The sequence below is a fragment of the Cohnella yongneupensis genome, from assembly GCF_042655785.1.
GTDB classification, from domain to species: domain Bacteria; phylum Bacillota; class Bacilli; order Paenibacillales; family Paenibacillaceae; genus Cohnella; species Cohnella yongneupensis.
This window is the reverse complement of record NZ_JBHSNC010000019.1, coordinates 57,094-104,463: the sequence shown is the minus strand read 5'-3', so window position 1 is coordinate 104,463 and position 47,370 is coordinate 57,094. Positions and strand designations below refer to the sequence as shown.

Here is a 47,370-nt window from a genome sequence, read left to right as displayed (position 1 = left end):
CTTTTAATGAAAAGCCTTTCGGCTCAATCTGTATTGCTGGTTTGTCTTCCTCGAACCGAAGTTCGTTTCAGACGTTTTATTACCGTAAATTACGCTCGATGTTCAGTTTTCAAAGTGCAAGTTTGTTTTGTTTCTTTTTGTCATCCGCGCTAACGGCGACTTTTATAATATATCACAGCGCTCACACTCGATGCAACCACTAATTTGTGGTATTTCGTTCGATCCGTTGAAGCGAGTTACATGTGCCCAACAGGCGCGAGAACTACTGTACCACATGCGGATATGTCGCGTCAACGTCTGTTCCGACATTTTTCACGGGTAACCTGCATTCGTCGCGCGCATTCGTCCATCTACCGCTCGCGCAAGCGATCGCCTCACACCAATAGCATCGACTGCAAACCTAGAACCAAGCCAATTCCAGGCAGGCCAAGCACGGCTACCGTCCCGATCGTAACAGGATTAAGCGGCACGTACCACCCGGTAACCCAACCGGAGAAATTGAGCGCGTACAACGCCATTGCCGATACGACCAAATGAATGCCGAACCGCGTTAACGATCCTTTGGGCGCTTGCTTGCGCAGCAATAACAATCCGAGAGACGTCGCGGACGCGATCAACAGCACTAACCAGAACGTCTTCATTCGCGCCCCACGCTGCCTTCAGGCAACTTGGAATGATCCCAGTACCATTTGGCTTGGCGCAACAGCATATCCAATTTACGTTCAGCGGCTTCGAGACAATAGATCGCGTAATCGACGTGATCCGAACCTAACGCGTCTTGAAATCTCCATTCCGCCAGACGCCATTCCCGCTCCGCTTCACGAACGTCGTCGATCAGTCTTTGTCGCTCGCTCTTCTCTAAGGCAACCTCTTCACGGACTTCGCGTAGCACGTTTAAACGCATGGCAATCCCTCCCGCGATTTACATAGGGGTCGTCCTCATGGACAACCCACTATATTTCTATTCGCGGCTCGTCTTATATAGAACAATAAATATAAAAAAAGAGACGCCCGAAGGCGCCTCCTACCTATAAACCCGTATCTATCGATACTTAATAGAGTTCCCTGCGCCCTTCGAGCGCCCGGGAGAGCGTGACCTCGTCCGCATACTCCAAGTCTCCGCCGACCGGCAAGCCGTGCGCAATGCGCGTGACTTTAATGCCGAACGGCTTCACTAGTCGCGATAGGTACATCGCCGTCGCTTCGCCTTCGATATTCGGATTCGTCGCCAATATCATTTCCTGCACCCGCTCGTCTCCGAGCCTGCGCAGCAATTCGGCGATGCGAATTTCATCCGGCCCAACGCCGTCCATTGGAGAAATCGCGCCGTTTAGTACGTGGTACTGTCCGTTGAACTCGCGCATTCTCTCCATCGCGACAAGATCCTTCGGCTCCTGGACGACGCAAATGATGGAGACGTCCCTGGACTTGTCGGAGCAAATCCGGCAAGGATCCGTATCCGTGATGTTGCAGCATACGGAGCAATACGTCAGGTTACGCTTCACGTTCACGAGCGCCTTGGCGAAGTCGATGACTTCTTCTTCTTTCATTCGCAAGACGTAGAATGCAAGTCGCGCCGCTGTCTTAGGTCCGATACCCGGCAAGCGGGAAAAGGAGTCGATCAGCTTGGCTATCGGTTCTGGATAGAACAAAACGGTCGTTCCCCTTTAGAACAGGCCCGGAATTTTCATGCCGCCCGTATATTTGCCCATATCCTTATTCGCAAGCTCTTCCGCTTTCGTCAGCGCGTCGTTAACTGCCGTAAGAACGAGATCTTGCAGCATCTCGATATCTTCCGGATCGACCGCTTCCGGTTTGATCGTAATGCTTTGCACTTGTTTATGACCATTGACCGACACAGTGACAACCCCGCCACCAGCGGAACCTTCAATCGTCTTCGTCCCTAGCTCTTCTTGTGCCTTCAGCATTTGTTCTTGCATCTTCTTCACTTGCTTCATCATTTGGTTCATGTTGTTCATTGTTGTATCCTCCCTAATCTAATCGTCTTTAATCGTTACAAGCTGTTCCCCGAACAGACGAATGGCCTCGTCCACCAACGGCTCCTTAGCCGATCCCGCTTCCTCTTCCGGTTCGAGCTTCAGCTCTTCCCGGTCTTCGCCCGCTTGCTTGCCGGAGTGTTCTGCCAACGCTTCCTGCCATTCCTTCTGCATGACGGTGAAAAGCTGCGTCGGTTGCCCGATCAAGCTGCTTATTACGCCTTCGATCATCCCTTTGTTAGCGGGCTTCTCGGTCGTCTCGCGGTGAATCGTGTTACGGAACGCGACAAGCAGCGTATTGTCGGAGTAGCTTACCGGTTCGCCATCGACGAGCCAAGCATGCACGGTAACCCGCTCTTCCTTAACGCGCTGAAGAATCTGCGGCCACTTCGAAGCAACGGAACCGATGGCTCCTTGCGCCTCGATGAATCCCGTCAGCTTCACGCGCGTCCTCGGCGCGGCGACGGATCTTTGCGCGACAGCCGAACCCCCTGCGCCAGCGCGGCCACCGCCGCCCGAACTTGCTGCGGACGCTCCGGCCGCGCCGCCTATGGAACCGCCGCCCGCGAGCGCAGCGCTCAGTCGGCTTTCGAGACCGGCGATCTGCTGCTTCAGTTGCTGAAGCTCCCCGCGCGCCGCACCGCCATCGGACGTCGAAGCTCGCTTATCCCCCGCAGCCGATTCGGGCTCCGCGCATAACTTCAAGAGCGCGATCTCGAACATCGTCTGCGGATGAGCCGCATATTTCATTTCACTCTGATAACGATTCAACAAGTCAATGATAGCAAATAACCGCTCGCGAGAAAATCCGTCAGCCATCTTGCGAAGCTCCGCGGGATCGGCTATCCGTCCGGACGAGCCCGTCGCTTCGGGCGCCAATTGCGCTAGGAGCATGTCGCGGAAGTAATGCATGAGCTGCTCCAGGCACTTATCCGCGCTCTTGCCCGCGCGCATCATCTCGTCGATCTCGCGCAGCACCGCCGACGCGTCGGCTTCGCGAATCGCGACCGCAAGGCGGGAGAACTGGTCGGACGGCAATCCGCCCGTAGCCTCCACCGCTTGCGCCAGCGTCACTTGCCCGCCGGTGAAGGACGAAATCTGGTCTAGCAAGCTTAGCGCGTCGCGCATACCGCCGTCAGATAGACGTCCGATATATTTAAGCGCTTCCTCTTCCGCCGAGATATTCTCCTCGCCGCATATTTCCTTCATCAATTCCGTCTGCTCGCCGAGCGGCACGCGACGGAAATCAAAACGCTGGCATCTCGAGATGATCGTCGGCGGCAGCCTATGCGGCTCCGTCGTCGCCAAAACGAACATGACGTGCCCGGGAGGTTCCTCGAGCGTCTTCAGCAGCGCGTTGAACGCTTCCGTCGTGAGCATGTGCACTTCATCGATAATATAAACTTTACGCCGCACTTCCGTCGGCGAATATTTCACCTTGTCGCGAATATCGCGAATCTCTTCGACCCCGCGGTTAGACGCGGCATCGATCTCGACGACGTCCATGACCGATCCGGACGTGATGCGGTGGCAGGCAGAACACTCGTTGCATGGCTCCGGCGCCGGACCGCGCTCGCAGTTGACGGCTTTCGCCAATATTTTGGCGGCGCTTGTTTTCCCGGTTCCTCGCGGACCGCTGAACAAGTAAGCGTGAGAGAGGCGATTCTCGCGAATCGCGTTCTGCAGTGTCTGTACGATATGTTGTTGCCCGACCATGTCCTGAAACGTCTGGGGACGCCAGGCTCGGTACAAAGCAAGATGTGCCATCGCTTGTCGCTCCCGTCTTATTGCCGTTTCAATCATTATACATCATTGAGGGAACGCGCTCCACCGAATTAAGAATAGGGCAACCACACCGTGAACGTCGTCCCACCTTCGTCGGTAGCGAATACAATGCGGCCGCCGAGATCGTGGACGATGCGTTGGCACACCGACAAACCAAGCCCCGTACCTTGTTGCTTCGTCGTATAAAAAGGCTCGAACACCTTTTCAACTACATCCGCCGGTATGCCCGCGCCCGTATCTTGAATTTCCACCGCGAGCTTGTCCGGCTGATCGGGGTAACAGCACTCCCGTATCGTCAATGTCCCTCCTCCGTGCATCGCTTCAATTGCGTTCTTGCCGAGGTTCAAAAACACTTGCTTTAACAACTCTTTATCCGCGACGATCGGCAGTAAGTCCGACCTCGGGTAATGTTTTACGATCACGTTGTGCAATAGCGCCTCGTTGCGAATCATCGGCAAAATTTCTTGGATGACCGTACTGGCTTTAACGAGCATTCGTTTGGCTTCCCTAGGCTTGCTTAACAATAAAAATTCGCCTACGAGCTCGTTTACGCGCTCTATCTCCGACAATACAATGCTTATGTATTCTTGTTCGCGCCCCATGCCTCGTTCCGACAGCGTCTTGTTCAACAGCTGCATGAAGCCTTTCATCGCGGTAAGCGGGTTGCGAATTTCGTGCGCGGTCCCCGCCGCGATCTGTCCGATCGTCTTCAAGCGGTCGGATTGGCGGATTTGTTCTTCGAGCGCGATTAGGTTTGATACGTCCCGAAAAATAACGAACGCGCCGATCTGCCTGCCCTCATCCTCCAGCACTTCTCCGTCGAGCATCATCGCATATCGCTTGTCTTTGCTTTTCCATGTCCAGCTCCGATCTCTGAACGCGTTGCCGAGCAATTGCGTTTTAGTGAACGGAGGCGGTTCGATGCGAAGCCGATCCAACCACTCTTCAAGCCCGAGCGAGATGACCTCTTCCCGCAAGCAATCGAACATCGCGCATAGCATGTCGCTAATCTCGACGATCCTGAATTCGGAATCGAGCACAAGAATGCCGGAACCTTCCAACGCCAGAAAACGATTCGCGAACCGCGACATATACCACGCTCGCTTCGATTGCTCCGGATTATCTAGATCTAACTTTGCAAGCCGTGCCGGATCGCCCATCCTATTGCCTCCGATTTCCGCGACAACAAAAAAAGCACCTATAGCGTTCTAACGTACGCTAAGGTGCTTCATTCATCGTTGTGTCATATTCAGGACCGTGCACCTGTCCTCGATAATTATGATCCAGCCTAATAAGGATATGTCGCTCAAGCAGAGCTACCCTCCAACGCAAGAACTAAACCACTTACGGCTGCTTCCTTCCGGACCTGACCGGATTCATGGCCGTTCCTCGCGGAGGACTCTGCCGTCAACACGGCATGTCCTTACCGGAACCTGCATCACAAAACCTAAAACAGGAATTCGACCTCGCTGGAGCGGATTGCGAGTTACAGGGCACCGCTACCTCCCCGTCTAGCACGGCAAAACTAAGTATACTCAATTGCCGGCAGAAGTGCAACCGAAGGAAACAGTTCCCTCGGCGATTGAATATCAGCCGTTTACTTCATCGAGCTCATGTGAATCGTGTATCGCGGAAAATTGAACCGGAGCACGGACGCCGCCTGGCTTTCTACGGTCGGGATTTCGTTGGGCTTAAGACCTGGCGCGAGTTTGATCGTCACGTAGGCGTCGGCACCGTTGAAAACGACCTTCGTGCCAGCTACTCCGGGCACGTTTTTAATCGCTTCCCCGATCATCCGGCTGTCGTTGCTGTACGTGCTCGTCATGTGATGACCGGGAATTTTCGGGTACGAATTCGTACGTCCCAAATACCCGTCGTCGGCATAGTTTTGCGCTTTGATTCCGTTAGTCGTGCCATTGTTGTTTGCATTCTTGCCGCAGCCCGACGCCAAGAGCAACGCGCATGCCGCCAGCGCGATTAAAACCAACTTTCGCTTCTGCGTGTGCATAATAAAAAACCTCCCTTTATCCGGTAGGATTTCAAGGGAGGCTCATTGCTATGCATGGCTAACCGGCGAATCTTAAAGTCCGTATTTCTTCTTGAACTTGTCGACACGTCCGCCTGCATCGATAAACTTCTGCTTGCCAGTGAAGAACGGGTGGCAGTTGGAGCAGATCTCGACTTTCAAGTTCGAACGAATCGAACCCGTCTCGAACGTATTTCCGCACGCGCACGACGCAGTCGTCACATGATATTTCGGATGGATAGCTTCTTTCAAAGGGTTCACCTTCTTTCTGCCCTGGATCTTCGGTCGGATCCAGAGTAATAGACACATGAGGAGATTATAGCACGCACCGTCAGACAAGGCAACAACTTTGCACCCGTCCTAATAACGGTAAATGTCGGCGCGCTTGGCAACGGTTGCGTTACGGGCGTCTTACCTGCTCAATACCGGCGGAACGTGCGTATACGACCCGATTACGACGTCGGGCAGCTCCTGACGATAAATATCGAGCAGCGTCTTCATCCCGTAAATTTCGCCTTTGGCCGGCGGAATCAAGGATAAATACGCGTCCGGATCTATGTTCAGGTTGCGCATTTGAATGAGCTTTAATCCTGTTCGGCGCACGAATTCGATCATCGCTTCGATCTCTTCTTCGCGATCCGTCACGCCGGGGAAAATCAAGTAGTTGATCGACGTGTACACGCCGTTGTCGGCCGCGTACCTGAGCGACTTCTCCACGTTTTTAAGCGTGTAGCCGCGCGGCATGTAGTACGCGTTGTAATGCTCGTCGAGCGCGCTGATCGTACTGACGCGCATAAGATCCAAGCCCGCGTCCGTAATGGCGCGCAAGTGGTCCGACAATCCAGCGTTCGTATTGATGTTAATGTAGCCGAGCGAAGTTTGCGCGCGCACCTGCTTGATCGCTTCGATGATCGTCTTCGCCTGCGTCGAAGGCTCGCCTTCGCAGCCTTGGCCGAAGCTGATGATAGACTGCGGCGTCTTCAGATGCTCGAGCATGATGTTAACGACGTCGTCCACGGTCGGCTTGAACTTCAACCGGGTTTGCGGAGCCACGAAGCCGCTATCGTCCGGTTGCTCGGAGATGCATCCGTAACACCCTGCATTACAGGAGAAGGATACGGGCACCGCCCCCTCCAACCTTTGCAAGAACGTATTGGAAGCCGTCAAGCACTCGTATTCGAGCGCGCAATGCGACAAGTGTTTGTAAAGTTGATTGTCCGGGTACGTCTTAAGCAGCCGGTCTACTTGGATCTCGAGCTCGCCGCGATCGCAATGCTCGGGATTCCATGGCTCCGGATCGTCGGTGGCGTCGGCGGCGACGTAAAATTCGCCGTCTTTCCAGACGACGGCCGTATAACCGAATAGCGGGAACTTCTGCGTCTTATCCGTCTTGTAGTAGCCCGGTACGTAATACCGGGTGAACCCTTGCGGCAACAATGCGCCGACGGCTTGATAGTTGCCCGGAAGCAGCTTCATCTCGCCGCTCTTCGGATCCAAGCCGATCGGCTTCGTATAAGGAAGCCCGACAAGCGTCGCGCCCGCCGGGAGCGGAATAAGCTCTTCTTCAAGCAGCTCGACGAGGTCGTTGCCGCTACGGGCGACACCGTATAACTCGCCATGGTCGAACACATTGCCATGTTCGTCTGCGTATACCAGATGCATGGGCTTAGCCCCTCCTCTTCTTCACGCTCAAGAGGAGCTGTTACGCGGCGAGCGGCGAACGCCGCTTGAACCGCCGGGTCCGGGCGTTGCCGGGACCCCGCTGGTGTCCAGCGAATCCAGAAACTCTTGATTGGTTTTCGTGTTCGATAGCCGTTTCAGGAATTGCTCCACGAACTCCATCGAATCGTTCATGCTTTTGCGAATCGCCCATAGCTTCTCGAGCGCTTCCTTCTCCAGCAACAGCTCTTCGCGACGGGTACCCGAACGCCGAATGTCGAGCGCCGGAAAAATACGCCTCTCCGCCAGCTTCCGATCGAGATGTAGCTCCATGTTACCGGTACCCTTGAATTCCTCGTAGATCATATCGTCCATCCGCGAACCCGTCTCGACGAGCGCGGTGGCGAGAATCGTCAAGCTGCCGCCCTCCTCGACGTTGCGAGCCGCGCCGAAAAACCGCTTCGGCCGGTGTAACGCCGCAGGATCGACACCCCCGGACAACGTGCGTCCGGACGATGGAACGACCAAGTTATACGCCCGTGCCAGCCTCGTAATGCTGTCCAGCAAAATGACTACGTCTTGCTTATGCTCCACTAACCGAAGCGCCCGCTCGAGCACGAGCTCCGCAACCTTGATATGATTGTCCGGCACTTCGTCGAACGTCGAAGCGACGACCTCTCCCTTGACCGAACGCTGCATATCCGTTACTTCCTCCGGACGCTCGTCGATGAGCAGCACGAACAGTTTAATGTCCGGACGGTTCGCGGAGATGCTATTGGCAATCTCCTTCAACAGCAGCGTTTTGCCGGCTTTCGGCTGCGCGACGATCAAGCCGCGCTGCCCGAGTCCTACGGGAGCGATCAGATCCATAATACGAGTGGACAAATGGGTGGGAGACATCTCTAGCTTAAGCTTAGTTTGCGGATAAAGCGGGGTTAGCGCGGCGAAATGCAGGCGTTCGGCGGCAGTCTCCGGGGACACGCCGTTAACGGCGTTTACTTGCAAGAGCCCGAAGTGGCGTTCATTCTCCTTCGGAGGCCGGCACTTGCCGGATACGACGTCCCCGGAACGCAAGTCGAACTTGCGGATCTGCGACTGCGAGATATAGATATCCCCCCCGCTCGACTTATAGTCGACCTGGCGAAGGAAGCCGAATCCCTCTTGCATGATGTCAAGGACACCCTCCATGAACATAAGGCCGCTGCGCTCCGCCTGCCCGCGAAGGATCGCGAGCATGAGCTCTTTTTTCTTCATCTGCGCGTAGTCTTGAATCTGATATTGCTTCGCGAGCTTGTATAGCTCGGTCAGCTTCATCTCTTCAAGATCGCCCATCATTAAATCGGTCAATAGAATCCCCACTTTTATTCAGAAATCATCGGTTACCCTTGTCGCCATACTTCCGCTCCGAGATTGCTTAACTGAGCCACCAAACGCTCGTAGCCCCGGTCGATATATTCGACTCCGCTAATCTCGGTCGTGCCTTCTTCGACCGTAAGCGCGGCTACGACCAGCGCAGCACCCGCCCGTAGATCGGCAGCTCTAACTTTCGCGGCGTTAAGCAGTCCGCCTTCGATGATGGCGGAACGTCCTTCGACGCGAATTTGCGCGCCCATGCGCGCGAGTTCGGGAACGTGCTTGAACCGATTGCTGTAGACGTAATCAGAGAGCACGCTTACGCCTCTTGCTTGCGTGAGCAGGCTAGTCATCGGCGATTGCAGATCGGTGGCGAACCCCGGGTAGACGAGCGCCTTGACGTCAACCGCTTCGTAAATCGGTTGACCGACGACGCGGATCGACTCGTCCATCTCGTAGACGTGTACACCCATCTCTTGCAATTTCGCGGTCATCGCTTCCAAGTGTTTAGGGATAATGTTATCGATAAGAACATCGCCGCGGGTTGCCGCCGCTGCGATCATATACGTACCGGCTTGAATGCGATCGGGAATAATGGAATGCCTGCAGCCGTGCATTTCTTTGACGCCCTCGATACGGATCGTCTCGGTGCCGGCTCCTTTGATCTTCGCGCCCATCGCGTTAAGCAATGTAGCGACGTCGATAATTTCCGGTTCTTTCGCCGCGTTCTCGATTACCGTGAGCCCTTTGGCTCTTGAAGCGGCCAACATGATGTTGATCGTTGCTCCGACGCTGGCGACGTCCAAATAAATTTTCGCGCCTCGCAGCTCCTTCGCCCGAATCCGGATAGCCCCGTGCTCGTTCGAAACTTCCGCGCCAAGCGCTTCGAAGCCTTTAATATGCTGATCGATCGGACGAGGCTCGAAGTTGCAGCCGCCCGGCAAGCCGATCGTCGCTTCGCCGAATCTTCCTAGAAGCGCGCCCATTAAATAATAAGAAGCCCGAAGTAATTTAACGCGTCCGTTCGGCATTGGAACCGACGTCATGCGGGACGGATCGATCGACATCGTGTCGTTCGTCCATGATACCTTGCCCCCAAGCTGTTCTAACAATTCCGCGTATACCGCAACGTCGCTGAGTTGCGGGAGATTATCCAACCTGACTTCGGTTTCCGCCAATATTGCCGCGGGAATTAACGCGACCGCGCTATTTTTGGCGCCGCTTATTACGACGGTGCCTCGTAGCGGGCGTCCTCCCCGTACCATCAATTTCTCCATGAATGAGGTCTTCCTCCTCGTGTTGTTGCCGATGATCGAAAATCACCGACACATGAAGGAACGGGAAAACGCCAGTATTGACGTTTTCCCGTGCGCATGTTTGAGCGAATGTGCGAACCTCCGAGAGAGATTCTATAGGATCGATATAGATTGAATTAAGCTTGGTTGCTGCTTCCGAACAAACGAATTTTCTCTTGAACGACTGCTTTCATTGCGTTGCGAGCAGGCGTGAGGTATTTGCGCGGATCGTATACGTTAGCGTCTTTAGCAAGCACTGCGCGGATAGCATCCGTGCAAGCCACTTGGTTCTCGGTGTTAACGTTGATTTTGCCAGCGCCCGCAAGGATAGCTTCGCGGATCATGTCGTCCGGAACGCCGGAGCCGCCATGAAGAACGACAGGTACTGGAATCTTAGCTACGACTTCTTTAATGATATCGAAGTGGATTTTAACTTCGCCTTTGTACATACCGTGAGCCGTACCTACAGCGATTGCGAGGCAGTCAACGCCCGTCTCTTCGTAGAAACGGATCGCTTCTTCCGGCTTAGCCAGAGCAGCATGCGCTTCGTCAACGCTGATGTCGTCCTCGACGCCGCCGATCGTTCCAAGCTCGCCTTCGACGGAAACGCCCATCGCGTGCGCTGCTTTAACGACTTCTTTGGTCAAGCGGATGTTCTCTTCGAACGAATAGTGGGAACCATCGAACATAACGGACGAGAAGCCGGCGCGGATACAAGCCATAGCGACTTCGAAGCTGCTGCCGTGGTCCAGGTGAAGCGCGATCGGCAAGCCGGATTTCTTAGCTGCCGCTTCCGCGATCGCAACCGTGTACTCCATTCCCATATACTTCAGAGCGCCTTCGCTAACGCCGAAGATGAACGGGGATTTCTCCTCGATTGCAGCATCGGTGATCGCTTGAGCGAACTCCAGATTGTTCATGTTGAATTGACCTACCGCGAATTTATTCGCTTTGGCTTTCGGCAAAAACTCATTCATTGATACGAGTGGCATAGTGTACAATTCCTCCTGCGGTTTCATCTTAGTTCTCACGTACAAGCATACTGCACCATTATAGCAATAATGGCTGCAGGAAGTAAACCGAACGCGCGTTTCTTAGGTTAATCGCAAAAAAAAAGAAGGCTTACGACCCGGAAGCGAATCGGGACGCTGCGCCTTCTCCCATCTGCATATTAACAGCCGTTCGCATTTCGTCGATATCGAAAGGTTTCGTGAAATGCATTAACGCGCCTAAATCCATCGCTTCTTTAATCATATCTAGCTCGCCGTAGGCGGTCATCATGATGACTTTAATCGTACGATCATGTTCCTTGATCTGCTTAAGAATCTCCAAACCGTCCATTCCGGGAATCTTCATGTCGAGCAACACGAGATCCGGACGATGCAACCTGGCGATTTCCAGCGCCGCGCGTCCGTTAGCCGCTTGGAATGTGTCATAGCCTTCCGTGGCGAATACTTCAAGCAGCAAGATCCGGATGCCGACCTGATCGTCGACAATCAGCAACTTCTTCTTATCCAAGCTCGCATTCCCCCCGTCACTCTATCGTAAGCATTATTCGCGGCGGTAGGGTCTAATTCCTTCTCTTGCCATGTAAAAAAATGAAAAACGCTCCAATAAATTATCGAAGCGTTCCTTTATTAATTAGTTGCTGTTAATCTTTCACGCTTCCGCTTGAAGCAAGCAAGCTTTGACGAATTCGCGGAATAGCGGTTGCGGACGGTTCGGACGGGACGTAAATTCCGGATGGAATTGCACCGCCAGGAACCACGGATGGCCCGGCAACTCGATCATCTCGACGAGACGGCCATCCGGGGATGTACCCGAAATGCGCAAGCCTGCCGATTCGATCCGTTCGCGATATTCGTTGTTGAATTCGTACCGGTGGCGATGGCGCTCGTATACGAGCTCTTCGCCGTAGCATTGCGCGGCCAAACTTCCCGGAACGAGCTTGCACGGGTATAACCCAAGACGCATCGTGCCGCCCAGATCCTCGATATCCTTCTGCTCCGGAAGCAAGTCGATGACAGGGTACGGCGTCGCCGGATGAATTTCCGAGCTGTTCGCGCCGTCTAGACCGGCCATGCCGCGAGCGTATTCCACGACCGCGACTTGCATGCCGAGGCAAATGCCGAAGAACGGCGTGCCGCTCTCGCGCGCGTAACGGATTGCCGTCACTTTGCCCTCGATGCCGCGATCGCCGAAGCCTCCCGGCACTAGAATGCCGTGTACGCCGCCAAGCATCTCCTTCACGTTCGACGGAGTCACTTCTTCTGCGTTCACCCAACGAACGTTCACTTCAGCGTCCGCGTCGAAGCCCGCATGGGCCAACGATTCGACGATACTGAGGTACGCGTCGTGCAAGGCAACGTACTTACCGACGATCGCGATTTCAGTCGTCTTCTTAAGCGACTTGACGCGGTCAACGAGCGCTTCCCACTCGGTCATGTTCGGAGGACCGACTTCGAGCTTCAGGTGCTTCACGACGTAGTCGTCAAGCCCTTCGTCGCGCAGGTTCAGCGGCACTTCGTACAACGTGGACGCATCGCGGCATTCGATGACCGCGCCCGCTTCTACGTCGCAGAATTGGGCAATCTTGCGCTTCATGTCTTCCGCGAGCGGATACTCCGTCCGGCAGACGATGACGTTCGGCTGGATGCCGATGCTGCGCAGTTCCTTAACGCTATGCTGCGTCGGCTTCGTCTTTACTTCACCAGCCGCTTTAATGTAAGGAATGAGCGTGACGTGAATGTACATGACGTTCTCGCGTCCGATATCGCTCTTGATTTGACGAATCGCTTCGAGGAACGGCAAGCTCTCGATGTCGCCGACGGTTCCGCCGATTTCGGTGATAACCACGTCGGATCCGGCTTCTTTGCCTGCGCGGAACACCCGATCCTTGATCTCGTTCGTAATGTGCGGAATAACTTGCACCGTTCCGCCGAGATACTCTCCGCGACGCTCTTTGCTGATGACCGTCGAGTAAATTTTACCCGTCGTCACGTTGTTGTTCTTCGACAAATTAATATCGATAAACCGTTCGTAGTGTCCCAGATCGAGATCCGTCTCCGCCCCGTCGTCCGTGACGAATACTTCGCCGTGCTGATAAGGGCTCATCGTCCCTGGATCCACGTTAATATAAGGGTCGAATTTTTGAATCGTCACCTTAAGTCCGCGGTTCTTCAGCAGCCGTCCGAGCGAAGCGGCGGTAATCCCTTTGCCGAGCGACGAGACAACGCCGCCGGTTACAAAAATGTATTTAGTCACCCTGTACGAAACCTCCCACCACATGCCTGCGGCATCCTCATTATCGTTACCTAGATCGAGCCTTTCCTTCCTGCAAAAACGGGTAAAAAAAACAAAAAAGTGACACCCAATAAATGGGGGCACTTTGGATTCCTAATGCTATGAAATACCGAACTTCTGAAGCCCAAGCATAAGTTTACCGTCTGACACAGACGGTGTCAAGCCCGCTCTGCGATCGATATTCTTATGCTCGGGCGACCGATTACTTCTCTTCTTCTTCCTCGTCGTAAGCTGCATCCTCATCGTCTTCTTCATCGTCGTCAAACAACTCTTCGCCGGCGGTTGCGCCTTTGTCGTCGAGTTCTTCGTCCAACGCTGTATCGTCGTCTTCTTCGAGAATGCTCTCTTCGTCCACTTCGGCGGCTTCTTCGCCTTCGTCGAAAATTTCTTCGCGCTCTTCGTCGAACAGATCGTACGTCTCGTCTTCCGGAGAAGCGAAGGTTTCTTCCTCGTCCTCGCCGTAGAGATCCTCGTCGTCCAGATCGTCGTCGTCGTTAATGATGCGAGGACGCTTGGCGCCACCGTTGACCGGATCGTCCGTACGCTCGACCGGATACCAACGCTTCAGTCCCCATACGTTGCTGCCAACGCATGCGAAGCGGCCGTCGATATTGATCTCCGTATACAACTGAGCGATAACATCGATGATCTGGCTTTCGGACAGACCGCGAATCTTGCCAATTTCCATCATGAGATCTCGGTAGTAGAACGGGGTGTTGGCTGCCTTCAGCACCTCGAAAGCAAGGTCAACCATTGGCATTTCCCGAATCTTCTCGGAGTCGAGTTTTAGCGTGTACTCGGCGCTCAAGTGTGTTCCACCTCTCTGTATGTGAACCGTTTATTAAAGTTTCACGTGATTTGTCAACCTTTAGTAAACCTTATTTCGAATAAAAATGCAAGCTGTGCCAAAACGCGGCCATACGAAAAAGCGAAGGCGCGTCCGGAGTGGACTACACCTTCGCTTTTCGACTGTATCCCTTCCCGGCTGCTCCGCGGGCGGAGGAACCGGCATGCTAGAGAGTCTCGCCGGAAAACTCTCCCTTCATCGTATGCCCGGGTTTGGAAATTGACACGGAACGCCGCCTATTTCGCGCGGAAAAAGGCACGATTCCCATACCGTTCGGAGTGCTATCACATACAGTAGAGGACACGGCTAGCAGAGCGAACGATCCTCCGTTCGCCGCCCGCAAAATCGACCGGGAGGGAATCGCCATTGGATGGTCGCGAGGTTGTGGAGTGGCTTCTTAGCGCTATTGAATCCGGCAAAGCATCGGAATGCAGGACGATTCTCCGATTCGCCGAGCAGGACCTTTATGACCGATTCCAGCATACTCTGCAGGCTGCGCTCCCGCTATATCCGCAGCTTGGATGCATTCGTCGGCTCGACGTCATTCCCGCCATGATCTGCCCATTGCCGCGGGCGACGGAAGTTCCGCCTGCTTTTCGCAACTGGCTTAGCTTAGAGAACGACCAAGCCGTGCAGCTTCAAGCGCTGCCGAGCGGTACGATCGTCAACGAACGGGGCATCCCATGGGGCGTCAGACATATCGGCGCACCATCGGCATGGAGTCGAACGACCGGCAATCGGGTAAAAGTCGGCGTTATCGACACGGGCGTCGACTTCGGCCATCCCGATCTCCGGCATTCGCTGGAACGGGGAATCAATCTGCTTCACCGAATGGAGTTGCCTCAGGACGACAACGGTCACGGAACCCACATAGCGGGGACGATCGCCGCGGCTAACCAGCACCAGGGGATGATAGGCGTAGCTCCCCGCGCGCAGATTCATCCGATCAAAGCGTTCGATTATAACGGAACGGCGTACGTATCCGATATCATACTCGGCATCGAATGGTGCGTGCGCAACGGAATCGATGTCGTCAATATGAGCTTCGGCATGAAGACGAGAAGCCGCTCGCTCTATGCGGCGGTAAACAGCGCTTTTCGCTCCGGCGTCCTTATCGTCGCTTCTTCGGGCAATGACGGCCGTAACGGAAGCATCGATTATCCCGCCAGATATAGTCATACGATCGCGGTCGGCGCCACGACGCGCCAAGGCCGTATAGCGGGATTCACCAACAGAAGCGGCTTGATCGACGTCTACGCGCCGGGAGAACGCATCGTGTCCGCGTGGCTCAGAGGCAAGCATCGCGAGATGAGCGGCACCTCGATGGCGACTTCCCACGTAACGGGGGCTGTCGCTTTGTTGCTTGCGCTTAAGCCCAGACTGCTACCCGGACAAATCAAGAACATCATCCAGCGGTCTGTCATCCCTCTGAAAAACAGCAAAACTCCCCGGTCGGCCGGGGAGCTTAGCGTTACTCGCATGATGAGGTTAGTCGACTTGCTCTAAGCTACATCTTCTCAGGAGCAGATACGCCTACTAGCGCCAAGCAATTCGCGATCGCTATGCGAAGCGCGGCAAGCAATTGTAGCTTAGCTTGGCTTTGTGCCGCGTCTTCGGTAATGACGCGCTCGGCGCGATAGTAGCTGTGGAACTGCGCTGCCAGCTCGTAGACGTAGCGGATGATGATATGCGGAGCGTACAGACGGGCGGACTCCCCGATCGTCTCGGGCAATTCTCCGAGCTTGCGGATTAGGTCGAACGCCGGCTCGGTGTCCAGCAGCGACAAGTCGGCCTCTTGCCATGGCAATACGGCAATGCCTTGCTCTTCCGCCTGGCGGAAAATGCTGCAAATTCTCGCATGCGCGTACTGCACGTAGAATACGGGATTTTCGTTGGACGTGGACACCGCGAGATCCATATCGAAGTCCAGGTGCGAATCCATGCCTCTCATCGAGAAGAAGTAGCGAATCGCGTCGACGCCGACTTCGTCCATCAGATCTTCCATCGTGACGGCTTTGCCGGTCCGCTTGGACATTTTGACCTTTTCGCCGTTTTGGAACAGGCTGACCATCTGCGCGATAAGGACCGTAAGCTTGTCGGGATCGTTGCCGAGCGCGGCCATCGCCGCTTTCATCCGCGGGATGTAGCCATGGTGGTCGGCGCCCCAGATGTTAATCAATTGATCGTAACCGCGCGAGAACTTATCCATATGGTAAGCGGTATCCGGCGTCAGGTACGTGTAGCTGCCGTCGTTTTTGACGAGCACCCGGTTTTTGTCGTCGCCGAAATCGGTCGAGCGGAGCCACACCGCGCCTTCTTCGTCGTAGACTTGGCCTTTGGCTTTCAGCGCATCCAGCGCCTCGATGACCTTGCCAGTTTCGTATAGCGAAGTCTCGCTGTACCAGATATCGAAGCTGACTCCGAACCGGCCGAGATCGCGCTTGATCTTATTCAGTTCCTTGTCCAGACCGTACTTACGGAAAAAGTCGAACCTAGCTTCGTCGTCCAACGCCAGAAGCTTATCCCCTTGTTCGGCGGTGAGTTCCTTGGCGAAACCTACGATATCTTCGCCATGGTAACCGTCTTCCGGCATCTCGACGTCTTGACCGAGCGCTTGGCGATAACGCGCTTCGATGGACTTCGCCAAGTTGTTCACTTGGTTTCCGGCATCGTTAATGTAATATTCCCGCGTCACTTCGTAGCCCGCAGCAGCCAATACGTTGCAGAGCGCATCGCCTACGGCCGCGCCACGCGCGTGCCCCAAGTGAAGGCTGCCCGTCGGGTTGGCGCTGACGAACTCGACGTTAACGGACTTGCCTTGACCTACGGAGATCGTACCGTACTTATCCCCTTGGCTCAGCACCTCACCGATGATCGGGTACAGATAGCTCTTGTTCAGGCGGAAATTGATGAACCCCGGACCGGCGATCTCGGCCGATACGATGCTCGCCTTGTCTTTATCGATGTTCGCGATTAACGCTTCCGCGATTTGGCGCGGATTGCGCTTGGCGACCTTCGTTAGCTGCATCGCCAAGTTCGTGGAAAGGTCGCCATGGCTTTTGTCCTTTGGCACCTCCAGCGTAATCGCCGGAATTTCGCCGGCATCGGCTACTAATCCCGCGGCGGTCACGGCCTCGGCCAGCGTCATTTTCAGATCGGCATAATAACGGTCTAGTACGTTCGTCGTCATGATTGCGTTCCTCCTTGATTCGTTTCGGCTTCGCTAGCGGCTTCGTCCTCGCATCGCTCCGCGTAAAGACGGACAATGAATGTGCCTGCAGGCTCTTCTGCCGACCACAATGTATAATGCCATTCCAGCAACAACGGCAGCGCCGGTTGCGGGTCCGAGGCTTCGTCCATCCCCGGCAACGTGTCGGCCACGACCCTCAGAAGCGTCGTCTCCGTATCGAGGTTCAGCCGGACTTGCCCGTTCGAGTAATAACCCGGCAGTCGGCTGCCGAGCGCGAAAGTCTGCTCCGACTCCGCATCCCCTCGCCGCGTAACCTTCAATGCGCCGTCTTTCCAGGACACAAGCGTCCTTACGCTGTTCCCCTCGTCAACTTCCGTGTACTTCACGTAGATGCCGTTATTGCGGTAGTACCATTCCCCGTTCATTGTTCGCGAAAGCTTCTCTCCATCCGCCGTGCTGTCGAGCATGATGCGGACGGATGCTTTGGAGGAGTTTCCTTGCTGCTCCTGCATCGTCACCCTCCCCCTTCCTTCCGGATACAAACATAAAAGCCCCCGTCTCCATGTAAGAGACGGAGGCTGACTCCGCGGTACCACTCTTCTTGTCGCCCCGGGCGGCTATTACGGCCTAGTGAGGAACGACATCTTGAACACGATAACGGAGTGACCGGACCCTCCTACCCGGCGCTTGCCGCGCTTTCGGAAGATCGGCTCACGGGTGCGCTTCCGTTTGCGTCGGACCGCCGGCTCCCACCTTCCCGGCTCGCTGTTCGTCCTTATCGCTAACGTACTGTCCCGATCACAGCCTGTTGCTTTGTTGCTCCTATTTTATCGGATGATGCCATGCGTGGCAAGTAAAAATGAGCGGGACGAACGCGGATTTTGCCGCCTTCGCATTTAGCCCCCGGGCACTCGCCCGCCCATCTTCTCTATCTCGCGGCACAGCTCGTGCTGCCAGTCCGAATCCTCCGTAATCGACGCGACGAGCGATAGATTGTATAACTGCGCCAGCCTATAACAATAATCGGCGTTCAAGTCCAAGCAATGTTCGAGCTCCCGCTGCTCCGCGTCGGTGAGCTTTTTGCGCCTCTGGATGATTCTCAGCTCCGCCATTCTTTCGTATACCGGCAGCATCCCCATGAGCAACACTCTCCTACTCCAAGCATGCCCAGAAGGGTGCGGGGTTTAAACGAGAAAAGCGTGTATTTCCGCGTGGGATGGGGGCATTGTGCCTCTATTGGGGCGATGAGTTGGGGTTGGTGCGGAATAGGGGCATATTTGCCTCTATTGAGGCGACGAGTTGGGGTTGGTGCGGAATAGGGGCATATTTGCCTCTATTTGGGCGGCGAGTTGGGTTTCGTGCGGAATAGGGGCATATCTGCCTCTATTGGGGCGATGAGTTGGGGTTGGTGCGGAATAGGGGCATATTTGCCTCTATTGAGGCGACGAGTTGGGGTTGGTGCGGATTCGCTTCAATTTGAGGTGGAGTACGGATGGGAACACGTAAAAAAGCCCCCGAACAATCGCGACAAGCGCGATGAACGGAGGCTCATTACACACTAATTACTTCACGAAACCGAGCAGCATCTCGCGGATCATCTTCGAAGCGACGATCGGCGTCATCTCCGTCGGATCGTAGATCGGTGCGACTTCGACGAGGTCAAAGCCGACGACGTTAACGCCGGAGCGCGCGATCGCGTGAATCGCTTCGAGCAGCTCCTTCGTCGTAATGCCGCCCGCTTCGGTCGTACCCGTGCCCGGCGCCGCCGACGGATCAAGAACGTCGATGTCGATCGTGACGTAGACGGGACGGCCGGCTAGCGAAGGAAGCTCCTTCTTCAGCGGCTCGGCTACTTCGAACGGATGGAAGTGGATGCCCGACTCCAGCGCGTAAGTCCAATCTTCCTTGGAACCGGAACGAATACCGAATTGGTAAATGTTCGACGGACCCATCAGCTCTGCCGCTTTGCGAAGCGGCGTCGAGTGGGACAGCGGCTCACCCTCGTAGTCTTCGCGCAAATCGGTATGCGCGTCGAAGTGGATGATCGCGAGGTCCGGATATTTCTTATACACCTCTTGGATGACCGGCCAGCTAACGAGATGCTCGCCGCCGAGACCGACCGGGATTTTGCCGTCCGCGAGCACGCCGCGCACGAAATCGCCGATAATGTCCAGGCTTTTTGCCGCGTTGCCGAACGGGAGAAGCAAGTCCCCGGCGTCGAAGTACGCGAGATCCACGATGCTGCGATCCAAGTAAGGGCTGTACTCTTCCAATCCTACGGACGCTTCGCGAATACGGCCGGGGCCGAAGCGCGAGCCGGGACGGAAAGATACGGTGTAGTCCATCGGCATTCCGTAGATAACCGCTTTGGAAGCGGCGTAGTCGTCGGAGCTGCAAATGAACACGTTGCCGGAATAAGCTTGATTAAGACGCATGTCGAATCTCCTTTAATGTAGAAGCGATCTTAACGATTCAGAAAGCATCCAGGTTCGATGCTTATCCTGAATCGTCTTCGACATAAACGTTATCCCGCCATCCCTAGGGACGGCGCTAGCCGTTTATGCTTATTTCGTGAGATCCTCGACGAACTTCGGCAGCGCGAAAGCCGCTTTGTGAAGACGCGGGGAGTAGTATTTGGTGTCGAGCTCGGGAATCGCGGACTCGTCGACTTGCAGCGGGTCGTGCTTTTTGCTACCCATCGTGAACGTCCAGAGGCCGCTCGGATAGGTCGGAATGTTCGCGCAGTACACGCGGACGATCGGGAATACTTCCTTAACGTCGCGGTTAACGCTTTGGATCAGATCGGCTTTGAACCAAGGATTGTCCGTCTGCGCGACGAAAATGCCGTCATCCTTAAGCGCGTCGTAGATACCTTGATAGAAGCCCTTCGTGAACAGATTGACCGCCGGACCGACAGGCTCGGTGGAGTCGACCATGATCACGTCGTATGTAGCTTTGTGATCGTGAATGTGCATGTAACCGTCGTTCACGATAACTTCTACGCGCGGATCTTCGAGCTGACCCGCAATCGACGGGAGATATTGCTTCGAATATTCGATAACTTTGCCGTCGATTTCGACGAGCACGGCCTTCTTCACTTGCGGGTGCTTCAATACTTCGCGAATTACGCCGCCGTCTCCGCCGCCTACGACAAGCACGTTTTCCGGGTTAGGGTGGGAGAACAGCGCCGGATGCGCCACCATTTCGTGATAGACGAACTCGTCTTTGACCGTCGTCATGACCATGCCGTCAAGTACGAGCATATTGCCGTATTCTTCCGTCTCGATCATGGCGAGCTCTTGGAAGTCCGTCTGTTCGTGGACCATCGTTTGCTTGATTTTCATCGTAATACCGAAATTTTCGGTTTGTTTTTCCGTATACCACAGTTCCATGGAGGACATGAGATCCCTGCTTTCTATCGCGTGCAAAGCGACCGCTGTATTGTACCAATCAACATGTATTATATAAAATCAAGCCCAAAAAGCAACCCAAGCCCCTCGGAAGCCCCCATACGGATAGTCTCTGCTCCCTTATTCCATACTATAGGAGAATTTCCTAAAGCGACCGAACGGGGGGAATAGGCATGGAACAAACCGACGACGCGCAAGAGCATTCGCCCAAGCCGCGCCCGGTCTCGAGATGGACGAAGCTTCGCCGGAGACTCGGTTGGCTAACTCTGTTCTCTTTACTTCTCCTCTCCGGCTGCGGCTTCTACATGTTGCGCTACGGCGCGTTGCCGGCAGGGGCGATCATGCAATCCACGCAAATCATCGACTCGGAAGGCGTCGTGCTCGCGTCCGTGCAAGGCGGCGTCAACCGGCAGATCGTCAAGCTGGCGGATATTTCCCCTTGGCTCGTGAAAGCGACCGTCGCCATCGAGGATCGCCGGTTTTACGAGCATGCGGGAGTCGATTTGCACGGTCTCGCCCGCGCAGCATGGGTGGACATGCGCCACATGTCGAAGCAGCAAGGCGCCAGCACGTTAACGCAGCAGCTCGCCCGGAACTTATACTTGTCGCACGAGAGAACTTGGACGCGCAAAATCAAGGAAGCTTGGTATGCCGCGCGCTTGGAGCAAACCTATTCGAAAGACGAGATTCTAGAGCTCTACTTGAATCAAATCTATTACGGGCACGGGGCATACGGGGCCGAGGCGGCGGCCAAGCTGTACTTCAACAAGCCCGCGAAGCAGCTTTCCATCGCGGAGAGCGCGCTGCTTGCCGGCATCCCTAAGGGTCCCCGCTATTATTCGCCGCATTTGCACCCGGAGGAATCGAAAGCCCGCAGACAGCAAGTGCTAGAGGCGTTGCTAGAGACGCGGCAGATTACGGCGCAGCAAGCGGAGAAATCGGCGGCGAAGCCGCTCGGCATTCGCGCGTTGCCGGAGGAGCAAGTTAGCGCGGCCCCTTATTTTGCGGATTACGTGAAAAAAATCGCCATCGAGAAGCTAGGCATAGACGAACGCCTAATTAATGAAGGCGGATTGCGAATTTATACGACTCTCGACGCGCGCGTGCAGCGGCAAGCCGAGGCTGCGGTCAAGCAAGGTCTTCCGGCGGGGGAGTCCGAATTGCAGGCGGCGTTGATCGCGATCGACCCGCGCAACGGCTATATTAAGGCGATGGTAGGCGGACGCAATTACCGCCGGAATCAATATAATCGCGTGTTCGCGAGCAGCCGCCAGCCCGGTTCCTCGTTCAAGCCAATCATGTACGCCACCGCGCTCGAACAACATGCCATTACCGCCGCGACCCGCTTCCGGAGCGAGCCGACGCTGTTCTACTTCGACGGCAACCGGCAAATCTATCGTCCGAGCAACTACAACAACCGTTATTTCAACGGCGAGATCGGTCTTCGGCAAGCAATCGCCGCTTCGGACAATATTTTCGCGGTCAATACGATTATGCAGGTGGGACCGGAGCAAGTCATCGGGATGGCCCGCAAGCTCGGCATTCATTCTCCGCTGAACGCGGTTCCGTCGTTAGCGCTCGGCACGTTCCCGGTCAGTCCGTTCGAGATGGCCTCGGCGTACTCGGTGTTCGCGGGGCAAGGACGCAAAGCGGAACCGATCGCGATTACGCGGATCCTGGACGCGAAAGGCAGAGTCATCTACGAGGCGCATCCTTCGACCACGGAGGTACTTTCGCCCGCGTTAGCCTATGTGACGACGCATCTGCTCGAGAGCGTATTCGATCGCGGAGGCACCGGCCATCGCGTATCCAGCCTGCTTAAGCGCCCCGTCGCCGGTAAATCGGGCACGACCGACTCGGACGCTTGGTTCGTCGGTTATACGCCGGAGCTAACGACCGCGGTATGGGTCGGTTACGATCGGGGGCGCCCGATCACGTCCACCGAGGCGCATCGTGCGGCACCGATTTTTGCTCATTTTACGGAAGCGGCGCTCGCGGACGTGCCGCCGAGCTCGTTTCCCATGCCGGAAGGCGTCGTGAGCGCGACGTTCGACCCCGCGACGAGCTTGCTTGCCGCGCCGGAATGTCCCGCGGAATGGACGACGGAAGTTTTCCTCTCCGGCACGGAGCCGACCGAGACTTGCGCGCTCCACCAAGATAAAGCCGGCGGCGATCCGGCGGATCATGGCGGTGGCGGTGGAGGTCGCTCGTGGTGGCATAAGTTTAGGAAATGGTGGTAGGTGGGTAGCTACAAGGCACCCATGTAACGGTGTGAGACACCGTTAGAGCGGCGCGATTGCGATTTTTGCCCGTGTAACGGTGTGAGACACCGTTACAGCGGCGCGATTGCGATTTTTGCCCGTGTAACGGTGTGAGACACCGTTAGAGCGGCGCGATTGCGGATTTGCTCGTGCAGCGGTGCGTGACACCGTTGGAGTGGCTGCGATTGCGGATTTGCTCGTGCAACGGCGTGAGACACCGTTGGAGCGGCGCGATTGCAGGAGTTGCTCGTGCAGCGGTGCGTGACACCGTTGGAGCGGCGCGATTGCAGGAATTACTCGTGCAACGGTGTGAGACACCGTTGGAGCGACCGCGATTGCGGATTTGCTCGTGCAGCGGTGCGTGACACAGTTGGAACAGCAAGATTGCGGATTTTGCTCGTGCAGCGGTGCGTGACACCGTTGGAGCGGCGCGATTGGGGGTTGGGGACGACAAAGGGCTATCCCCCTCGGGATAGCCCTCCTTGTTATTTGGCTCTACTATTCCGCATGGCAGCTACCAACTTCACTCCGGCAACCTCACCCTCTACGAACCGCCGATACTCCGGCGATTCCATCGGGACTAGCGCCATCCTGCCTGCCTCATTAAAATGAACGCCCCAACCGTACTTCTTCGGCAGCATCGAAGCGCGGAAGCACGCGGTCGGCTTACCGTAGAACTGTTCGCGTAGCTCCGCGCCCTTCTCTTCGAGCTCGGCCGCCGGAACTTCCTTGTGGCGGGCATGAACCTCGAACAAAATGTCCTTTTGCGTATAGGCGTAGGGACGGTTCGCGATCAAATCGAACTCGATACCCGGCTTCGTCTTCCCCGCCTTCTTGTCCGGCGGTACGATGCCGCGCTCCACGGGGCAATCCGTCGCTACGGTAATGAAAGTATTGTAATAGTTCCATTCCATCCGCATCGCCCCCGTTTTACGCCAATAAATCTTTTAACGCTTGCGGCGAACGGTCCCACCACTCGGCATTATGCTCTACAAGTAGCTTGCGCAGCGCTTCCTTCTCTACAGGACCGATATTATCGAGCATGAACTTGCGCTTCAGAGAAGCATCGAGCCGATTCACGTGATCGGGCAGTAGCTTCCACCCGCGACGCGCCTCCGTGTCGATCAGCATTTCGCAAGACGTAGCACCTGCGTAGTAGCTGCCTTCCTCGTTGCGGTCGACCGCGACCCAGACGATCCACGCGGGACGGCCGTTCGGCACGTCTTCCTTGTTCGGCGAGAACTTGATCCCTTTCTCCACCTTGCTCTTCGCGTGCATCGCCCCGACGTCGATATACGCCTCTCCGGCATCGATGATCACGCAAGATACTTGGCTCAGATCGATCGTACCCGCTCCGAACCCTCTATGTTCCTTATTGCTGACGACGTTAAGCGACAGCTTCTTCTTTTCCGGTTGTTGCCCGTTGTTATCCATCCAGCACCCTCCAACCCTTTCGAACAGTGTTCACCCCATCATTTTATCGAAAATAGCACGAAAAAGCGATCCCGCGACCCAGGGATCGTCAGCACGAGCGACCGAACCGGCTTGCCGCCGCGTATCTCGACAGGTAACTGCGGTCCCTGTCCCTCACGAAGATCGGCAACCTCATTTTCGCTATATCCCTATGTATAAGCGCCGTCCGGCAAATACAACGAAACGTTGCCTGACTTCAATTGATTACCGAGGAGGAATCCGCTCCGGATGTTCGTCACTCCGACAAGATCCAAGGAACCGCTAACGGGACTCGAAAGCGGCGTTCGGCCGATGGACGATAACGTGACGAGGATCTTGGTCCAAGACAATTTCACTTCGATCTCCTCCTCGTGGAACGAAAAAAGATGCATCCGAAGAGACATCTTTGTGCGAACATTGTTTCGATAAATTAGGCAATCCTGTACTCGACATCATAACAAATCGGAAAACCGTTTTCCTATGCATGCCGGCCACAAGGGCGGTTTCCGCCAGCGATATCGGGCCGTCCTTATCGCATGCTACGCTCAGGACGGCCTTTTCCGCGGGCATACTGGAAATTCGAGTGTATTTCAACTAGGTCATAGATCGTCGGGACCCCGATTCGCGCGAAGCGATTTCACGAGCTTTTCTGGGGAACAATAACTCCACCTGGGTGCCTTCGGTTCCCTTGGAATGGATCCGGATCGAACCGCCATGGGCTTCCACGATCCATCTGGCGATGGACAATCCGAGTCCCGTCCCGCCCTGGGTGCGGGAACGGGACTTGTCGCCGCGGTAAAACCGTTCGAAGACGTGCGGAAGATCTTCTTCCGCGATTCCGCAGCCGGTGTCCGAGATCACAATCGATAAGGTATACGATGACGCATAGCGCCCGGCCACCCGAATCTCTCCGGCTTCCGGGGTATACTTCAGCGCATTGTCCAGCACGATGACAAGGAGCTGGCGGATTCGGCCATCATCGCCCCACAAGGCCAGCGGCCTCTCGATTTCCGTGACGATCGCGATCCCTTTGGATGCCGCCAAAAGTCGGAACGACTCCGTCACCTCAAGCAATACGGAATCGAGCGACAGGCGCGAGGGGTGGATCTGCGCCTGGTTCGAATCGGACCTTGCCAGCGTCAGAAGGTCGTCCACCAGCTTGCCGAGCCGTCTGCTTTCTTTGAGGATGACCGCGATACGAGGACTTTCATGTTCGACGGAATGCTCGGGATGCTGCAGAATCAGTTCCGTTTGCGCATGGATTACCGCCGCAGGCGTGCGAAGCTCGTGCGAAGCATCGGTCACGAACCGCTGCTGCTTGTCCCAGGAACGGCGGATGGGAATCAATGCGCGCCCTGACAGAAACATGCCCGCAACGATCGAGAAAATTCCGCCGGCGACTAAGGCCGCGATGATATCCGTGAGCAGCAGTTGCAGCGTGCGATCTACGTCTCCTAAACTTTTGACGATCCCGACAGAGACTATTCCTTCCGGATTCGAAAACGATAGAGATACCGTCATTACCCGATAATGGTTGCCGCCTGCCGACACGGTACGGATTCCGACTTTGCCAGGACTTCCTCCGAAACGTTCCGCCGTTTGCTTCTCAAAGGAGGAAGGCGGAGATTGACTGACCAGTTTACCCTTTGCGTCCCACATAAGATAAGTCAATTTTTCACGAGGCTCTGAGTCAGATCCCTCGTTCTGAAGCATATCCGAGTAATGATGGGCGGATTGAAGCCGGGTATTCGCCTGCTTCATCGATTCGTCCGTCTCATGGAGCAGCCGATTCCGCATATGAGCGTACAGCAAGTAGCTCAGCACGGCAAGAACGAGCAGGAAAACCGCCGCGTTCAGCAAGGCCAGCCTTCTTCGCGTACTATTGAACATGGGGCTCCCCCTTGAACATGTAGCCGATTCCTCGCACGGTGCGCAAATACGCGTCGATGTCATGGGCCGCGAGCTTCTTGCGCAGATGGTAGACGTACACTTCGACAGCCGTGATCGCAGACCCCGATTCGAACCCCCATACCCGGTCGAAGATTTGCTCCCTGGTTAATATGCGTCCGACATTGCAGAGAAAATATTCCAGAAGTTCATATTCCGTGGCAGTCAGGTTCAGCGTAGCATCGTTGCAGAAGGCCGCCTTGCCCGTAGGGACTAACCGGATCGGACCGCATGTTAGATCGCCTTCTTGGTCTAGCGTCCCCCGTCTTCGGAGAACGGCCCTGGACCTGGCCAACAATTCCGAGACGGCAAACGGCTTCGTAATATAATCGTCCGCGCCCGCGTCGAGACCGGCCACCCGGTCTGCTACGGCATCTTTGGCCGTTAGAAGAATGACGGGCGTCAGAATGGAGCGGGCCCTTAATCGTTTCACGATCTCCACTCCGCTCATGCCGGGCAGCAGGACATCTAGAACGATGAGATCGTGGATAGCCTGATCCGCCGCATAGTATCCTTCGTCTCCCGCTTCAGCGGCATCCGTAAGATAACCTTCCCCTTCGAAAATATCACGAACGATCCGGAGCAAATCGGGATCGTCTTCCACGACTAAAACGCGCATGACGTCGCCTCCGGCCTTATTTTACACTCATCTTACCAGAAAGGCCGGTTTTAAGAAAATTTAAAGGTTGGCTTGTTATACTGAGTTCGAGTTAGAAGATAAGAACCCTTAAAGGAGAGAAACGGCATGGCGAAAATGGAAAAAAAATGGATCGCCCTTTGTTCCGCAGCCATTGGAGCATTGTACGCCACCGAATATATCGCTACACAATCTCAAGCGTCCGCAGCGCAGCCGTCTGCGTTTTACCAATCCGCGGACCCAACTTCAAACGCTCAAGTGTTAAGTACGGTGACCGCCGAAATTTACAAGAACGGCACCTATACAGGGATGGGAAGCAATCGGCGCGGGTCAATCCAAGTGGACGTTACCTTGAACAATGACAAAATCACTGACGTCGTAATCAGCGATTTCGCCATGCATTATTCGGAGTCCGATGTGGTAGGCTTACCGGACGAGGTGTTGCAATATCAGAGCGCGCAAGTCGACAACGTATCAGGCGCGACTTACAGCACCAGAGCCTTCGAGGATGCCGTCCAGAATGCCCTGGACCAAGCTCGGAACTCTTGACGGGAGACTACAGGATATGAAAAAAGCGAAGCTGTTCATGGATACCGTCGTAGAAATCCAAGTCGAGACCGAACAGCCGGAACGCGAGACCGAAGAGAAGGTCGACCGGGCGTTCGAGGCGTTCCGCATCGTGGAATCGGCCTGCAGCCGGTTTCAGCCTGACAGCGAGCTCATGAAGGCCTGCCGGCAGATCGGAACGCCGGTCCTTCTCAGCCCGTATGTATTCCATCCTCTCCGGTTCGCGATGGAAATCGCCGAACGAACGGAAGGCGCGTTCGATCCCACCGTGGGGAAAACGATGGAACAGCTCGGCTTTAACCGCCATTACCTGACCGGAGCGCTCATGGATAGTCCTTCGGAAGGTTCGGTTACGTACCGGGATATCGTTTTGAACGACCGGGAGAGCACTTTGCTCTTAAAGAAACCGATGGTGATCGATTTGGGAGCCGTTGCTAAAGGCTTCGCGATCGATTTGGCCGCAAACGAGCTGAAGGAGTTTGCGAGATTCTCTGTGAATGCAGGCGGAGATCTCTACGCAGGAGGCTCGGATTCGCGTGCGAACGTTTGGAAAATCGGGATCCGTCATCCGGCAATGAAAGATCGGATCATCGAGACGGTCGAAGTTTCCAACGAAGCCGTCTGCACGTCCGGAAGCTACGAGCGGAGGAGCACGGTAAAGGAGGGCGCGCATCATATCGTCGACCCCAAAGCCCAGCATTCTCCGCGCAATTGGATCAGTTGCAGCGTCGTCGCTCCGTTCGCCATGCTGGCGGATGGGTTCTCGACCGCAGCGTTCGCGATGGGCCCGGCGGAGGGTAAGGAACTCGTCGAAGAAGCGGGTCTGAAGGGAATATGGATCGCACCCGATATGAAAATAACCAAGGTTGGAGGGATATAGATGAGTTTCAAAACATGGTTCAAAACGCCGAAAGCGTGGGTGTTTATTTGTTTAGCCATTTATCTTGGCGTTGCGTCCTACGCTTCGCATGACATGAACGGCGTTCGGAACGGAGGCATCGCGATCGTCGCGGCCATTGTTGTAGACGTCATATGCGGACTAATTGAGAAAAGGAAACGGATTTTCCCCGACGGCGCGGCCGTCACGGGGCTGATCATCGCCTCGATCCTAAGTCTCACGACTTCTCCTTGGATGGTGGCAGCCGTCTCGGTCATTTCCATATTGTCCAAGCACCTGATGACCCACAAGAAAAAACCAATGTTCAATCCTGCGGCGTTCGGCCTGCTCGTTTCCATTGTTCTCTTTAAAACCCAGCAGAGCTGGTGGGGCGCGTTCGGCGACCTGTCCGCCTGGTATCTCGTTCTGCTGTTGATCGGCGGGTATCTGGTCGTCAATCGAATCAACAAATTTCCGCAAGTGTTTACGTTTCTCGGAACGTATTTTATATTATTGTTCGTGCTGGGGAATGGGATGGTTCATATCGGAACGACTTATCTCGACGCGGCGGGCCTCTCCGACGCGCTCCGTCCTCCATTCGTCAATGCCGCGGTTTTCTTCGCCTTGTTCATGCTGACGGATCCGCCTACTTCTCCGAATAAAGTCGGGGACCAGGTCGTTTTCGGTTTCCTCTCGGCCGTGGTCGGCGTATTGGCTTACGGATATATGGGAGGATTGATGTATTTGTTCATCGGGCTGATGTCCGGCAATCTCTATCAATGGGCGAGAAGCATGTCCTCCCGCTCAGCCAAAAGAGCTCGTCCTCCAATGAAGAAAGTCGATCACAGAATGCCGGGTTGAAGTCCCTGGTCGGAACCGCAATGATGGAGGTAGCAAAATGGCTAAAATGAGCAAAAAATGGATCGTTCTATGTTCCGCCGCAATAGGTGCAATCTACTCTGCAGAGTATGCCGTAACGGAGACTCCGTTATCCGCGCCGGCATCCCAAACCACACCAATATCGGACTCGTTGCCCACGCCCTCGCTCGTACCGACACCCGTTCCGACGGTTACTTCCGTACCTTTGCCAACGACCGATCCGTCGCCGTCGCTTGAGCCATCGCCGACACCATCAGCTACGCCTAAGCCTGAAGCTTCGCCGACACCCGAAATTACCCCGCCGGCCGCCACCCCGTCGGTCTCCAGCAGTCCGGCTCCGAACCAAAAGTACCGCAACGGCACCTACACGGGAATGGGAATGAACCGACGCGGTTCCATTGAGGTAACGATCACCATCGAGAACGATAAAATCACGGATGTGGAAATCAGCCGTTTCGCCATGCACTATTCCGAGTCCGATGTGGTGGACTTGCCGGACGAGGTGCTGCACAATCAAAGCGCACAGGTCGACAACGTGTCCGGCGCCACCTACAGCACGAATGCGTTTGAAGACGCGGTGCAGAATGCCTTGGACCAGGCCCATCATCCATAAAACGAATTGAGGTCATTGCAATGAATATAAAACGAATGTTCATGGCGGGCACGGTCGCAGCTACCATTACGATCGGCGGAGGCTTGTGGACGGAGAAGACGAGCGCGGCTTCCACGTTCAAGCCGGCTGCTGTGCAGGTTCCTTCCTCCTCGGCTGTATCCGCGACCGAGTCGGAGCGCAAAAGAGACGATTTCCTCGTCGCGCTCGGGAAATCGTCAGATGAAGAGGTCTATAATGCGCTTTATGACGGAAAATCGTTGGCCGAAATCGCGTCGGATTCGGGCAACAGCGCTCAGGGCGTCATTGACTTGCAATTGGCGGAGTTGACGCGGCAGTTGGACGCCCGTCTGTCGAGCGGTATGCTGGCACCTCAAATCTACGAGGCGCAAAAGTCGGAATTGCAGGAAATTGTGGCCAAGAGCGTTTACGGCGATAAATGGCTTCTGAAGTAGACTAGTTCGTTAGAGCGCTGTCCACTTCACCCACATTTCCTGCGGAATCAGCTCGTACTTTTCCTGTTCGCGGTACATGAAATGATGCATGATCAGCTCGCGGCGAAGCGTCGCGAAGTCGTGATGGAACTGGGCGATCCACGCGTTCAGTTCCTTTTCTGCGTATGCTCACGCGCTCCGAACATACAAAAGTCCCTTACGGACAATCTAGGGAAGAACTTCAAGGTTAATTTGCGATTAGATAAACCATAAGTCTATTGTTTTAGGCAAAAATCGTTCACAATGGGTTAGCCGGCAACAAAGCAGTAGCAAGGAGGAATAATCAATCGCCATGCAACCATCCGAAACGCAACAACAAAGTCCTATCGAGGAAGAACGGAGGAGGCTGACGGACACGCTGCAAGAGATCGCTCTGCAACGCGCCGAGATCGCCCCCGTATACCACGGCAAAGACTACGTCGAACAGCTGCTCGAGGCCAAGCGCGAAGAGACGCGGCAAAGGCTCGACCTGCTAGGCTCGGAGCCGTACTTTGGACGCCTCGACTTTCAGGAGAATGGGAAGCCCGCGCCGCTTCCGCTCTACATCGGCAAACGAGGCCTCGACCACCGCAAGACTAGCGACCCTTATATTATCGATTGGCGCGCCCCCGTCGCCAGCCTCTTCTATTCGTTTACAGGTGGGGAGGCGCCGGTCACATACGAAGCGCCGGACGGCACGATCGAAGGCGAAGTGCATCGCAAGCGCAACCTGTCGATCCGCGACAAGACGCTCGAGCGCGTCGTCGACAGCTACGAACGCGGCGGCGACAACATGTCGCTTAGCGACGAGTTTCTGCTGTACCGCCTCGGCGAGAAGAAGGACAATCGGCTTCGCGACATCGTCTCGACGATTCAAGCCGAACAGGATCTCATTATCCGCGCTCCCCGCTATAAGGCGCTCATCATTCAAGGGGCTGCCGGATCAGGTAAAACGACGGTCGCGCTCCATCGCCTCGCTTTCCTGCTCTACCAGTACCAGCAGCACATTCGCGCCGAGCGGATGATTATTTTCGCGCCGAACAGCATGTTCCTCGATTATATTTCGGGCGTGCTGCCAGAGCTCGGTGTCGGCAACGTCCATCAGACGACGTTCGCCGACTGGGCGCTAGACGTGTTGGACGGCGGCGTCAAGCTCGCTCCGACGACGGAAGGCAAGCTGTGGTTCTCCCTCGCCGAACGCCGCCCCGCGCTGAACGACGAAACGCCGGGCAGGTTCAAAGGGTCGCTTGCTTTCAAAAGCTGGATAGAGGAGCGGCTTCGTCAATACGAGGATAACTTCCTCCAAGACAATCTATCGTTCGAAGCTTGGGATGGCCGCGTGTTGCCAAGCGCGACGATCCGCGAATGGTTCGAGGTCGAGTATCGCCACTATCCGCTCACGATGCGCCGGGAGAGGCTATCCGGGAGAATCAACCGTTGGCTTGAGATGCAGCTGACGAACATAGGCGATGCCAAAATACGCAAGGAACGAAGCCAGACGGGCAAGCAGCGGCTCCGCTCCTTTATGAAGAAGCTGCCGGAGGCAACCCCGCTTGCCTTCTACAAATCGGCGTTCAGCGACAACGTCGATTCGTTCATTCCGCAGGCTCTCGCCGCCGATACGTTGAAAAACCTAAAGCGCGGCATAGCGCTGCCGGAAGATTTGGTTCCGCTCGTCTGGATTCATCAGGCGTTCAACGGTCCGGAAAACCGCCAGTTCGACCACGTTGTCGTCGACGAAGCGCAAGATGCGTCGCCTTTCCAGATCGCGCTCTTGCGGGCTTACATGGCCGAGCCGTCGTTCACGATACTCGGCGACTTGGCGCAAGGCATCCATGCTTATCGCGGCGTGCAACGCTGGGAAGAGCTGTCCGCCGTGTTCACGGAAGACCAGAGCGCTTACCATACGCTTAAGCTAAGCTATCGTTCCACGCTCGAAATTATCGAGTTCGCCAACCGGATCCTCGCCCGTACCGATACGGGATTGCCGCCGGCGGAACCGGTATTCCGGAGCGGCGAGCCGGTCGAGGTCGCGCAGCTGGCCAAAGCAGCCGACGCGCTCCCTCGCATGGTCTCCTTCATCTCGGATAACCAAGCGGGCGGCATGCGGACGATCGCCATCGTCGGGCGCACGGAGGAGCATTGCAAGCAGCTACACGAGCAGCTTCTATCCGGCGGCGTCGAGGCGAACCTCATCGCCGAAGGCCAAGTCGCCTACCGCGGCGGCGTCACCGTCGTACCTGCCCATCTGGCAAAAGGGCTAGAATTCGACGCCGTCTTGATCGCGGGAGCGAACGCCCGCAACTACGCCGACAATCCACAGGATGCCAAGCTGCTGTACGTGGGATGCACGCGCGCGCTGCACCGGTTGACGTTGCTCGTGGACGGCGAGCCTTCCGTCTTATTCTCCTAAGCGCAATATAATGAAAGAAGCCGCCCCCGGCCCGCAGCGCTGTCGCTGCGGATCGGGGGCGGCTATTCTTTATATAGCGCTTATTGGTTCAGCAATTGATAGACGACTTGCGCGCTTTCCGCGCGGGTCAGCTTGCCTTGCGGCGCGAACGCGCCTTTGCCGTTGCCGTGCACGAGCCCGAGCGCCGCGGCGGTGTCCACGGATTGGAGCGCCCAGCCGCTAATGCCGGTGCGGTCGGAGAATGCTGCGCCCTCCGACGCCATCGGCACTTCTTTGCCGTTCTTCACGGCGAGCGCGCGTACGAGCATGACCGCCATCTCTTCGCGGCTGATCGTCTCTTCCGGAGCGAACGATTTTTCCTTGCGTCCCTTAATGAGACCAAGCCGGTTCGCCGTCGCCACGTACGCCGCGTACCATTTGTTCGAATCGACGTCCGCGAACGGCGTCGCCGTGCTCTCGGTTTTCACGCCGAGCGCGCGGACCAGCATAGCCGCGAATTCCGCTCTCGTGATCGTCCGATCCGGCGCGAATCGCGTATCCGACACGCCGTTGATAATGTGTTTGGCCGATAGCGACTTGATCGCCGCGTAAGCCCAATAACTAGCGCCTACGTCGCCATAGCTCTTATCGAATTCAAGCACGGCATACGTACTGAAGTGGTATACCTTAGCCGTCATCGTGTTTCCGTTCAACGTCCCGCCCACATACTCCAGCGTGCCGTCTTCGCCTAGATAGTAGACGCCTAGCGCGTCTTTATTCGCGTTATCGTTCACTTGGAACGTGAGGACGATCGGCTCCGTGAAGGTCGTCATCGGAGTGGAGCGGCCATCCTGCGTCACGACGCTAAGCTTGAACTCATACGCTTGCGAGACGGGATTAACGCCTGCATTACCTGTGTTCAAGTTGTCAACGATCGCATTCGTCCGATCAGCCGTTAGTGGCTTAATCTCGAAGGTAATGGTCGCCCCGGCACCAGTGCCGGCAGGAAGCGACGCTTGAAGGTTTGCCAACACCTGGCTTGGAAGCGTAACCGTTACGTTGCCCGCCTTCAATTGCAAGTTGTTCGTACCGAGCAGTTGCCCCGATTGAATCGGCAGCGTTATTTTTTCCGTGCCGGCCGGCAATTGAATTTCGACTTTGCCGTCTTTGGCGTGGGTAAGGTCGCTAGCAATAATGATTTGCTTGCTGTCCGATGGCGCAACTCCGCCGGACGTTACAGGCACGCCGCTCAGAATGACGGTTCCGCCGTCGTTCATGCCCGGCAGGCTTACGGTTACTTCACCACTCGCGCTGACGGTATAGGTCGTTCCGCCGTACTCGTCTTTCACTTGCGATCCCGCGACGAACGGAACCGGAATCGTAACGCTCTTCGCTTCCGTCTTCGCGTTAATGATCGTGACGACATTCTCGCTGCCGTAATGCTTGTTAAACGCCAGGTAGCCTAGCGCGTCGGACCCGGCAAGCTTCGTGCGTTCTCCCTTGGCATAAACTTTGGAGAATTTCGCGCGGATATTAAGCAGCTTCGCGTAATGATCGTGCAGCGTCTTCTCTTCGGTCAGCATATCCCAAGGCATGTCGCCGCGGTTCTCGCTGAATTGCCCGGCAGCCATATCGCCCGCGTTCGCTCCCGAACGGCCGAGCTCTTCGCCGTAGTAAATGACCGGCTGGCCCTTTGCTGTAATTTGCAACGCCGCCGCGATCTTCAGCTTTCCTTTGTCGCCGCCGACGTAGTGCGTCAGGAAGCCGTTCTCGTCGTGGCTGCTCAGGAATTGTCCCATCGTCGCCGTATTGTCCATCTTCGTCTCGCGATCCGCCAAGTAAGCGTCGACAGCGTCTATGCTGCCGTTCGCGAAGTCTCTGGCTCTATTTTTAAATTCGAAGTCCAGAAGACTGTCCATCTGCCCGCTCCGGAGCTGGCCGCCGTTATTGTCGATCGTGCCGCCGAAATATTCCCCGATCAACTTGAAGCTAGGCGCGATAGCCGTCAATGCGTTCTTGAACGCCTTCCATGTCGTGCCGTCCACATGCTTGACCGTGTCGACCCGGAAGTAATCGATCGTATCGCCGCGCGTCGTTCTCGCCCGCTCCAACCAACCTGCCTGCCAGTCGATCACTTGTTCGCGAACCGAAGGGTCTTCCGTCTTGAGGTCAGGGAGCTGCGCAAGCTCGCCCTTGATCGGATCGACGTCGGCTTGAACGCCGTCCGTTCTCAGCATGCCTGCGAACCTGTCTTTGTCCGCCTGCGTAATGCCCGGCCGCGCCGCATCGTCCGGCTTCAGTCCGTAGCCAGTATGGTTCAATACGACGTCGACCATGATCTTGATGCCGTGGTCGTGCGCCTTGTCGATCAGCTCCTTGAACGTAGCCAAATCGCCAAGATGCTCGTCGAGCTGCGTGAAATCCTTCGCCCAATAGCCGTGGTAAGCGTATTGCGTGCCGCCGAAGTCCACGCCTTTGTTGAAGTCGATATTGTCGACGATCGGGGAAATCCAGAGCGTGTTGATGCCCAGTTCCTTCAAATAATCGAGCTTGTCGATCATCCCTTTGAAATCGCCGCCATGATACGCTTCCAGATGCGTCTTATCGACGCCCTCATCATTCGTCAGATCCCCGTCTTGGAACCGGTCCGTAAGCGCGAAATAGATGCGCGCTTCATCCCAATCGAAGTCCAGGTTTCCTACCGATGTTCTTGCTTTGACGTTGACGGTAGCCGTATGCGTATGCTTATTCCCGTACTCGTCGACGAGCGTAACCGGAACGTTCTTCGCGCCGGCAGGCACCGTATCCTTCACGGAAATCGACTGCGCCATAAGCTCCGTATCGAACGGTACTTTTGCCGATCCGCCCAGCGCGGTCAAGTCCATGTACCCGCTCGTGAACGCGACGGGTTCGGATGGAGCCGCCTGCAGCTTAAGCACGCCGTTCTCATTAGAGGAGATCGCTGAAGGCTGCAACGTCGACGTGATCGCGACGGTCGGCTTGCGGTAGATTACGATCGACTTGTCGTCGACGGTATTCTTAGGATCGGTAACTTCCTCGGTCGTGCCGCCCTGCGTCACGAGGAACGTGTATTCATACGTACCGCCCGCGAGATTATTTAACGTATAGCTGAACAGTTCTTTGCTTGCGTCGTACGCCATCGGATATTCCGCGTCGCCGATTTTCACCTTAACGCCGGTCAAGGTATTCATCTTTCCTTGCCGGAATAACGAATCGTCCCGATAGTAGAACGTCAGGTTGCCGTCTTGCAAGAGAGGACCGCCAATGCTTGGCAAAATATCGAGCTCTCTGACCATGCTATTGACGTTGACTTTGGTGAAGTCCACGCCAGGCGCGATCGGAATGACACGGTCATCCGGAACGTCTTGTTTCGCGGTATCCCAGTTCGTTCCTTTGCGCAATACGAATCCGACGCCCGTCGTTCCCGGCGCGATCTCGATGTTAACGGTCGCAACGCCGTTCTCTACTTTCTCGAAGTTAATCTGGTCGTTCTTCACGCCCGTGTTCCACACCCACAAGTTCCAATCCGCATAATTCCCATCCGGACGGATGTAGTTGAACTGGACGATCCGCTTAACCTCCTCTGCCGTAACCGTGACGGTAGCGATCGCCGTCATCCCGTTGTAAGACACCGTGATCTTCGCGGTTCCCGCGCTAATCGCGCGCACTTTGCCGTCCGCGGTAACGGTGGCAACGCTTGGCTTGTTAGAAGTATATGTGGCGAGCTTGGTAGCCGTTCTACGGCTGCCGTCGCTATACTCGGCGTAAGCTTGCGTCTGGTGCTCGGTACCGATCTGCAAATTGTAGCCCGCGCTGTCCAGCTCGACCGACGCGAATACCGGGGCGGCCGCTTCCATTTTAATAATGACTGCCGTAAGCGGTTGTAGCCTGATCGAGTTAGCCGTCAGTGTGAATCCTGAACGCGAGCCTACCTCGGTCGTTCCTGCTTCGTCGTTATCTACGACTACCGTGCCGGAAGTTAAATCTTCGGTCAGCGTCAAAGTTCTGGACGCGTTAGCCCCGTTGAAGAACACGTAATAGTTACCCGTACCGTCCGTTGCTTTGTTCTCGTAAGCGATCGCCAGATCGTTCGCCGCGATTCCCGTGCCGGGAACGAGCGTAACGTTCGTATCGACGAGCGCCTTGTCTCCGAGTCTGAAAGCGTCCGTGGATCTTCTGAGCTCGGCCAACCCCGTCGTGTATTCCCGCGTTACCTGATTGACCGGATACGCGTTGCCGTCGGTCGCTTTCGCCCAATCGAACTTGTTGATCGCGTCCGAGGAATCGTAAGCGTCGTTAATGAAGTAACCGAACGGGTTGTCGCTAGCATCCTTCAAGATCGTATATTTCTGCTCGGGAACGCCCGCGCCATGCCATTGCTGCGTCCGTCCGTACTCCTGACCCGAGTGCAGGAACGCCGTACCCTGGGACGTTAAAATGAGCAGGTTACCCAGCCGCATCCGTTGGTGGATTTCCAAATCGTTCGCCGCGATGGACGGATCCTTCTTGATCGATTGCGCGATTACGTCGTAAAGCGGCAAATTATCGTGCGCCTCGATGTACTGCACCATATCGCCCGGGTCGTCGGCCGGCGTATTGGAAGGCTGCCCTTTAATGTTGTTAAGAATCGTCTCGATGCTTCTCGCTCCGCCCGTAATGAAGCGCGGTTCGCCTTCCGAGCCGAAGCCCGATTTCAGCTCGTTGCGGATTTCGTCGGAGAACACGCCCACGTCGTCCGTGTTATCCATCCAATCTTGATCCGCGCCGTGGCCCGCAAGCGCCGGATCGGCAGCCGCGCCGCCGAACGTCCGCCAGCCTTCGCCGATGAACAGCGCGTTCGGATTGATCTGCGCCGCGGCATTGTAAGCATCCTGCACCGCTTCGTTCGTGGCATCGCCCATCATGTCCCAGCGCATGCCGTCGATTTTGTATTCGTTGAACCAATATTTGACCGAATCGGTCATCAGCTTCTCGGCCATCTTGTGGTTAGTCGCCAGGTTGTTGCCGAATCCGCCGATGAAGCTGCCGTTCGCGTCCTGGAACGCGTAGTAGTTCGGCACGATATCGTTCAGGAAATCGGATTTGGCCATATGCGTATACACAACGTCGAGCACGACGCCCATGCCTGCTTCGTGAATGGCATCGATCAGGTCTTTGAGCTCTTTAATGCGCAATTCAGCGTCGGCTGGATTCTCGGAATAAGCCCCGTCCGGCGAAAAATAGCTTTGCGGATCGTAACCCCAGTTGTATTCGTTGTCTTGCGCGGAGTAATCAAGCTCGCGATTACCCGCTAGCGTCTCGTCGCCGTAGTACCATGCCATTACCGGCAGTAGCTGCACGTGCGTTACGCCGAGCGATTTGATATAGCCGAGCTTATCCTTGAACGCGCTGTACGAGCCCCATCGCGCGTTCAGGTCGCCCTCGACCGACGGATCGGAGGTGAAATCGCGAATGTGCGTCTCATAGACGATCGCGTCTTCGCGTTTCGTATAGCCGTCGATATCGGCAAATCCGTAATCGGCAGGGTTCGTCCCGCTCAGATCGACGATCGCCGCCTTGCCTACCGCGTCGCCGTCCGGGCCGACTTCGCCCTTCGTATTAACTCTGAACGTCGCCATCGATTTGGCGTACGGATCGAGCACGGCTTTCGTGACGCCGTTGTTCGTTACGGCGTATTGGTAGTAATAGCCCTCAAGATCGGCAACTCCGGCATCTGACGCCGTAACGTGAACCGACCATACGCCTTGATCGCCTTTGGTCAAGCTGAATGTGTCTACTAATACGGTCGGATCGGCTTTGTCGTACACGCCCATGACGACCGAGGTCGCCGTAGGCGCCCACAGCTTGAAGTCGACATCGCCTGCGTTGTACGTCGCGCCTAAGTCATTGCCATCGTAGCCGTAGACTTCGTCTAGCATCCGCCATCCCGTCCCTGCGGATACCGTCTTGCCGGCGTACGTTACGCTCAGCGGAACTTTGTTCAGATCGATATTCGCGTTGACTTGGACGGTCGTCGGTCCCGTGATTTGAACGCTATCGACCGCTATCGGAGTTGCGTCCTTATCCTTGAGGGTCAAAGCGTCTTTGAGCGTTGCGGCATCGAGCCCGTCCGTCAACGTGAAGTTCAGCAGCAGCTTGCTTGCCGACAATACTTCCGCGGACTGAAGGCCGATTGCCACTTCGCCGTACGGCGAAACGTATACGCTATTGTCCGATTGGTTGATCCAGAGCTGATTATAGCGATCCAGCAGCGTGAACGCTTTGTTATCGCCGTCTTTGACTCCCGACGTACGATTCACGACCAAGAACCCGATCTTCTTCGCTCCAGCGATTAACGGTACGTCGACATAACCGCCATAACTGTCAACGTGGCCTGGATCGAAAGGCATCGCTCCCGAAGGCCAATTCGCCGATGGGCTTGAGACATCGTCCCATAACCACAGGCCGAATGCGCCGTAATTGTGGTCGCCGCGCGTATAGTGAATGCGAACCGTATTCGCCGGGAGGTCTACCGGCTCGTACGGCCACACGTCGTTCGAGCCTTGTTTGATCCACACTTCATTCATTGAAGGCCCGCTTAGCGTTACGATCTTATCCCCGCCGTCCTTGTCGCCCGATGTCCGGTTGACGACGAGGAACCCGACTTTCTTCGCGCCCGCGATCAAAGGAATATCGACGAACGCCCCGTAACTATCGGTCTGCCCGTCGGGGAGAGCGAGCGCACCCGTCGGCCAGTTGGCGGACGGAGCAGCCACGTCGTTCCACATCCATAGACCAAGCCCCGCATAATCGCCGGCCGTCCGATTATAATGGACGCGAAGATGACCATCCGGCACAGGAGTTCCTTGATCAGGATCAGGTTCGTCAGGCACCGTGAAGTTGGCTGCGACCGCGTGCGATACCGCATCGTAGGTGAACGTAACCGGCAGCGGTTGCGGCAAGCTGAGCGAGTTGTTGCTACTCGGATAATTAGCATCGCTCCATGCGTTGCCTAGCACGATCTTATATTCATAATTACCCGTCGGTACATTGACCGTCTTTGAATAGATGTTGTCGAAGTTATCATCCGACAAAAACACATTAGCTTTGCTCGGCTCCCAATCGGCATCGTCTCCGATTTCCGTCTGCAAATTGCCGACGATGCGAGGAAGCTTATTCGCGGCGATCGGGTGGTAGTAAGTCGAATCCGCGATCGCGTGCGTCGCATCGTTGTAATAGAACGTAACGACCGAAGCCTCGGCAAGCGTCAACTTAACGTTGCCGTTGTCGCTCGCTTTGCCGGGCTTGGTGTAGCTATCGTTGCCGTAGCTGACGTCCCAATTGCCGTTCAGGGCAACCTTGTATTCATAGGACCCCGCAGGCAAACTGCCCGTGAATTGATAATAGCCGTTGCCTATGTCAGTCAACGCCGTAGCATCCGCGCTCGGATCCCAGTTGCCCGTATGCCCCAGCGCCTGCTGAAGATCGCCCACTAGCACGACTTTGCTAGGAGCGGCAGCATTTACCGTTGTCTGAACCATCCCGAAATACGATAAGATCATCGCGCAAGCCATGAACACGGCGATAACCCTCTTGCTCTGATACGCAAACCTCATTCTTGTGACCCTCCCCATTGATTTGTTGCCGCTTGCGACCTTCCCTTGCTCCAATTCATCCGAGAGCAAACGTTTGCACAAAATGACAAAATAATTGCAAACAGTTACATAAACCCCTTATTGTGTAACTCCTTTTGCACGACAGGGTCAATGAAAGCGTTTGCTTCGTTTGAAAAATATCATACTACCGCCCAAAACTACCTGTCAATCCACTATTTTCATCCCAAAACAGCTTTAAAAGTGGCCATTAATGACATTAAAACCTCAGACTCCGCAACATGCCAACGTTTGCACAAAAGTTGCACAACTTCACAACAAGAAAAAAAGTGTTCCCTGCGAGCGTTTCTCTAAGAAACGAACACAAGGAACACCTCTGATTAACTAGCCTAATAATGACCCAGATCGTCTAGATCCGTAGCCCCAGACGATCCTACAACGACTGACGGCAAGCCCTCATTCCCGAAGGCTTGCCGTCTTTATCTTAATTCAGTTAGCCGCGGACGGCGCCGACGTCCGGAACAACCTGGCTTCCACGTTCGCGAGTACTACGTCGATCGACTCGTTCTGCCCCGTCTCGTTCAATTGCATGTCGAGCATGGGCAGCGACCTGAACTTCTGACCGTCCCGCAAATATACACTGGCGATAGGGAAGGAATCCGCTCCCTCCTCGCCCACTCCCGATACGTATTCCGCAATGAGGATAACATCGGTCAACCCATCATGGTTGGCATCCCGGAAATCCAGCGCGCGAATCCCTTCCAGCGAGCCTCGTTCATTGCCGTAAAATTCGGGAAACCGATACGTAATATGACCCGTACCATCCGCAAGGAAAAGGGCGGTATGCGCTCTTCCGTCTTCTCTTTTCGCGGTGACGAACGTTGACTTGCCCCACTCTTCCAAAGAGACTTCGTATGTCTGGCCCTCTATGGCCTCGTACCCTTCCTGGGATAAGGCGAACGTCAACGACGGCGATGGCTCCTTCGGTTCTGCTGCGAATAGTTTAACAATCGTTTCCGGCGACTCTTTGTCGTAGATTTGCTGAACAACGACGCCTGCTGCGAGAAGAAGTGCGGCAACGATTCCCGTTAACACGGCGAATCTTCTGATCTTAACGCTCAACTTCGCATGACCTCCCGATCAACCGATCGACTATGTCCGTAAGGAGAATCTACCATCTCAGACGGATGAGTGTAAAGACTAAATCCCGATTGGACAGGGGCATGAACGAAGGACAACCGTCATATATATCCCGTAGATGCTTGTCAACGGGAGGGTTATCCGTATGCCTGAACGCCGTTCGCTGCGAATGCTGCTTTTCATCGCGGCCGCCGCAATTCTTGTAAGCTCCGTCAAATTCGGCTTTGCCGACGCTTGGGTGGAGCAATATTCACTGCCGGCCTCCGAACTCTCGGCCGAGTTCGCGGCCGCCCCGCCTTCCTCCGCGCAGCAGAAGACGGATCCGGCACCGGATACGTTGTTGACGCCCAAAGCGGCGGTACTAAGCAATCGGATCACGGAGTACCACATCAACGTCACGTTGAACGAGAAGGACGGAACGCTCAACGGCCAGCAGACCGTAACCTGGAAGAACCCCGGGCGCAAGTCGGTAGCCGATCTGTACTTCCACCTGTACCCGAACGCTTTTTCTCCCGGCAGCACTTTCATCGCGGAGAGCGGCGGACAGCTGCGCGGCGACAAAATGAAAGAAGGCAGCTACGGAAGCATGGAGCTCACCGCTCTTACGACCGAAGAAGGCGAGACGCTGCTTCCTCGCATTCACTACGTTCAACCGGATGACGGCAATAAAACCGACCGCACGCTCGTGACGCTCCGGCTTCCGCAAGCGGTCAAGCCCGGCTCGTCCGTCACGCTGCACATGAATTTTCAGGTGAAATTGCCGGACGTGTTCGCCCGCATGGGCAAAGCAGGCGACTTCGTCATGGCCGGCCAGTGGTTCCCGAAGGTCGCCGTCTACGAGACGATCGGCACGCGGGGCAGAACGACGGAAGGCTGGAACCTGCACCAATATCACGGCAACTCCGAGTTCTATTCGGACTTCGGCATCTATAGCGTCCGTATTAACGTGCCTCAGGATTACAAAGTCGCCGCGACCGGGTTCCAAACGAAAACGCCGAGCATCTCCGGCGGCAGGAAGTCCGTACAGTTCTACGCGGACGACGTACACGACTTCGCTTGGTCGGCATCGCCGGACTTCACGTACGTGGAAGACTCGTTCTCTTCTCCCGGCATTCCCGGCGTCCGGATCAAGCTCTACCTCGATCCGCTGCACGCCAAGCTGCAAGACCGTTACATGCATGCGGCCAAATCCGCGCTCGCCAAGCTTGGCGAGTGGTACGGGGAATATCCGTACGCCACGCTCTCGATCGTCATCCCTCCCGCAGCAGGCAACGGCGCGGGCGGAATGGAATACCCGACGCTAGTAACCGGCGCGGCCGCCAGCAGCGCTAACCCGGGCTACGATCTCGAACGCACGCTCGTTCACGAGATCGCGCATCAGTATTGGTACGGCTTGGTTGCCTCCAACGAGTTCGAGGAGGCTTGGCTGGACGAAGGCTTCACATCCTATACAGAGGATAAGCTAATGTCCGCCATCTACGGCATTGTCCCGAGTACGCCAATCGAAGCCAGCTATTTGACGGATCCGGAGCCGCTCAACCAGTCTTCTTGGAAGTTCCGCAACTCCGATCAGTACGCGGAAAACGTCTACTTGCGCGGCAAGCTGGTGCTAACCTCCTTGGAACGGCAAGTCGGCGACAAGACGATGGCGAAGATCATGCGCACCTATTATCAGAAATACCGATTCAAGCATCCCGCCTACACCGATTTCCAAAAAGTCGTCGAGACGGTCACGAAGACAAAGTGGGACACCTTCTTCCAATCGTACGTGCAGCGCGCAGAGATGAGCGATTTCGCCGTAGACGGGATATACGCCCGCAAGACTGGCGATACGTACGAGACTCGCGTCCAGTTACGCCGTTATGGCGGCAGCGCGCATCCGGTTAGCGTGTTTTTCCAATTCGATAACGGACAGACGATACGCAAAACATGGGACGGTGTACAGGATCACGTTCAAATTCAACTGAAATCCGCTTCCCCGTTGTCGTTCGCCGCCATCGATCCGTCCATGAACGTAGTGCTCGACAATCGCAGATATAACAACTACTTAAAGGCCGAAGTACCTAAACAGGACAGGACGCGGTGGTCGTCCGGCATTACGCAGCTGATCGAAGGAATATTCGGAACGATAGCCTGGTGAGGTGATGGGATCCATGAGAGCACGATTAAAAAAGGGATGGGACATGACCGTACGGCATAAGTATGTGTTGGTTCTCCTATTTCTGTACCGCCTGCTGTGGGGATTCTTCCTCTACCGGTTCGTCGACTCGGTCGTGACGCCGATATTGGCGCGTTACCCGAGCGATCATCCGAACGAGGACGCCGCCAAGCTGTTTCTCGTCGAAGCGCAGTTCCGCATCCTTAAGACTGATCTACTTAACGAAACATTGCTGCTGCTCGGCGCGTTGCTGCTCGTGCGCATGATTCTCACGCCGCTCTTGAACGCCGGCGTATACTACTCCTTCCACCATGCGGAGGATGGAGCAGGTACGCAGGTGCTGTCCGGCATGAGGCGGGCATGGAAACCGGTGACCGCGCTTTACTGGCTGGAGAACGGACTGTCCGCGCTCCCCGCCCTATGGCTGCTGCCGCTTGCCCGAGACCGCTTCTATTCCGACGATTCCGTATCGGATTGGATGCAAGGGTTGCTCCCTTACGCCGTCCTATGGCTCGCCTGGGGGTTCCTGCTCCACCTGCTGTTTCAGTTCATGCAGTTCGGAGCCGTATCCAAGGAAGGGGTATTGAAAGGCGGCGGACACGCGCTGCGCAAAGGGCTCCCGTTAATCGCCGTCACGCTCGTCATGGTCGGCATCGGGATCGCGGTGTCTTTGGCGGCATCGGCCGTCGCGCTTCTCTGGTCAGGGTTTCTCGCCGTCGCGCTGCATCAGGCCTTCCACTTCGTCCGTTCGCTTCTGACGCTGTGGACATCGGCTTCTCAATATCACGTCTGGCGCGAATCGTAAGTTGCCTCTTTGTCCCCTATTCGACATGATCTGCCCGGGACACTCCCCGGTTGCTCTCCATTTTGGAGGGCAGCCGGGGTTTGGCGTTATTATCGGCGAGTAAAAATGTGCGGAAAGGACGGTGTAAATCCCCAGTAAACTAATCAAGATTAATAAATTCTAATTTAGCATTTGCAGGAAATTCGTCAGAATCACCGAATATCTAAGGCTGTGTGTAAAAAATTTGCCGAGTCCCCGCGCACCGGGGAACGGGGGAACCATTTAGTACGGGTGAATTGGCTTCGCTTCGCAGGAGCCATAGGGAACCTTCAACCGAACCCTCCAGCTAACCTCGTAGGCATTGGAAGGAGTCACCAGCTTTGCGCAAGCTATCGGTCATTCTTTTTTCTCTTGCAATGCTCTTGCTTGTCCAAGTCGGAAGCGTGTTCGCGGATTCCAAGCTGGATAACGAGATCGACAAGCTGATCGGCGTCGATTACCACTACGGCGGTACGTCGACCAAAGGCTTCGATTGCTCCGGCTTCACGCAATACGTATACAAGCAACTGGGCATCGATCTCCTGAGATCCTCTAGAGATCAAGCAACGCAAGGAAAGAAAGTCTCCAAGGACAACTTGCGTCCGGGAGACCTCGTGTTCTTCAAAACGAACGGCAGAACAATATCTCATGTGGGCATTTACGTCGGCGATGGCAAGTTCGCTCATGCTTCCGTTAGAAGAGGCATTACGATCAGCAGCCTGTCCGAGAAAGCCTACAGAAACATATTCGTTACCGCCCGTCGCGTTATGGACACGGAAACTTATGAAGCATTGGCAACCGAGTACGATCCGGCGGACGACGAGTTAACCGGACCTGCAGATTCGGGCGCTACGGATGAACCGTTGGAATAAGCTTCGGCTATTCCATCACACGACAAAGCCCCGCCAAATGGCGGGGCTTTGTTTTTGCGTTTTGTGCGCGGTGCGCGGGCAGATTTGTGTGAATGCCAACGGGCATTTGTCGCTGCAACCTCGCCTCGCAACGCTACAGCGACGAAACTCTCTATCTCGACTCTGCAACCTTGCCTTGCAATGCTACAGCGAACATTCTCACCCTCGCGTCCCTGTAACCTTGCCTCGCAACGCTACAGCGAACAATCTCACCATCGCGACCCTGTAACCGTGCCTTGCAACGCTACAGCGACGAAATTCTCTATCGCGACCCTGTAACCGTGCCTCGCACCGCTACAGCGAACATTCTCTCTATCGCGACCCTGTAACCTTGCCTCGCAATGCTACAGCAAACAATCTCACCTTCGCGACCCTGTAACCGTGCCTTGCAACGCTACAGCGAACATTCTCACCATCGCGACCCTGTAACCTCGCCTCGCAACGCTACAGCGAACAATCTCACCTGCGCAACTCTGTAACCGTGCCCCGCACCGCTACAGCCGCATACGTCCTCCAACAAATCAAGCCTTCCCAGCCGGGACGGCAGCTTCCATCGGATACGGATGATCTTCCACCTGCGGAATTTTCTTCTTGATCAGCTTCTCGATGTCCTTCAAATACGGCAACTCCTCGTATTCGCAGAAGGAAATCGCGATCCCGCTCAGTCCGGCGCGGCCGGTACGGCCGATCCGATGCACGTAGGTTTCCGGCACGTTCGGAAGGTTATAGTTGATAACATGCGACAATTCGTCGATGTCGATCCCTCTGGCCGCGATGTCCGTCGCCACGAGCACGCGAGTCGCGCCGCTCTTGAAGTTGTTCAGCGCCGCCTGGCGAGCGTTCTGCGACTTATCGCCGTGAATCGCCTGCGCCGAAATTTGCGCCTTGCTCAATCCGCGTACGACGCGGTCGGCGCCATGCTTCGTGCGGGTGAACACAAGCGCGGACACGATCGACTTATCCTGCAGCAAATGAATGAGCAATTGCAGCTTGTTCGGCTTATCGACGAGATAGACCGATTGCGTAATGCGATCCGCCGTCGAGGACACCGGCGTAATCTCGATGCGCACCGGATTCACGAGCAACGATTTCACCATCTCCGCGATTTCCGGCGGCATCGTCGCCGAGAAAAACAACGTCTGACGCTTCGTCGGCAGCTTGGCGACGATTCTCTTCATATCGTGGGCGAAGCCCATGTCGAGCATCCGATCGGCTTCATCCAGGACAAGAATTTGTACGTGACGCAGATCGACGACGTTCTGGTTCATTAAGTCGATCAGTCTTCCCGGCGTCGCGATAACGATATCCGCGCCACGCCCGAGCGATTCCTCCTGGCCTTTCTGCGATACGCCGCCAACGATGACCGCGCTGCGCAGCTTCGTGAATTTACCGTACGCCCGGATGTTGTCGTCAATTTGAATCGCGAGCTCACGCGTCGGCGTGAGGATCAATGCGCGAATCGGACGCCGCTGCCCCTGTTGCCCAGCCGGTTGCTCGCTTAAAAGTTGTATGATCGGAAGCGCGAATGCAGCCGTTTTTCCCGTCCCCGTCTGCGCGCAGCCGAACAAGTCTCTTCCCGCCAACACCGGCGGAATCGCTTGCTCCTGGATCGGCGTCGGCTTTACGTAGTTTTCTTGCGCTAATGCCTTCAGTATCGAAGGCACGATGTTCAAATCTTGGAATGTCATAAGATCTCCTTCTCGTTATCGTTCGTCTAACCCGATTCTACGATCATACCCGTCCGCAGGATAACCTGCAACTCATC

Annotated in this window: 40 protein-coding genes, 1 other RNA gene, 1 pseudogene and 1 riboswitch; of the genes and pseudogenes, 11 read left to right on the top strand and 31 right to left on the bottom strand. The window is 55.6% G+C overall.

Annotation, left to right across the window (positions count from 1 at the left end; translation table 11 throughout):
• Nucleotides 1–374: 374 nt before the first annotated feature.
• From ACFPQ4_RS06465 to rpoE, 16 genes are all read right to left on the bottom strand, one after another.
• The gene (locus tag ACFPQ4_RS06465) at nt 375–641 is read right to left on the bottom strand and encodes a pro-sigmaK processing inhibitor BofA family protein (protein WP_378110961.1); all 267 of its coding nucleotides are present in this window, start codon (nt 639–641) and stop codon (nt 375–377) included.
• Nucleotides 638–904, bottom strand: a complete 267-nt coding sequence (locus ACFPQ4_RS06460; protein WP_378110960.1) for a DUF2508 domain-containing protein — start codon at nt 902–904, stop codon at nt 638–640. The genes ACFPQ4_RS06465 and ACFPQ4_RS06460 overlap by 4 nt, the downstream gene beginning before the upstream one ends.
• A 148-nt stretch (nt 905–1,052) precedes the next feature.
• The gene (gene recR, locus ACFPQ4_RS06455) at nt 1,053–1,652 is read right to left on the bottom strand and encodes a recombination mediator RecR (RefSeq protein ID WP_378110959.1); all 600 of its coding nucleotides are present in this window, start codon (nt 1,650–1,652) and stop codon (nt 1,053–1,055) included.
• A gap of 15 nt (nt 1,653–1,667) precedes the next feature.
• Nucleotides 1,668–1,979: a YbaB/EbfC family nucleoid-associated protein gene (locus tag ACFPQ4_RS06450; RefSeq protein WP_378110958.1), complete on the bottom strand. Its 312-nt coding sequence runs from the start codon at nt 1,977–1,979 to the stop codon at nt 1,668–1,670.
• A gap of 18 nt (nt 1,980–1,997) precedes the next feature.
• Nucleotides 1,998–3,764, bottom strand: coding sequence for a DNA polymerase III subunit gamma/tau (gene dnaX / locus ACFPQ4_RS06445; protein WP_378110957.1), 1,767 nt, complete (start codon nt 3,762–3,764; stop codon nt 1,998–2,000).
• A gap of 68 nt (nt 3,765–3,832) precedes the next feature.
• Nucleotides 3,833–4,942, bottom strand: a complete 1,110-nt coding sequence (locus ACFPQ4_RS06440; RefSeq protein WP_378110956.1) for an ATP-binding protein — start codon at nt 4,940–4,942, stop codon at nt 3,833–3,835.
• A gap of 95 nt (nt 4,943–5,037) precedes the next feature.
• Nucleotides 5,038–5,302: signal recognition particle sRNA large type (gene ffs / locus ACFPQ4_RS06435), an RNA gene on the bottom strand.
• 77 nt (nt 5,303–5,379) lie between these two features.
• The gene (locus tag ACFPQ4_RS06430) at nt 5,380–5,790 is read right to left on the bottom strand and encodes a hypothetical protein (protein WP_378110955.1); all 411 of its coding nucleotides are present in this window, start codon (nt 5,788–5,790) and stop codon (nt 5,380–5,382) included.
• A gap of 72 nt (nt 5,791–5,862) precedes the next feature.
• Nucleotides 5,863–6,060, bottom strand: a complete 198-nt coding sequence (gene rpmE / locus ACFPQ4_RS06425; protein ID WP_378110954.1) for a 50S ribosomal protein L31 — start codon at nt 6,058–6,060, stop codon at nt 5,863–5,865.
• A 159-nt stretch (nt 6,061–6,219) separates the two neighbouring features.
• On the bottom strand, nt 6,220–7,470 hold the full coding sequence (locus tag ACFPQ4_RS06420) for a radical SAM family protein (RefSeq protein WP_378110953.1): 1,251 nt from the start codon (nt 7,468–7,470) through the stop codon (nt 6,220–6,222).
• A gap of 27 nt (nt 7,471–7,497) precedes the next feature.
• On the bottom strand, nt 7,498–8,802 hold the full coding sequence (gene rho / locus ACFPQ4_RS06415; RefSeq protein ID WP_378110965.1) for a transcription termination factor Rho: 1,305 nt from the start codon (nt 8,800–8,802) through the stop codon (nt 7,498–7,500).
• Between the two features lie 44 nt (nt 8,803–8,846).
• Nucleotides 8,847–10,097 carry a UDP-N-acetylglucosamine 1-carboxyvinyltransferase gene (locus tag ACFPQ4_RS06410; protein ID WP_378110952.1) on the bottom strand — a complete coding sequence of 417 codons (1,251 nt, stop codon included), beginning with the start codon at nt 10,095–10,097 and terminating at the stop codon, nt 8,847–8,849.
• A 155-nt stretch (nt 10,098–10,252) separates the two neighbouring features.
• Nucleotides 10,253–11,107: a class II fructose-1,6-bisphosphate aldolase gene (gene fba / locus ACFPQ4_RS06405; protein ID WP_378110951.1), complete on the bottom strand. Its 855-nt coding sequence runs from the start codon at nt 11,105–11,107 to the stop codon at nt 10,253–10,255.
• A gap of 130 nt (nt 11,108–11,237) precedes the next feature.
• Nucleotides 11,238–11,633 (bottom strand): response regulator, encoded by a 396-nt coding sequence (locus tag ACFPQ4_RS06400; protein ID WP_378110950.1) that lies wholly within the window; start codon nt 11,631–11,633, stop codon nt 11,238–11,240.
• Nucleotides 11,634–11,774: 141 nt separating this feature from the next.
• Nucleotides 11,775–13,379 (bottom strand): CTP synthase, encoded by a 1,605-nt coding sequence (locus ACFPQ4_RS06395; protein WP_378110949.1) that lies wholly within the window; start codon nt 13,377–13,379, stop codon nt 11,775–11,777.
• A gap of 241 nt (nt 13,380–13,620) precedes the next feature.
• Nucleotides 13,621–14,226, bottom strand: a complete 606-nt coding sequence (rpoE, locus tag ACFPQ4_RS06390; protein ID WP_378110948.1) for a DNA-directed RNA polymerase subunit delta — start codon at nt 14,224–14,226, stop codon at nt 13,621–13,623.
• 405 nt (nt 14,227–14,631) lie between these two features.
• Between rpoE and ACFPQ4_RS06385 the strand changes: the two genes are divergently transcribed.
• A complete protein-coding gene (locus ACFPQ4_RS06385; protein WP_378110947.1) occupies nt 14,632–15,771 on the top strand; it encodes a S8 family peptidase in 1,140 nt (379 codons plus the stop codon).
• 1 nt (nt 15,772) lies between these two features.
• On the opposite strand, the gene argS is transcribed toward ACFPQ4_RS06385, so the two are convergent.
• The 5 genes from argS to speE all read right to left on the bottom strand — a co-directional run bounded on the left by argS (nt 15,773) and on the right by speE (nt 20,847).
• A complete protein-coding gene (gene argS / locus ACFPQ4_RS06380) occupies nt 15,773–17,455 on the bottom strand; it encodes an arginine--tRNA ligase (RefSeq protein WP_378110946.1) in 1,683 nt (560 codons plus the stop codon).
• Nucleotides 17,452–17,967 carry a YwiB family protein gene (locus tag ACFPQ4_RS06375; protein WP_378110945.1) on the bottom strand — a complete coding sequence of 172 codons (516 nt, stop codon included), beginning with the start codon at nt 17,965–17,967 and terminating at the stop codon, nt 17,452–17,454. Before ACFPQ4_RS06375 ends, argS begins: the two co-directional genes overlap by 4 nt.
• Nucleotides 17,968–18,351: 384 nt before the next feature.
• Nucleotides 18,352–18,594 carry a DUF7667 family protein gene (locus ACFPQ4_RS06370; protein WP_378110944.1) on the bottom strand — a complete coding sequence of 81 codons (243 nt, stop codon included), beginning with the start codon at nt 18,592–18,594 and terminating at the stop codon, nt 18,352–18,354.
• Nucleotides 18,595–19,017: 423 nt separating this feature from the next.
• A complete protein-coding gene (speB, locus tag ACFPQ4_RS06365; protein WP_378110943.1) occupies nt 19,018–19,890 on the bottom strand; it encodes an agmatinase in 873 nt (290 codons plus the stop codon).
• A 129-nt stretch (nt 19,891–20,019) separates the two neighbouring features.
• Entirely contained in the window at nt 20,020–20,847 is an 828-nt protein-coding gene (gene speE / locus ACFPQ4_RS06360) for a polyamine aminopropyltransferase (RefSeq protein ID WP_378110964.1), read from the bottom strand.
• 191 nt (nt 20,848–21,038) lie between these two features.
• Here speE and ACFPQ4_RS06355 point away from each other — a divergent pair, with 191 nt between their 5' ends.
• Nucleotides 21,039–23,105 (top strand): transglycosylase domain-containing protein, encoded by a 2,067-nt coding sequence (locus tag ACFPQ4_RS06355; protein WP_378110942.1) that lies wholly within the window; start codon nt 21,039–21,041, stop codon nt 23,103–23,105.
• A 506-nt stretch (nt 23,106–23,611) separates the two neighbouring features.
• Here the strand turns inward: ACFPQ4_RS06355 and ACFPQ4_RS06350 are convergent.
• From ACFPQ4_RS06350 to ACFPQ4_RS06330, 5 genes are all read right to left on the bottom strand, one after another.
• The gene (locus ACFPQ4_RS06350) at nt 23,612–24,040 is read right to left on the bottom strand and encodes a DUF6157 family protein (RefSeq protein ID WP_378110941.1); all 429 of its coding nucleotides are present in this window, start codon (nt 24,038–24,040) and stop codon (nt 23,612–23,614) included.
• 16 nt (nt 24,041–24,056) lie between these two features.
• Nucleotides 24,057–24,560, bottom strand: a complete 504-nt coding sequence (locus ACFPQ4_RS06345) for a YwhD family protein (RefSeq protein WP_378110940.1) — start codon at nt 24,558–24,560, stop codon at nt 24,057–24,059.
• A gap of 188 nt (nt 24,561–24,748) precedes the next feature.
• Nucleotides 24,749–24,934: a hypothetical protein gene (locus ACFPQ4_RS06340; RefSeq protein ID WP_378110939.1), complete on the bottom strand. Its 186-nt coding sequence runs from the start codon at nt 24,932–24,934 to the stop codon at nt 24,749–24,751.
• Nucleotides 24,935–25,172: 238 nt separating this feature from the next.
• A complete protein-coding gene (locus tag ACFPQ4_RS06335) occupies nt 25,173–26,468 on the bottom strand; it encodes a sensor histidine kinase (RefSeq protein WP_378110938.1) in 1,296 nt (431 codons plus the stop codon).
• Nucleotides 26,458–27,144, bottom strand: a complete 687-nt coding sequence (locus tag ACFPQ4_RS06330) for a response regulator transcription factor (protein ID WP_378110937.1) — start codon at nt 27,142–27,144, stop codon at nt 26,458–26,460. Before ACFPQ4_RS06330 ends, ACFPQ4_RS06335 begins: the two co-directional genes overlap by 11 nt.
• Nucleotides 27,145–27,270: 126 nt before the next feature.
• On the opposite strand from ACFPQ4_RS06330, the gene ACFPQ4_RS06325 reads away from it, so the two are divergent.
• Genes ACFPQ4_RS06325 through ACFPQ4_RS06315 form a run of 3 tightly spaced genes read left to right on the top strand, consistent with a single transcriptional unit; the run spans nt 27,271 to nt 29,467 of the window.
• A complete protein-coding gene (locus ACFPQ4_RS06325) occupies nt 27,271–27,711 on the top strand; it encodes an FMN-binding protein (protein ID WP_378110936.1) in 441 nt (146 codons plus the stop codon).
• A 16-nt stretch (nt 27,712–27,727) separates the two neighbouring features.
• Nucleotides 27,728–28,609 (top strand): FAD:protein FMN transferase, encoded by an 882-nt coding sequence (locus ACFPQ4_RS06320; protein ID WP_378110935.1) that lies wholly within the window; start codon nt 27,728–27,730, stop codon nt 28,607–28,609.
• The gene (locus ACFPQ4_RS06315; protein WP_378110934.1) at nt 28,610–29,467 is read left to right on the top strand and encodes an RnfABCDGE type electron transport complex subunit D; all 858 of its coding nucleotides are present in this window, start codon (nt 28,610–28,612) and stop codon (nt 29,465–29,467) included.
• Between the two features lie 93 nt (nt 29,468–29,560).
• Here the strand turns inward: ACFPQ4_RS06315 and ACFPQ4_RS06310 are convergent, their stop codons facing one another.
• Nucleotides 29,561–29,842 (bottom strand): hypothetical protein, encoded by a 282-nt coding sequence (locus ACFPQ4_RS06310; RefSeq protein ID WP_378110933.1) that lies wholly within the window; start codon nt 29,840–29,842, stop codon nt 29,561–29,563.
• 22 nt (nt 29,843–29,864) lie between these two features.
• Between ACFPQ4_RS06310 and ACFPQ4_RS06305 the strand changes: the two genes are divergently transcribed.
• Both ACFPQ4_RS06305 and ACFPQ4_RS06300 read left to right on the top strand, forming a co-directional pair.
• Complete coding sequence (locus ACFPQ4_RS06305; RefSeq protein WP_378110932.1) at nt 29,865–30,098, top strand: FMN-binding protein; 234 nt, start codon at nt 29,865–29,867, stop codon at nt 30,096–30,098.
• Between the two features lie 20 nt (nt 30,099–30,118).
• The gene (locus ACFPQ4_RS06300; protein ID WP_378110931.1) at nt 30,119–30,550 is read left to right on the top strand and encodes a hypothetical protein; all 432 of its coding nucleotides are present in this window, start codon (nt 30,119–30,121) and stop codon (nt 30,548–30,550) included.
• Between the two features lie 9 nt (nt 30,551–30,559).
• Here the strand turns inward: ACFPQ4_RS06300 and ACFPQ4_RS06295 are convergent.
• Nucleotides 30,560–30,703: pseudogene (locus ACFPQ4_RS06295) on the bottom strand (DUF2087 domain-containing protein); the annotation flags it as partial.
• Between the two features lie 178 nt (nt 30,704–30,881).
• Between ACFPQ4_RS06295 and ACFPQ4_RS06290 the strand changes: the two are divergent.
• Nucleotides 30,882–32,981: a HelD family protein gene (locus tag ACFPQ4_RS06290; protein WP_378110930.1), complete on the top strand. Its 2,100-nt coding sequence runs from the start codon at nt 30,882–30,884 to the stop codon at nt 32,979–32,981.
• Nucleotides 32,982–33,061: 80 nt separating this feature from the next.
• On the opposite strand, the gene ACFPQ4_RS06285 is transcribed toward ACFPQ4_RS06290, so the two are convergent.
• Together ACFPQ4_RS06285 and ACFPQ4_RS06280 are read right to left on the bottom strand one after the other, a co-directional pair.
• Complete coding sequence (locus ACFPQ4_RS06285) at nt 33,062–40,576, bottom strand: pullulanase (protein ID WP_378110929.1); 7,515 nt, start codon at nt 40,574–40,576, stop codon at nt 33,062–33,064.
• 486 nt (nt 40,577–41,062) lie between these two features.
• A complete protein-coding gene (locus tag ACFPQ4_RS06280; RefSeq protein ID WP_378110928.1) occupies nt 41,063–41,695 on the bottom strand; it encodes a hypothetical protein in 633 nt (210 codons plus the stop codon).
• Nucleotides 41,696–41,858: 163 nt separating this feature from the next.
• On the opposite strand from ACFPQ4_RS06280, the gene ACFPQ4_RS06275 reads away from it, so the two are divergent.
• The 3 genes from ACFPQ4_RS06275 (at nt 41,859) to ACFPQ4_RS06265 (ending at nt 45,566) form a co-directional block, all read left to right on the top strand.
• A complete protein-coding gene (locus ACFPQ4_RS06275) occupies nt 41,859–43,853 on the top strand; it encodes a M1 family metallopeptidase (RefSeq protein WP_378110927.1) in 1,995 nt (664 codons plus the stop codon).
• Nucleotides 43,854–43,866: 13 nt separating this feature from the next.
• Nucleotides 43,867–44,676 carry a hypothetical protein gene (locus tag ACFPQ4_RS06270; RefSeq protein ID WP_378110926.1) on the top strand — a complete coding sequence of 270 codons (810 nt, stop codon included), beginning with the start codon at nt 43,867–43,869 and terminating at the stop codon, nt 44,674–44,676.
• A 214-nt stretch (nt 44,677–44,890) separates the two neighbouring features.
• A riboswitch (cyclic di-AMP (ydaO/yuaA leader) is annotated at nt 44,891–45,031 on the top strand.
• Nucleotides 45,032–45,035: 4 nt separating this feature from the next.
• Nucleotides 45,036–45,566, top strand: coding sequence for a C40 family peptidase (locus ACFPQ4_RS06265; protein WP_378110925.1), 531 nt, complete (start codon nt 45,036–45,038; stop codon nt 45,564–45,566).
• 560 nt (nt 45,567–46,126) lie between these two features.
• On the opposite strand, the gene ACFPQ4_RS06260 is transcribed toward ACFPQ4_RS06265, so the two are convergent.
• Nucleotides 46,127–47,293 (bottom strand): DEAD/DEAH box helicase, encoded by a 1,167-nt coding sequence (locus tag ACFPQ4_RS06260; protein WP_465251452.1) that lies wholly within the window; start codon nt 47,291–47,293, stop codon nt 46,127–46,129.
• Nucleotides 47,294–47,370: the final 77 nt, after the last annotated feature.

What these genes read in the sequence shown, in the direction of transcription:
- rho (WP_378110965.1), bottom strand. Translation starts at nt 8,802, where the DNA reads ATGATGGGCGATCTTGAAGAGATGAAGCTGACCGAGCTATACAAGCTC.
- ACFPQ4_RS06330 (WP_378110937.1), bottom strand. Translation starts at nt 27,144, where the DNA reads ATGCGCGTTTTAGTCGTGGAAGACGATCCCGATTTGCTCCGGATCGTT.
- ACFPQ4_RS06305 (WP_378110932.1), top strand. Translation starts at nt 29,865, where the DNA reads ATGAACCGACGCGGTTCCATTGAGGTAACGATCACCATCGAGAACGAT.
- ACFPQ4_RS06260 (WP_465251452.1), bottom strand. Translation starts at nt 47,293, where the DNA reads ATGACATTCCAAGATTTGAACATCGTGCCTTCGATACTGAAGGCATTA.
- ACFPQ4_RS06320 (WP_378110935.1), top strand. Translation starts at nt 27,728, where the DNA reads ATGAAAAAAGCGAAGCTGTTCATGGATACCGTCGTAGAAATCCAAGTC.
- ACFPQ4_RS06270 (WP_378110926.1), top strand. Translation starts at nt 43,867, where the DNA reads ATGAGAGCACGATTAAAAAAGGGATGGGACATGACCGTACGGCATAAG.
- ACFPQ4_RS06350 (WP_378110941.1), bottom strand. Translation starts at nt 24,040, where the DNA reads ATGGAATGGAACTATTACAATACTTTCATTACCGTAGCGACGGATTGC.
- ACFPQ4_RS06440 (WP_378110956.1), bottom strand. Translation starts at nt 4,942, where the DNA reads ATGGGCGATCCGGCACGGCTTGCAAAGTTAGATCTAGATAATCCGGAG.
- ACFPQ4_RS06285 (WP_378110929.1), bottom strand. Translation starts at nt 40,576, where the DNA reads ATGAGGTTTGCGTATCAGAGCAAGAGGGTTATCGCCGTGTTCATGGCT.
- ACFPQ4_RS06450 (WP_378110958.1), bottom strand. Translation starts at nt 1,979, where the DNA reads ATGAACAACATGAACCAAATGATGAAGCAAGTGAAGAAGATGCAAGAA.
- ACFPQ4_RS06290 (WP_378110930.1), top strand. Translation starts at nt 30,882, where the DNA reads ATGCAACCATCCGAAACGCAACAACAAAGTCCTATCGAGGAAGAACGG.
- ACFPQ4_RS06315 (WP_378110934.1), top strand. Translation starts at nt 28,610, where the DNA reads ATGAGTTTCAAAACATGGTTCAAAACGCCGAAAGCGTGGGTGTTTATT.
- ACFPQ4_RS06410 (WP_378110952.1), bottom strand. Translation starts at nt 10,097, where the DNA reads ATGGAGAAATTGATGGTACGGGGAGGACGCCCGCTACGAGGCACCGTC.
- ACFPQ4_RS06275 (WP_378110927.1), top strand. Translation starts at nt 41,859, where the DNA reads ATGCCTGAACGCCGTTCGCTGCGAATGCTGCTTTTCATCGCGGCCGCC.
- ACFPQ4_RS06335 (WP_378110938.1), bottom strand. Translation starts at nt 26,468, where the DNA reads ATGTTCAATAGTACGCGAAGAAGGCTGGCCTTGCTGAACGCGGCGGTT.
- argS (WP_378110946.1), bottom strand. Translation starts at nt 17,455, where the DNA reads ATGACGACGAACGTACTAGACCGTTATTATGCCGATCTGAAAATGACG.
- ACFPQ4_RS06460 (WP_378110960.1), bottom strand. Translation starts at nt 904, where the DNA reads ATGCGTTTAAACGTGCTACGCGAAGTCCGTGAAGAGGTTGCCTTAGAG.
- ACFPQ4_RS06375 (WP_378110945.1), bottom strand. Translation starts at nt 17,967, where the DNA reads ATGCAGGAGCAGCAAGGAAACTCCTCCAAAGCATCCGTCCGCATCATG.
- ACFPQ4_RS06345 (WP_378110940.1), bottom strand. Translation starts at nt 24,560, where the DNA reads ATGGATAACAACGGGCAACAACCGGAAAAGAAGAAGCTGTCGCTTAAC.
- ACFPQ4_RS06370 (WP_378110944.1), bottom strand. Translation starts at nt 18,594, where the DNA reads ATGGGGATGCTGCCGGTATACGAAAGAATGGCGGAGCTGAGAATCATC.
- ACFPQ4_RS06430 (WP_378110955.1), bottom strand. Translation starts at nt 5,790, where the DNA reads ATGCACACGCAGAAGCGAAAGTTGGTTTTAATCGCGCTGGCGGCATGC.
- fba (WP_378110951.1), bottom strand. Translation starts at nt 11,107, where the DNA reads ATGCCACTCGTATCAATGAATGAGTTTTTGCCGAAAGCCAAAGCGAAT.
- ACFPQ4_RS06325 (WP_378110936.1), top strand. Translation starts at nt 27,271, where the DNA reads ATGGCGAAAATGGAAAAAAAATGGATCGCCCTTTGTTCCGCAGCCATT.
- ACFPQ4_RS06420 (WP_378110953.1), bottom strand. Translation starts at nt 7,470, where the DNA reads ATGCATCTGGTATACGCAGACGAACATGGCAATGTGTTCGACCATGGC.
- speB (WP_378110943.1), bottom strand. Translation starts at nt 19,890, where the DNA reads ATGCGTCTTAATCAAGCTTATTCCGGCAACGTGTTCATTTGCAGCTCC.
- ACFPQ4_RS06300 (WP_378110931.1), top strand. Translation starts at nt 30,119, where the DNA reads ATGAATATAAAACGAATGTTCATGGCGGGCACGGTCGCAGCTACCATT.
- dnaX (WP_378110957.1), bottom strand. Translation starts at nt 3,764, where the DNA reads ATGGCACATCTTGCTTTGTACCGAGCCTGGCGTCCCCAGACGTTTCAG.
- ACFPQ4_RS06465 (WP_378110961.1), bottom strand. Translation starts at nt 641, where the DNA reads ATGAAGACGTTCTGGTTAGTGCTGTTGATCGCGTCCGCGACGTCTCTC.
- ACFPQ4_RS06355 (WP_378110942.1), top strand. Translation starts at nt 21,039, where the DNA reads ATGGAACAAACCGACGACGCGCAAGAGCATTCGCCCAAGCCGCGCCCG.
- speE (WP_378110964.1), bottom strand. Translation starts at nt 20,847, where the DNA reads ATGGAACTGTGGTATACGGAAAAACAAACCGAAAATTTCGGTATTACG.